Genomic DNA, 53,497 nt, shown 5'->3' on the forward strand with positions numbered 1-53,497 from the left:
GAACGCCGTCCTCCATGACGAGGACCTTGCGCGAGCGCCGGAAGGGTGAGCCGCGAACGCCGATGCCGCTGTGGCGGCCGAACCCGTCATCGGTGACCGTGACCACGCCGGGAACTCGCGCCAGCGCTTCGTGTGTCGTTGCGGGCCGCTGTTCTTCCAACTGTTGCGTGGTGATTCGGCTGGCCGCGCCTTGCGCGTTCTGCAGGTCTCCCGGCATGATCGACTTCGCATTGATGGGCGGCAAAGGCCCGCTCTCGGCGCGCGCCGCAGCGCCGCCGCTCGCCGCGGCGCCGTAGGGCGAGTTCTGTAGCACCGGCGCCTCTTCGGCGACCGTTGCCGCCGGAGGCGGCTGCGGCGTGGGCGAGGCGGCCTGGGGCGCGGGGGAGGCCTTCTTCTTGGCGGCAGGGGACGCTTTCTGGATGACCTCGACCCCGGGGAGGCCGCTGTCGGCCGGCTCAGCCGCGCTCTGCCCGAAGGCGGGACCGGCCATGAGCCCGACCGCTCCGGTCATGACTGAGAGCTTCAAATAGACCTTGAGTGTCATTTCGTGTCCTCCCCCCAACGCGCCGCAAAACGGGCGCAACCCCTTGCCCACCGCTATGCCGGTGCCGAAAAACCGCGCAATCAGACAGTGCTGACTGCCGAGCGATCCCCCTTCGGACCGGGATAGTTCTGATATAAAGTTTCGACATGTTCTCGATCCCGATCTCCTGCGGCAATTCGGGATGGTTCCATGCGGTGGCATTGTTCGGGGACGGTACCTCCGTAGAAGTACAGTAAAGCTCAATAAAATCAGGGAATTATTCCCAGTCTAACTGGAACATTAGGAAGCATGTTTGCCACATGCTCCTGGATTGCCGGGTGGGACATGGGCGCGTCGAGGGCACCAAAGGCGCCGCAAAGCAGGTCGTTTCAGTCTCGGCAATTGGGGAAGCGCACGGGCGGTGCTATGGATCGGGCAAGGCGCATGCGTAGTTCACCGGAGGCGCACGAGAGGAGTGACGCATGCATGAGTGGAGCCAGGAAGCGTCGGCGAGAAATCTGCCGGTGGCCTTCCTGTTTTCACGCCCTCCTGTCGTCATCGGGCTCGGATACGTTGCGGCCTATGCCTTTCTGGATTGGGTGAGCTTCATCAACCCGATCGCGCCGGCCGGCGTCACGCCCTGGAACCCGGCGACCGGTTTGAGCTTCGCGCTCGTGCTCCTGCTCGGCCGGGCGTACATCCCGTGGCTGTTCGTTGCGCCGCTGATCGTCAGTATGGTCGTGCTCGGCCTCGAGCATCCGGCCTGGACGCATCTGCTCGGCGCGGTCATCGTCGGCATGGCCTACGGCGCGGCCACGTTTCTGCTCACCAGTCCCCGCTTGCAGTTCGACCGCACGCTGAGCGCCAAGCGATCGCTGCTGTTGCTGATCGCGGTTGCGGCCGTGAGCACCGGAATCGTCGCCCTGAGCTACGCAGGCCTGCTCGCGTTTTCCGGCGTCATCACGCAGGCCGACGTGGCGATGACGATGGTGCATCAGTGGGTCGGCGACATGATCGGCATCACCGTGGTGACGCCGTTCCTGCTGATCCTGTTCACGCGGCGGCGGATGCTGGTGCCGTCGCTGGAGCTCGCAGCCCTGGTCCTGGTTCTCGCGCTGACGCTCGCCGCCGTTTTCGGGCTTTCCGATACCTTTCGCGTCAAGCATTTCTACCTGTTCTTCCTGCCGGTGATGTGGTTGGCCGTGCGCTTCGGCCTGGAGGGCGTGACGGGCGGCCTCGTTCTGACGCAGATCGGCCTGATGGCAGCCATGCAATATGCGGATGTGGATGCCGGGGAGGTCACGGCCTATCAGGCCCTGATGATCGTTCTCGCGCTCACCGGCCTCACGATCGGCGCTGTCGTGAACGAGCAGCTCCGCACCCAGGCGCAGTTGCGGCGCAACCAGGAGGCCCTCGAGCGTGCCGCCCGGCTCGACAGCATGGGAGCGTTCGCGGCAGCCCTCGCTCATGAGATCAACCAGCCGCTGACGGCCATCGCCAACTATGCGCGCCTCGCCAAGATGGCGGTCGAGAAGCAGCCGGCCGACACCGAGACCGCACGCACGGCCGCCGCGCATGCCGTCGCCCAGGTTGACCGCGCCGCCGAGGTGGTGCGCCGCCTCCGCGACTTCATTCAGCTCGGCCGCAACGAGATGGTGCCGCAATCCTGCGCGGAGCTGATCCGCGAGGCGGTCGCCCATTGCCGCCTCGAAACTCAGACCCACCAGGTTGAGGTCGAGACGCGGATCGCGCGTGGGCTTCCGCTCGTCGTCTGCGACGGATTGCAAATCCAGCAGGTGCTGATCAACTTGATACGCAATGCCGCCGACTCCATATTCTCCAGCGGAAGGCCCGACGGCCGGATTCTCGTGGAGGCCGAGGTGACGGAGACGAACCGCGTGTCCATCAAGGTTCGCGACAACGGTCCCGGCTTCGATCCGGAAATCCTGGCGCGCGCCCTGACGCCGTTCACCACGACCAAGCAGGAGGGTCTCGGTCTCGGCTTGGCGCTCGCCCGCTCGATGGCGGAGACGCACGGCGGCCAGCTCGTCGTCGAAAGCACTGGCGCCGGGGCCGCTGTTTCTTTTACGTTGCCGGCATACGTTGCCCCAACGGCATCACTACAGGACTGATACGGACGTATCGAGGAAATGGCCAAGAGGACCGCCGGCATGACCGTAGCTTTGATCGACGACGATTCTGCCGTGCTGCATTCGATGCGCCTTCTGATCGAGAGCCGCGACATTTCCGTTGCATGCTACGAATCCGCGGAAGCGTTTCTCGAGGATCTGCCGGGCACGAAGCCGGCTTGCGTGGTGGCGGATGTGCGCATGCCGGGCATGACGGGCCTCGAGCTGCAGCGCGAGCTCAAGCACCGCAAAGAGGATGCGCCGCTGATCCTCATCAGCGGACACGCGGATGTATCGATGGCCGTCCAGGCCTTGAAGGAAGGCGCGTTCGACTTCTTCGAGAAGCCCTATGACGGCGAGCGCCTTGCGACGAGCGTTGCGGACGCGGTGGAGAAGGGGCGCAGTCAGAACAGCGGATCGAGCGATCGCGTCGACATCGCCGAACGTCTGAAGGCGCTCTCGCCGCGCCAGCGCGAGGTGCTGGAATTCGTCGCGTCGGGCATGTCGAACAAGCAGATCGCAGCCAGGCTGTCGATCAGCCCGCGCACGGTCGAGACCTATCGCGCCTGGGTCATGGAGCGCATGGGTGCGGTGAACGTCGCCGATCTGGTGCGCAAGGTGAGCGCCTTTCTGCCGAACGAGCAGAAGAAGTAGCAGGCGTCACGGATGTGAAGCCAAGCCGGTAGCGATGCTGCCGGCTTTTTTCGTTTTTCGTATGCACGGACCTCCTGCCGCCCTGCGCGCAACGCCTCAGGCGGGTCATGCTTTGGTCCATTTTCGCCGCCATAGACGGCGTTGATCAGCAACAAAAATACGTGTCGAGGAGGCTGCGGACGATGCCGCAAACCGGTCACGCCCGATGCGTGCAGGCGATGCTGTGGGGCGTCGCCCTGAGCATCGCGGCGCCCGCGCACGGGGCGATGGCCGCGAGCGCAGGCTGCGAGGCCGCCAATCGCGGCGGCCTGAACATCGCGGCGCCGGCGGGCGGGCACGCCGCGCGCGAAGTGCCGCTCTCGCAAGGGGAGACCCTGACACTCGATATCGCGACGCAAGGGGCGGCCGCCGTCACCGTCTCCATCGACGGGGCCGGGGCGCGCACGGTGCATTCCGGCCGGGCCGCCGCCGTGCTCTTCGTTGCGCCGGGCGCGGCCTCCTACGGCCTCCGCCTGGACGCGGACCAGAACGCCGGCGCCGTCCTCGGCGTGACCTGCGCCGCAAGCCCCAAGGCCGATGCGGAGCGGGCGCTCATCGAGCGGCGCAAGGCATTCCTGGCCTCGCGCGAGCCCGACCGCATTCGCATCGACCGCCCGTCCACCGCCGCAAAGGCGATCGATACGCTCACGCCCGCGACGGCGGACGGCGCGTTGCCGCGCGAGGTCACGACGTCGGTAAGCCTGTCCGAGCTGGCCGCCGCCATGAACCTCGGGCAGAAGCACGACCCGAGCATTCTCGATTTCTGGTTCGAGGGTCGCTACACGAGCTACGACCTGGAGCAGCGCCGCGACGACGGCAACTTCAGCGTCATGTACTTCGGCACCAGATACATGCTGGGACCCGACATCATGCTCGGATACCTGGCGCAGTTCGATCAGGCCGGCGAGGAGACCCGCGCCAACGGCAGCCTCTTCGCCAGCGGCTGGATGGCGGGGCCCTACATGAGCGTTCGCTTCGGCCAAGGCGTCGTCTTCGACGGGCGGGCCGCCTGGGGAACCGCCGAGAACCTTCCCAACGGCATCGTGCTGGATACCGCGTCTGCCGACCGCAAGCTGGTCCGCGGCACGCTTCGCGGCACCCGCCAGATCGGCGGATGGACGGTCGCGCCGAGCGTCGGCCTGAGCTACGTGGAGGATACGCCGGAGCGTTTGAGCGCCGTGCTGCCGGACGCTTCGCCCGCGGGCACGGGCCGGCTCGACATCCTGCCCGAATTGAAGCGCCGGTTCGATCTCGACAGCTCGACCTATGTGGAGCCGCACCTCGCAGCCGGAGGCATTCTGTCGTTCGACGACATGAACCGCCTGGGGCCGCGCGGGCTCACGATGACGGATCCCGATCTGCATTGGAAGGCCGAGGCCGGCGTCGCCGTGGGCGTGAAGGACAGCATGAGCTTGCAGGCGACCGGCGGTGTCGAGACGGGCGGTGCCGCGGCCGCCGACACCTGGTCGGGGAAGCTGCGCCTCAACATGCCGCTCGGAAAATAGGCGCGGCAAGCCGCCGGTCAGTGTGCCGCTTGCGGACGCGCCGGCTCGCCGAGGCCGAATAATGCGGCATCGTTGGGTGCCACCCTCTCGGGCGCGCGCGAACGATCGGCAGAGGCCGGCCCCGCTCCCGCTTCGACGGTCGGAATCGTACCGCTGGCGCCGTAGAGTGCCACGGCGCCCGCAACGTCGCCCGGCTGAAGACCGCGCGCGTGCTCCACATAGCGGAAGCTCATGAGCTGGCCTTCGGGACTTGGGTGGTCGAGCCCGATCGCGTGTCCGATCTCGTGCGTGATCGTGAAACGCAGATCGTAGACGTCGAGGTTGCCGTCGAAGCCGATCTTCCACGGCCGGCGCGGATTGAGGCAGATCAGCGATTGGCGGATCGCGCCGACGCCCGTGGCCCGCGCGCCGGCCGCCCCGTCCGCGAGCGCGACATTGGTGAACGCGCGTCCACGCGCCTTGGCATCGGCGCCGATCAGAATGCCGGCGTCCGCAACCGATGGCGTCTCCACGAACCGGATGTTGGCCGCGGCCTCCCACGTCGAGAAGGCCGCGCGCACCTCGCCTCGAAAATCGGATAGATCGATGCCCGACGGTTGAAGGGCCGCATCGGGCGGCAGCATGGCATCGCAGTTGCGAGCACCCGGGAATTCCGCGGGCTCCGTCAGGAACGCGTAGCGGATCGTGACAGGACGCCCGGCGTCGGGGCCGGCCCAGCGGGCCTTCTGCCCGCCGAGCTCGAGCAGCCGGAACGCGGGGCTCGGGTGCGCCGGGGCCTCGGCCGCACGCACGTCCGCGCCAGCCAATGCCGTGGCCAGCACCAGGCCCTGAGCCAGAGACGATCCCCTCAACGAATTCCCCCTGCTTTTCGTCTGCGTTTCCGGATCAACGGGCGCTGGGCACGAACGAGCTGAGCACAGGCGGCGCAAGCCGGCAGCCGATAAATGCGAGCCTTCTAAAGCGCACGCAGACGAGCGTCAACGCATGTGGGGCGGCGCTTCGGATGTGTCGCACCGTCGATTTTTGCATGCCGGCCGGCACGCGACCGGGGAACCGCGGTTTCGCTGTCCACGTTAGTCTCATGATCACGCACGATCGATTGGAGTGCACAGATGAGCACAATGAAGGCGACGTTTCTCGCGGCCACGCTGGCGGCTGCCGCGCTGGCGTTTGGAGGAAGCGCCAACGCGGCCCCGGTCAGCGCGCTCGGCAAGGCCGTGAGCCCCGATGCGACCGGCACACTGCAGATGGTCGACTATCGTCCATATCGCCACTGCCACCGCGGCCGGTACGGGCGCCGCTGGTGCCACGGGGGATATTACCGAAACGACTATTATGACTATGGCTATCGGCCCGGCTTCTCGCTCTACCTCGGGCCGCGCTACGGCCACCATCATCGCCACCGTCATTGGCGCCACCACCATCGCCGTTGACGGATCGCCGCAAGACGCGACCGCAGAAGGCCCGCCCGAGACATCGGCGCGGGCCTATTTCGATCAGGTGCGCGGTCGGGGGTGCGCGCCGGAAACGGGCCGCGCGGGCGGGGCGAGCCGCCGTCCAAGCTGATCGAGCCACCGCACGACCGAGGAGGGATCTGCGAAATCCGCGAGATCCTCCTCGTAATATTCGCCGGCGACGCGGAGCGCGAACCCGTTGAGCCCCTCCGCCGCCGCGAACGCCGCCTCGTCGCCGACGTCATCGCCGATCATGATCGGCATGCGGCCGCGGAACGCCGGCAGCGTCGCAAGAGCCGCGAGCGCCGTGCCCTTGGAGAGCCCGGACGGCACGACCTCGAAAAGGCACTTGCCGGAGAGAAGCTCGAAAGCGCCGGCGTGCCGGCCGAGCGAGGCTTCGAGCGCGGCCAGGATGTCGGCCTCCGCGTCCGGCGCCAGGCGGTAATGGATGGCGATGCCGGCGCCCTTGGGCTCGGCCAGCACGCCCGGAAACCGGAGCGCGAGCTTTCTGATCGACTGCACGACATCGGGCGGCAGCACGGCCGTCACACGCTCGATCTCGCGGTCCGCATGCGTGCGGATCTCTGCGCCGTGAACGCCGGAGGCCGGCAGCCGCAGCGGCGCGAGCAGAAGATCAATGTCGGCGATGAGCCGTCCGGTGATGACGGCCACCGCGCCGTCGAAAGCCAGCGTCAGGCGCTGCAGGATGGAGATCAGCCCATCAGGAACGCGGACGCCCTTCGGCGTGGCGGCAAGGTCCAGAAGCGTCCCGTCCACATCGAGAAACAGAGCGCACGCACGTGGATTGGCGAGAATGGCCGAGGTGCAGGCGCTGAGGCGGGGCCTGAACGTCGGTATTGTCTCCGCAGTCATCTCGCGTTTCGTGCCTCAAAGTTTCGGGGTTGCTCGATCGGGCGAAGCGTAACCCGCGGGGATCGCGCGCCTGCTCTTTGAACGTGACGCAGTGGGGGCCTCATGTAAACCCCGGTTCCCTGTCTGTCCGACCCTTAGAGCGGCCATGCGATCACATTTGGTATCCCATTCTTTCCGGAAAGGCGCTTGTCGACGTCGGGACGGCGCATGAGGCCCGTCTGCGTATCGACGAAGCCGAGCACGGCCGCCGCGTTGAGCGAGGCCGCCTGGAGCGCCGTATCGGGTGCGCGGCCCTCCGCCTGATAGGCCGCAAACGTGGAGACGAAGGCGTCCCCCGCGCCGGCCGTTCCGGCCACGGGCGCTTCGCACGCGGGGCAGTAGAGGAGGCGGCCGTCCACCGCGGCGAACGCGCCGTCGCGTCCGTCGGTGAGCACCACGGTTCCGACGCCGCGGCGCACGAGGGCGCGACAGAAGGCCCTGACGCCCATATGCCGGCCCTGGTACTTGAGGCCGCGCCGGGCGAGCGGCGGGGGCGCCTGGTTGCCGGGAAAATCGATTCCCGCTTCGCCGTCGGCGGGATCGAGCAGAGACACGACCTCGTCCGCCTCGCGGCGATTGAGGGCCAGGATATCGATGTGCGGCAGCAAGGCGTGGAACGTCTCGCCGTGCCCGTGCAGTTGCCGGATGCCGGGATTGGCGGCGATGCGCGCGCCGCTGGCGCGGGCTTTCTCGATGATGACGGGAAAGCAGCGCACGGCCTCGTTGGAGAGATTGGCGATATGCACGAGATCGACGTCGAAGGCGCCTTGAGCCAAGTCGGCCGGCGCGAGATGGGTGTTGGCCCCGCGGAACGTGAACACGGCCGCGTTGTGCTCGTGGGAGGATATGAGCACGGAGGCCCCGGTCGGCTCGCTGGGATCGCGGACCGCCCAGCGGTGTGAAATGCCCTCCGCGTCGAGACAGGCGAGAATCTGCTCGGCGCGCCGGTCCTGGCCGAGCTTGATCAGGACGGAGCAGTCGAGGCCGAGGCGCGCGAACGAGACCGCCGCGTTGACGGCCCCGCCGCCGCAATGGGTCGAAACCTCGAGCGCCTCCGTCTTGCGCCCTTCCTCGAGCAGCAGGAACGAGGCGGCCGCATTGTCGAGCACCACGCGCTCAATGGCGGAGCTGGCGATGATGGCGATGGTGTCGATCATGGCGCCGCCCACCGTCAGCACCTTGAGGGCCGGGCCTCGCTGCGGCCGGGAAGGGCCGCCGTCCGCTGTGCCGCCCGCGCTCATTCGTGGTGGCTCGCGCGTCTATGGCCGGCGCTCCGTCGCGACGGTCCGAGCTTGAGGCCCACGGGCGCAAGCGGCGTGCGCGCGAGCCTCGCCATGGAGGCCCGGATCGACGGCGTGAGCGGATCGACGGCATGGGCGCGCTCCTCGGCGGCCGCCTCGAGCGTCGCTAGGAACGAGGCCGCCCAGGCGGCGCTGTCGTAGGTGCGGATGACGGACATCAGGCGCTCGTAGCGTGCGATCCGCTCTCCCTTGTCCATCAGCAGCGCCGCATTGATCGCATCCGCCGTCTCCTCGATGTTGTAGGGATTGACGATGAGGGCAGCGACGAGTTGCTCGGCGGCTCCCGCGAACCGGGACAGGATCGGCACGCCCGGGTCGGCCGGATCCTGCGAGGCGATGTATTCCTTCGCTACGAGGTTCATGCCGTCCCGGAGCGGCGTGAAGAGCCCGATGCGGGACGAGCGATAGATGTCGCGCAGTCGGTCGCGCGGCGTCGAGCGGTAGATGTAATGGATGGGCACCCAGTCGAGCTCTCCGAACATGCCGTTGATCTTCCCCGACAGCGCTTCGAGCTGCTTGCGGATGTCGGTGTAGGCTTCGACGCTCTCCCGCGTCGGCGGCGCGATCTGGGTCAGCACGACGTTGCGCCGGTACTTGGGGTACTTCTCGAGGAAGCGGCAGAACGCCTGGAATTTCTGGGGCAACCCCTTCGAGTAGTCGAGCCGGTCGACGCCGATGATGCGCTGCGCGTCGTCGACGGACTGCACCGACGACCGCTGCGGGGAGGCCCTCGCAAAGCTCGCAGCGTCGATTCCCACGGGGAAGCTCTCGATTGCGAGCCGATGATCGAAGGCCGCGATGCGCCCGTCCTGGAGGATGCGCCCCGAGACGCTGTCCTCGAGGAACTGGATGAGGTTCGCCACATCCGCCTGCGTCTGCAGGCCCACGAGATCGTAGGCAGTGAGCGCCAGCGCGAGCGCCTGATGCTCGGGGATGGCGAGAAACGTCTGCGACGGGGGGACCGGAATGTGCAGATAGAACCCGATCGGGTTCGCGACGCCAGCGCGCCGGAGCAGCGCCCCGAGCGGGATCAGGTGGTAATCGTGGATCCAGACGATGTCGTCCGGCTGGATGAGCGTTGCGAGCGCCCGCGCGAACCGTTCGTTGACGCCCATGTAGCGCGGATAGAAGCCGGCATCGAAGCGGGCGAGGTCGAGCCGGTTGTGGAAGACGGGCCAGAGGACGGAGTTCGAGTAGCCGAGATAGTAGTCGCGGTGCTCGTCCGAGGTCAGCGCCAGCGTGGCGAGCGCGCTGCCGCCCGAGGATCGGGCGACCTTGATCCCGGGAGCTTCGCTCGCGTGTGCGTCATCGACGATCTTTCCGTTCCAGCCGAACCAGAGCCCCTTGCGGGCGCGGAACAGATCCGCGATGGCCACGGCGACGCCGCCGGCCTGCGCCGCCCTGCGCAGGTCCATCACGCGGTTGGATACGACAACGATACGTCTCAAGCGACCTCCGCAGTCCGCATGAAACGCGAAGCCGGGCGGTGCGGCGGCACCGCCACGCCACGCGCCGGAAATAACACCCGGGGATCAAACGTTTGAAGTGACCCCCGGTTCCGGTGCCGGCGCGTGCGGCCAAGCCTCCGCCCAGGCGCGCGAAAGGTTCATGCAGGAGTTGACGATCCCGGCCATGGAGTAGGTCTGCGGCAGGTTTCCCCAAAGCTGGCCCGTGGTCGGGTGGATGTCCTCCGACAGGATGCCGAACGCGTTGCGCCGGGAGAGCAGGTCGCTCAGCATCTCCCGCCCCTGCGAAACCTGCTCCGCCGCCGTCAGGGCATCGATGTACCAGAACTGGCACGCGAGGAACGAGGTCTCCGCCGCGCCGAAGTCGTCGTTCGTATAGCGCAGCATGAAACCGTTGCGGGTGAGCTCGCGCCCCACCACGTCGAGCGTCCTGACGAAGCGCGGATCCCGGGCTGAGACGAGGCCGAGCTCGGGCAGAAGCAGCACGCACGCGTCGAGGTCGTGCTGGTCGAGCGCACCGGCGAAGGCGCCCGCCTTCTCGCTCCAGGCCCTGGTCAGGATCTCCCTGCGTAGCCGGTCCGCGTTCTGCCGCCACTGATGAGCGTCCTCGGCAAGCCCGAGGATCTGCGCGATCCGCGCCAGCCGGTCGAGCGCGACCCAGCACATGGTGGCGGAGTGCGTGTGGATGCGCTTGCGCCCACGGTATTCCCAGAGCCCCGCGTCGGGTTCCTGCACCACGCGCAACGCATGATAGCCGAGCATCTCGAGGCGCCGGAACAACGCCTCGTCCCCCATCCGCGGCAGGCGCTGGTCGATGAACATCTGCGACACGCCGAGAATGACGCTGCCGTAGGAATCGTGCTGCTGCTGCTCGGCCGCCTGGTTGCCGACCCGCACCGGTCCCATGCCGTGAAAGCCGGGCAGGTGCATGGCGATGCTCTCGACGAGCGGCTGGTCGTGCACGATGCCGTAGACCGGCTTGAGCCCGCCCTTGGCGCCGATCACCACCGTCGTGATGTAGTCGAGATAGGCTTCCATCGTCTGCGTCGCGCCGAGGCGGTTGAGCGCCATGATGACGAAGTAGGCGTCCCGCAGCCAGCAGTAGCGGTAATCCCAGGTGCGCTGCGTGCCGGGCGCCTCGGGGATGGAGGTCGTATGCGCCGCGACGATGGCGCCTGTCTCGTCAAAAGTGCAGAGCTGCAGCGTGATCGCCGCACGGATGACATCGGTCTGCCAGTCGAGCGGAATGGCGAGCCCGCGCACCCAGCTCATCCAGTAGTCGCGCGTGCGTTCGAGCGCCTCGCGCGAGACCGTGTCCGCCGCCGCCTCGAGCGACTCGTCCGGGCCGAAGACGAGCGTGATCGGCCGCGACAGTGCGAACGACGTCTCGTGCACGATGTAGGAGAGCGGCGCGTCGGTCGTGAGCCGCAGGGTGATGTCGCCGCCGCTGAAACGGATGTGGTTCGATCCCACCACCTGCGCGGACCTCGGCTCTCCGTAATTGAAGGTTGGACGCACGCGGATCTTGAGGCGCGGCAGGCCGATCGGCTCGAGGCGGCGGATGATCTGCGCCGGATGCAGCATGCGCTCGAAGCGCGGATAGCGCGGCGCGAAGTCGATGATGCGCACGCCGTTGCCCTGCTCGTCCTCGATCGTCGTCTCGACGATCGCCGTGTTGCGCATGTAGCTCGAGTGCGACCGCACGGCGCCTTCGACGACGATGTCGGTGAAGCCCTTCTCCTCGTCCCCGGCCAGGAGGCGCGAGAACACGGGATCGCCGTCGAAGCGGGGAAAGCACCACCAGACGATGCGGGCGGACCGGTCCAGCAGCGCCGCGACCCGGCCATTGCCGATGATGGCGAAATCAAGAGGTTGAGCAGCACGCTGTTCAGCGGCCATGGGGATCTGCTCGAGAGAATGGAGAGGCAGTGTCAAGCGGCGACGTGTCCCCGTTGATGAGGTCTCCTCGATGCGTCCGGCCTGGGCTCCGCCGCGCGCCGGCCATCCTTATGATGCCGCGTTTCCATCACGTTTGTCGCGCACGGTCCAGGTGAGGCCGCCAAGGCCATAATGACCATCGTGGCCCGCAAGACAATCGGGAATATGGCGGCTGCGCTAGGCCGGGAGACGAAGGTGCAGCCGAAAACGGGATTGACGTCAGGGCTTCGGGGTCGTGGATGCGCGGGACTGGGGAAGGGACATGCAGGGACGGGGGCAGGTGTCGATGATCGGATCGATGGGCGGCGCGAGCGCCGGGTCGGCGCGGTTCAGCGTGCGGCTTGCGCGATGGAGTGTCCTCGCCGCCGCCGCGGCTTTCGCGGTGGTCCTGCCGCTCGTCGCCATGGCGGCGCCGGCCGGGGTCTCGCAAGAAGCCGCCGCTTATGGCCCCTTCGGTCCGGAAGGCCCGCGCCTGCGCGAGCAACTTTGGATCCTTCCGAGCGCCGATCACGGCTTTCCCTTGCGCGCGACCGTGTTTCGCCCGGCCGGCGCCGCCGGCAGCGAAAGCGGCGGGGACCGCCGTCCTCTGGTGGTCATCAACCACGGCACCTCGGATGCGACGCGCGTCGCCGTCGCCATGCCGGTCTACTATTGGCTCTCGCGCTGGTTCGTCGAGCACGGCTATGTCGTCGTGCTGCCGCAGCGCCGCGGACACGGCGCGACAGGTGGCCCGATGGCGGAATCGATCGGAACCTGCGCCGACCCCGATCACGCCCGTTCGGGTCTCGCGGCCGCCGACGACATCCAGGGCGCAGTGGACTTCATGTCGGCGCAACCGTTCGTGATGCCGGGCGAGGCGATCGTCGTCGGCATCTCGTCCGGCGGCTGGGCCTCGCTCGCGCTCGCCTCGCGCAATTCCGGCAATGTGCGCGCCGTGATCAACATCGCGGGCGGCCGCGGCGCGCGTCCGTTCGGCGAGCGCACGGACAGCGTGTGCGGAGAGAAGCGCCTGATCGAGGCGGCGGGCGCCTTCGGCCGGACGGCCCGCGCGCCGACGCTCTGGCTCTATGCGGCCAACGACAGCTACTTCCGACCCGACCTCGCCCGCGCGCTCGCCGCCGCTTGGCAGGCGGGCGGAGGCGAGGCCGAGCTGCATGTGTTCCCGGCCTACGGATCAGAGGGTCACAACCTGGCCGACGATCATGCGGGCTGGGACGTCTGGGGCGCGGCGGTCGAGACATTCCTGGCCGAGAAGCGGAGCAGGACCCCCGTCGCTGCGGCGGAGCCCTTGTCCGTCCCAGTCGAGCCCGCCGCTGTCGCCGCGCCAGCGCCAGCTTCCACCGCCGCGTCCGACGGAGAGACGCGCGCACCCTGAGGGCCGGGGAACATTCCGGGCAATGCGACGTTTGACCGGCAGGCAGGCCAGGGCCCGCCGGACGCGCTGAATTTGAGCGCGACGCACGGGATATACGGCCGACGCGATATCGCCGAGGCCGGTGCGGCACGAACCTCGATATGCTCAAAGGAGATAATCAGATGAAATCCAAGTTGCTGTCTGCGATCTGCATGCCGGCGGCCCTCGCCGTCGGCGCGGCGGCCGCATTCGCTCAGACGCCGCCGCCCGCCCCGTCGCCTTCTTCTCCGTCGGCACCGGCGGAGAAGATGCCCGATACCACACCGGTGCCAACGCCAACGCCAATGCCTTCGCCGTCGGTGACGGATCCGGCGCCTTCCGTCACTCCGGCTCCGGGCGATCGCAGCGCGTTGACGCCGAGCACGGGCGGCACCTTCTCGTCGAACCAGGCAGCGGACGAGTGGCGCTCCAGCAAGCTGATCGGCATGGCCGTCTACAACAGGGCCAATGAGAAGGTCGGCGACATCAACGACCTCATCCTCGCCCCGGACGGAAAGATCTCGAACGCCGTCATCGGTGTCGGGGGCTTCCTCGGCATGGGTGAGAAGCTGGTTGCGGTGTCCTTCAGCGATCTTCAGCTCAACCGCGATGCGGACGGCGCCATGCGCGTGACGATCGCCAGCTCCAAGGAGTCGCTCGATAGCGCCCCCGAGTTCAAGTACTATTCGGATGCCCAGAAGAGTAAGTGAGCAAGCCGAGAATTCGAACCATTCGCGGGGAGCGAGCGATCGCTTCCCGCGTTTCTTTGCGGCCCGCCCCGCGCGGGAAGCGCGTCAGGGCCGCGGCCGCTTGGCCGGCGGCAGATCCGTGGCCGTTCCCTCGAGCACCTCGGCGGCCATGCCGATCGATTCCGAGAGTGTGGGATGGGGATGGATCGTCTTGGCGAGGTCGACCGCGTCGGCTCCCATCTCGATCGCAAGCGCGACCTCGCTGATGAGGTCGCCCGCATGGAGGCCGACGATGCCGCCGCCGATGACGCGCCGGCTCTCACTGTCGAACAGCAGTTTCGTGAAGCCTTCCTCGCGTCCCATGGCGAGGGCGCGTCCCGAGGCCGTCCACGGAAAGACCGCCTTCTCGAACGCTGCCCCCTCCGCCGTAAGCTCGTCCTCCGTGCGCCCGGCCCAGGCGATCTCGGGATCCGTATAGGCGACCGACGGGATCGCGCGCGCGTCGAAGAACGATCTCTTGCCCGCCACCGCTTCGGCCGCGACATGCCCTTCGTGCACGGCTTTGTGCGCCAGCATCGGCGGCTGAGAGAGATCGCCGATGGCGAAGATGTGGGGCACGTTGGTGCGCATTTGTCTGTCGACGGGAACGAAGCCCTTGCCGTCGACGGCTACGCCCGCGTTGAGGGCGCCAATGCGGTGCCCGTTCGGGCTGCGGCCCACAGCCACCAGCACGAGATCGTAGGGCTGGGCTCCGTCCGGCGCCCCTTCGCCGTCGAAGCGTACATGGATGCCGTCGCGCTTGGCGTTGGCGCCGACCGTTTTGGTCTTGAGCAGGATGCGGTTGAAGCGGCCCTCGTTGTGTTTCTGCCAGACGCGCACGAGGTCGCGGTCGGCACCCGGCATGAGGCCGTCCAGCATCTCGACCACATCGATCCGGCTGCCGAGCGCGGCGTACACGGTCGCCATCTCGAGGCCGATGATGCCGCCGCCGATGACCAGCATGCGTTTGGGGATCGACGGCAGCGCGAGCGCGCCGGTGGAGGAGACGATGCGCGGATCGTCCGGCAGGAACGGCAGCGCGATGGCCTCCGATCCTGCGGCGATGATCGCCTTTTCGAACTGCACGGTTGCCGTCCCGCCTTGGGCCAGCGCGACCTCGATTCGGTTGGGGTCGCGGAACGCACCCGTGCCCTGGACGACCGTAACCTTGCGCATTTTCGCCATCGCCGAGAGCCCGGTTGTGAGCTTGCCGACGACGGCCTCCTTGTGCGCGCGCAGCTTGTCGAGATCGATGCGGGGCGCTCCGAAGCCGATGCCATGGTCGCCGAGCGCGGCGGCCTCGGTGATGAGCGACGCGACGTGGAGCAGCGCTTTCGAGGGAATGCATCCGACATTGAGACACACGCCGCCGAGCGTGGGATCGCGCTCGATCAGCACCGTCTTGAGGCCAAGGTCGGCGGCGCGGAACGCGGCCGAATAGCCTCCCGGACCGGCCCCGAGCACAGCCACCTCGCAAGCGATGGTATCTTCTTGTGTCACGACGCGACCCGCCTCTGCGTGAGTGAAAGCGAAGTGCGATCCTCCTGACGTGTCTGGATCCCGGCCTCCGCCGGGATGACGTCTCCTTTTTGGTGCGCCGTCTGCCCGACCTCTGCGTCACACCGGCGAAGGCCGGTGCCCAGACACGCATGAACGGGACGCAGCGGCGCCCTTCCCGAGACAGCCAGGACGTGTCGGGGGATGATGTCGCTCGCTGGCATCGATGGTCCCCCTAAAGCACGAGCTGGCGTACGTCTTCCAGGATGACAGCCAGCCGGCGCGTGAAACGCGCAGCAAGCGCCCCGTCGATGACGCGATGATCGTAGCTGACACACAATGGCAGCACGAGGCGCGGCGCGAACGCGGCGCCGTCCCACCTCGGCTTGATCTCGGCCCGCACCACACCCAGAATGGCGACCTCCGGCGCGTTGACGATCGGCGTGAAGCCCGTGCCGCCGATTCCGCCGAGACTCGAGATGGAGAACGTGCCGCCCTGGATGTCGGCTGGCGCGATCTTTCCCTCGCGCATCCGCTGAGACACGGAGCCGAGCTCCTGCGAAAGCTCGACGATGCCCTTGCGGTCCACGTCGCGGATCACCGGCACCACGAGCCCGTCCTTGGTGTCGACCGCGATCCCGAGGTGATAGAAGCGCTTGAGGATCAGGCTCTCCTTGTCGGGAGCGAGAGATGCGTTGAACTCGGGGTGCTCCTTGAGTGCGACCACGCAGGCCTTCATGATGAAGGCGAGCAGGGTGACGCGGTAGCCCTTTTCCTTGGCGGCCTCGTCGAGCGACTTGCGATAGCTTTCGAGGTCCGTGACGTCCGCCTCGTCGCTGTGCGTCACGTGCGGGATGTTGAGCCATGCGCGGTGCAGGTGCGGTCCGCCGAGCCGTTGCAGGCGCGTGAGCGGCCTGGTCTCGATGGGGCCGTATCTGGCGAAATCCTCTACGGGAATCTCCGGGATGCCGGTGCCGCCGCCCGCGCCGCCGCCGAGCGCGCGCTTGACATCCTCCTTGGTGATGCGCCCCTTCTCGCCTGTCCCCTTGAGCGTCGTGAGGTCGAGATCGAGCTCGCGCGCGAGCCGCCGCACGGAAGGGCTCGCGTGAACGCCCCCGAAGTCGGCACCGAGCGGCAGCGGCGCGCGCTGGGCCCCATCGCCACCTCTGCCGTCCTCTCCCGCCGCGTCCGGCGGTTTGGGCTCAGGCGGTTCGCTCGCCCCGGCTTTTGGCTCGGCAATCTTGGCTTCGGCCGCCTTGGGCTCTGCGGGCGCATCCACCCCGGCAGCAGAGGTCGCCTCGTTGCGCTCCGTCTCCGACGCGAGCCGCACGAGCGCCGATCCCTTGCTCACCCTGTCCCCGATCTTGACCAGCACCTCGGCGATCTCACCGCCCTCGGGCGCAGGCACCTCCATGGCGGCCTTGTCGCTTTCGAGCGTCACGATCGGATCCTCGGGCTTGATCCGGTCGCCTGCCTTGACGTGCACCTCGATGACCGGGACGTCCTTGTAGTCGCCGATGTCGGGAACCTTCACGTCGATGACGGACATGGTCTTCCTCGCTATGCGCGGGCCGGATCGGCCTTCTCGGGATCTATGCCGTACTTGGCGATCGCCTCGACAGCCTTCGACGAGGGGAGCTTGTTGTCGTCGGCCAGCGCCTTGAGCGCGGCCAGGGCCACGACATGGCGGTCCACCTCGAAGTGCTTGCGCAGGCGCTGCCGCGTGTCCGAGCGCCCGAACCCGTCGGTCCCGAGCACCTGGTAGGGACCGCGCACGAAGGGCCGGATCTGGTCGGCGAAGAGCTTGATGTAGTCGGTCGAGGCCACCGACGGCGCATCTCCCCGTGACGCGAGGCATTGCGTGACGTAGGGGACGCGCGGCGTCTCCGCCGGATGCAGCAGGTTCCAGCGCTCGACGGCGAGCGCCTCGCGGCGCAATTCCGTAAAGCTCGTGACGCTCCAGATGTCGGCAGCGACGCCGAAGTCCTGGGCCAGCAGCTCGGCGCCCGCGATCACCTCGTTGAGGATCGCGCCGCTCCCCATGAGCTGCACCTTGGGCGCGTCGGGCGCCGTTTGCGTGCTCTTCAGGAGATACATGCCGCGCACGATGCCCTCCTCGACGCCCTCAGGCATGGCCGGGTGCACATAGTTCTCGTTGAGGGCGGTGATGTAGTAGAACACGTCCTCCTGGTCGCCGAGCATGCGCTGAAGGCCCCGCTGCACGATGACGGCCAGCTCGTAGCCGAAAGACGGATCGTAGGAGATGCAGTTCGGGATCGTCGACGACAGCAGGTGGCTGTGCCCGTCCTGGTGCTGCAACCCTTCGCCGTTGAGCGTCGTGCGCCCGCTGGTCCCGCCGATGAGGAAGCCGCGGGCGCGCATGTCGCCCGCCGCCCACGCGAGATCGCCGACACGCTGGAAGCCGAACATCGAATAGTAGATGAAGAACGGCAGCATCGGCACGTTCGAGGAGGAATAGGAGGTCGCGGCCGCCATCCACGAGGCCATGCCGCCCGCTTCGCTGATGCCCTCCTGCAGCATCTGCCCGCTGCGATCCTCCTTGTAGAACATGAGCTGCTCGGCGTCCTCCGGCCGGTAAAGCTGCCCGGCCTGGCTGTAGATGCCGAAGGTGCGGAACATGCCTTCCATGCCGAATGTCCGGCTTTCGTCGGGCACGATCGGCACGACGTGGCGCCCGAGCGCCTTGTCGCGGAGCAGCTTGGTCAGAAGCTGCACGAACACCATGGTGGTCGAGATCGCGCGCCCGTCCGACCCCTTGAGCTGGGCCTCGAACAGCGAGAGCGGAGGGGGATCGAGCTTGAACGTGGTCTTGGTGCGCCGCTTGGGGAGATACCCGCCGAGCGCCGCCCGCCGCGCTTGGAGGTAGCGCATCTCCTCGCTGCCCTCGGCGAAGCTGACGAACGGAAGCTTGTCGAGATCCTCGTCCGTGAGCGGGACCTTGAAGCGGTTGCGAAAGACCGTGAGGGCATCGAGCGCCATCTTCTTCTGCTGGTGCGCGATCATCTGCCCTTCGCCGGCGCTCCCCATGCCGTAGCCCTTGACGGTCTTGGCCAGGATTACGGTGGGTTGCCCGCTGTGCCGGGTCGCCTCGTCGTAGGCGGCATAGACCTTCCTCGGGTCGTGCCCGCCGCGCGTCAGCGACCAGATCCGCTCGTCCGTCCAGTCGGCGACGAGCGCGGCCGTCTCGGGGTAGCGGCCGAAGAAGTTCTTGCGGATGTAGGCGCCATCCTTGGACTTGAAGTCCTGGTACTGCCCGTCGTTGCACTCCTCCATGAGCTGGCGCAGCCGTCCCGAGGTGTCGCGTGCGAGCAGCGGATCCCAGTTCGAGCCCCAGATCACCTTGATGACGTTCCATCCGGCCCCGCGGAATCCGCCCTCGAGCTCCTGGATGATCTTGCCGTTGCCCCGCACCGGCCCGTCGAGCCGCTGCAGGTTGCAGTTGATGACGAAGATCAGGTTGTCGAGCTTCTCGCGGCCGGCGAGCGAGATCGCGCCGAGGCTCTCCGGCTCGTCCATCTCGCCATCGCCGCAGAATACCCAGACGTGGCGGTTCGCGGTGTCTGCGAGCCCGCGGTCGTGGAGATACTTGAGGAAACGCGCCTGGTAGATGGCCATGATCGGCCCGAGGCCCATGGAGACGGTCGGGAACTGCCAGAAGTCCGGCATCAGCCAGGGATGCGGATAGGACGGCAGGCCCTTGCCGCCCGTCTCCTGGCGGAAGTGGGCGAGCCGGTCTTCGCTGAGGCGCCCTTCCAGGAAGGCCCGTGCGTAGATGCCGGGCGAGGAATGGCCCTGGATGAAGAGGAGGTCGCCGCCGTGGGTCTCGCTTGCTCCATGCCAGAAGTGCATGAACCCCGTATCGTAGAGCGTCGCCGCCGACTGGAAGCTCGCGATATGCCCGCCGATCCCGCTGCTCTCCTTGTTGGCGCGCAGCACCATGGCGAGCGCATTCCAGCGGATCGCCGAGCGGATCCGGTTCTCGATCGCGCGGTCGCCGGGATGCGGCGTCTCCTTGTGTGGCGGGATCGTATTGATATAGGCGGTGTTGGCCGCGAACGGCAGCCGCGCGCCCTGTCGCCGCGCCATGCCGACCGCCTTGTCGAGCAGGAGATCGGCCCGCTCGCTGCCTTCGAACGCCATGACGGAGCTGATGGCGTCGATCCATTCCCGCGCCTCAGGGTCGGGCTCGCCGCCACTGTCCTGGATCTCGAGCACCGTTCGGGGCATGGCATTGGCTCCGTGCTGTGAGACAGACAGAGTAGTCGTAATGTTAATCCCTGCAACACGTTAAGACGTGAAAAGTTCGCGCACTGCGGATCGACGCCGGTCTCTGCGCGCCAAAACGATGTGGCGTGCGCGTGGTCCCGATTCAATTGAAGATGATCACGCTCTAGGAGAGCAGCCTGGCGAGATAAGCCCCATACGCACTCTTCCCGTGCTTCACGGCCGCTCTCTCCAGCGCACGGTCGTCGATGAAGCGGAGGCGCCACGCCACCTCTTCGGGACACGCGATCTTGAACCCCTGGCGCTTCTCGAGCGTTCTCACGAACTCAGCCGCTTCGATGAGGCTGTCGGGCGTGCCCGTATCGAGCCAGGCGTAGCCGCGTCCCATGAGCTGGACGGTGAGCGCGCCGCGCGCGAGGTAGGACCGGTTCACGTCGGTGATCTCGAGCTCGCCGCGCAGGGAAGGCTCGAGGCTGGCGGCGATGTCGACCACGCTCTGATCGTAGAAGTAGAGGCCCGTCACCGCCCAGTTGGACTTCGGCGCCGCCGGTTTCTCTTCGATCGAGACCGCGTTCATGGCGCCGTCGAACGTGACCACGCCGTAACGCTCCGGATCCGTGACGTGATAGGCGAACACGGTGGCCCCGCTGTCGCGCGAGGCGGCGCCTTCGAGCAGCTCCGGCAGGCCGTGGCCGTAATAGATGTTGTCGCCGAGGATCAGGCAGGAGCGATGCCCCGCCACGAAATCGGCGCCGATGAGGTAGGCTTGTGCGAGCCCGCCGGGATGGGGCTGCTCCGCATAGCTGATCGCGATTCCCCACTGGGACCCGTCGCCGAGAAGCCGCTGGAAGTGCGGCAGGTCGTGGGGCGTCGAGATCACGAGGATGTCGCGGATCCCCGCCAGCATCAGCGTCGTCAGCGGATAGTAGATCATCGGCTTGTCGTAGACCGGAAGCAGTTGCTTCGACGTGACATGGGTCATCGGATGCAGCCGCGTGCCACTGCCGCCTGCCAGAATGATGCCTTTCATGGAAGTCCTCTGAAACATGACGATCAGATGGGGATGGAGGCGAGCCGCTCGAGCACCGGCGGCAGGGATGTGCGCCACGGCGCCATGCGAAAGCCGTGGCGGAGGGCGAGCCGCCGGACATCGAGACACGAGTTCGCGGGTCGCCGGGCTGCCGTTGGATAGTCCGCCGTCGTGATCGACTCGACCGTCACGTGACGTCCCCGCTTCGCCGCGAGCCAGGCGCAGATTTCCCCCGCAAACTCGGCCCAGGTCGCCGGTTCGGGCGGCGCCATGTGAAACACTCCGCGCAAATCGGCTCGATCCGGCGCGGTGCAAACATTGCGGGCCATGGTGAGGAGCCCGTCGGCGATATCGAGCGCCGAGCTCGGACCTCCGGTCTGGTCGGACACGACGCGGAGCACGTCGCGTTCGCCGGCAAGCCGAAGGATCGTCTTCGCGAAGTTCGACCCGAAGGGGCTGTAAACCCATCCAATGCGCACGACGATGTTGCCGGAGGAGGCCGCCAGAACGGCCTGCTCGCCCGCGAGCTTCGAGGCGCCGTAAACGCTGACCGGCGCCGGCGTATCCTCTTCGGTCCAGGGCCCGGGCTTCGACCCGTCAAAGACGTAGTCGGTCGAGATGTGGATGAGGGGCACGCCGAGTGCCGCTGCGGCCTCCGCCAGCATGCGCGCGCCGCCTCCGTTGACGGCATGCGCGAGGGCGGGCTCGCTTTCCGCCCTGTCCACCACCGTGTAGGCTGCGGCAGACACGATCACGTCGGGCGCGGCCGCCGCGAGCAGGTCGACTACCGGGCGCGTGTCGGCGAGATCGAGCTCCGGGCGGCCGACGGCAACGACGGTTGCCTCGAAGAGCGGCGCACGCTCCAGGAGCGACTGGGCGAGCTGTCCTTTCTTTCCCGTGACGACGATCCGCATGGTCCGGCTATGCTGCGTCGACGGTGGTGCCAAGGCGCTCGCCGGCGTAGACCTTTTCCCGCAGAGGGCGCCACCACCACTCGTTCTCGATGTACCAGGTCACCGTCTTCTCGATACCGGTCTCGAAGGTCTCCCTGGCCTGCCAGCCAAGCTCGCCCTCGAGACGCGAGGCGTCGATGGCGTAGCGGAAATCGTGACCGGGTCGGTCCGTGACGTACGTGATCAGGCGATCGTGCGGCTCGGGCCCCGGCCGCAGGCGGTCGAGGACACCGCAGATCGTTTTCACGGCCTCGATGTTGCGCCGCTCGTTCCGCCCGCCCACGTTGTACGTCGCGCCGAGCCGGCCCCGGCTCGCGATCAGGTGCAGCGCGCGGGCATGATCGTCGACGTAGAGCCAGTCCCTGATGTTGGATCCGGTGCCGTAGACCGGCAGGGGCCGGCCGTGCAGCGCGTTCAGGATGGTGAGCGGGATGAGCTTCTCGGGAAAATGATAGGGTCCGTAATTGTTGGAGCAGTTCGAAACGAGCCCCGGGAAGCCGTACGTGCGGTGCCACGCCATGACGAGGTGGTCGGAGGCGGCCTTCGAAGCCGAATAGGGCGAGCTCGGGTCGTAGGGCGTTTCCTCGGAGAAGTGCCCCGTTTCTCCGAGCGAGCCGTACACCTCGTCCGTTGAAACATGAAGGAAACGGAAGGCGGTCTTGCGCGCCGCTTCGAGGACCAGCCAGTACCGGCGCGCACAGTCGAGCAGCGTGTAGGTGCCGACGATATTGGTGGTGATGAAGTCCGCCGCGCCGTCGATCGAGCGGTCCACGTGGCTTTCCGCCGCGAGGTGATAGATGCGGTCGGGCTGGAAGGCCTCGAGCGCGGACGTGACGGCGCGCGCATCGCAGATATCGGCGCGAACGAAACGATGATTGGCCGATGGTTCCACGCACTTGAGGCTGGCGAGGTTCCCGGCATAGGTCAGCTTGTCGAAGGTCAGCACCTCGGCGCCGACCTCGTTGACGAGGTATCGGACCAGGGCTGACCCGATGAACCCCGCGCCCCCCGTCACCAGAATACGCATCTGTGTCTCCGCTTCGATCCGAGGACGTTACTCGAAAACGTCCGCAATATCCCGTAGCCTCGGCTGCTCGGCATCTCGCGGTGCAATGGAGACGGCTTCTGCGTCGACCGGCCAGGCAATGCCGAGATCCGGATCGTTCCACAGAAGTCCGCGCTCGTGGGCGGGGCTGTAGGTGTGCGTCACGGCGTACCAGACCTCCGTATCGGGGGTAAGCGTGCAGAACCCATGCGCGAACCCCACGGGGATCCAGAGCTGGTTGTCCTTGTCCGCCGAAAGCGCGACGGCCACGTGCTGCCCGAACGTCGGCGACGACCGGCGAAGGTCGACCGCGACGTCGACGACGGCGCCGCGCGCGCACCGCACGAGCTTTCCCTGCGCGGCGGGTGACGTCTGGTAATGCAGTCCTCGGACGGTTCCGGACTGCCGCGACAGGGACTGGTTGTGCTGCACGAACGTGACGTTACCGGCCTGCGCCGTGAAAAGATCCGCGCGAAAGAGCTCCACGAAATGGCCCCTGCCATCGGTATGCCGCTTGGGCGTGATCTCGATCACGTCGGCAATGCTGCATCTCGTGAAGATCACCTCGACGGATCCTTTGTGCTTGGAATCTGCCCTTGGATCTTGGCTTTGGGGCCGGAGCGGTCCCAAGGCAAGGGACGTCGTATCGCTTCGGTTTATTTGTCCGAGCCGCGGACACGAACATCCCCCGCGCGCCTTAACCGTAAAAATGCTTTAGAATATATATGATAGATCCGTCTGGCGTATTTCGTGCTCCCCTGAGGAGGCTGTGCGGACGAGGCGGCATCGGAGCCTGACAGAAGGGGACGTGGAGAAGGATGAGCGTCGAGCCGATCGACCGACTGGCATTTCGCGGGCTGATGCGGAACGTTCCGGGACAGGTATCCATCGTTGCCGCAGCGGTTGGGGAACGGCGCAAAGGGCTGACGGCAAGCGCGGTGTGCCCGTTGACGGACCTGCCTCCCACGGTCCTCGTCTGCGTCAACCAGGCGGCCAGCGCACACGACCTGATCATCGAGAGCGGATACTTCAGCATCAACGCTCTGGCGGCGGATCAGTCGGAGATCGCGCGCGTGTTTTCCGGAATGGCGGGGCTCAGGGGAGAACGGCGGTTCGAGACCGCGGACTGGTCCACGGGAATATCCGGCGCGCCGATCCTGGCGTCCGCCGTGTGCCGTCTCGAATGTCGTCTTTCCGAATATCGGGCGGCGTCCTCGCATACGGTGTTCTTCGGGCAGGTGATCGCCGGATCGGCTTCTCCGGACGCAAATCCCCTTCTCCATCTTCGCGGTGCCTACGTGGGCGTGGGGGAGCCGCCCGGCCCGGAGCCGTGCCTCGCCCTGGCAAACGGCAAGTAACAGTGTGGAGCGCGGCGCGAGACGACGTGCCGGGGATTTTCGGTGATGGACATTTCGGTGATGGACCATGAGCCGGCGGACGCACGCGACCTAGCCGCCCGAGACCGAGCGGTCGGGACCGAGCGCGCCCGGTCCGATGCGGCCTCCGAACCGCTTTGCATAGCCTATCTGATCAATCAGTATCCGAAGGTCAGCCACAGCTTCATCCGGCGCGAGATCCAGGCTGTCGAGCGGTTGGGCATCTCCGTCATGCGCATCGCGATCAGGGGATGGGACGAAACGCTTGCCGACGAGCAGGATTTCGCCGAGCGCGAGAAGACGCAATATGCCCTGAAAGAGGGTCTGGGACCGCTCGTCCGGGCAACGGTGCGCGCGGCTGTCCGGTCGCCGCGCAAATTCGCCGCCGCGCTGATCGAGGCGATCCTCCTGTCGCGGCGCGCCGAGCGGCCATTTCCCTACCATCTCGTCTATCTTGCCGAAGCCTGCCTCATCCTGGAGTGGCTGCTGAGCGCTAACGTCGCCCATGTCCACGCGCACTTCGGCACCAACCCGGCCGAGGTCGCGATGCTGATCCGCCTGTTGGGCGGACCGTCGTACAGCTTCACGGTTCACGGCCCCGAGGAGTTCGACAAGGCACACGCGTTGCATCTCGACAGGAAAATCGGGCAGGCGAGGTTCGTCGTCGCGATCAGCTCCTATGGCCGCGCCCAGCTTTACCGCAGGGCCGCTTACGCCGACTGGAGCAAGATCGAGGTCGTGCATTGCGGGATCGAGGCCGCCTTCCGCGCGGCAGGGGAGCGTGAGCGCCCGCAGGAAAGACGGCTCGTATGCGTGGGCCGGCTCTCGGAGCAGAAGGGCCAGCTCGTGTTGCTCGATGCCTTCAGCCGGCTCGAGCAGCGCCTTGGAAATTGCCATCTCGTCCTGGCCGGAGACGGGGAGATGCGCGGCGAGATCGAGGCGCGCATCGCCGCGCTGGGGCTCGCCCATGCCGTGACCATCACCGGCTGGATCAGCAGTGCCGACGTTCGCAGGGAAATCCAGAAAGCCCAGGCACTCGTGCTGCCGAGTTTCCAGGAGGGATTGCCGGTCGTAATCATGGAGGCGATGGCGCTGGAGCGTCCCGTCGTCAGCACCTACATCGCGGGCATACCGGAGTTGGTCGTGCCGGGAGAGACGGGCTGGCTTGTCCCGGCGGGCAGCATCGAGCCGCTGGTGGACGCTCTCGAAGCGTGCCTGACTGTCCCCCCAGAGGCGTTGGAGCGTATGGGACAAGCGGGCTGCCGGCGCGTCATGGAGCGCCATGACATCGACGTGGAGGCCGGAAAGCTCGCCCGGCTCTTCGCAGAGGTCTCACCCGGTCGAGAAACGGCACCCGTGTAGGGTGCGATGGTGAGGACTCGTCGCTCCGTCTTTTCCAGCCCGACCAGGGAACTGTCGCTGGTTTTTAGTTCGAGGCCGTGGCTTTAACTATAATGCTGATTTCGCGTGTGAGTTGAGAGTCTGCAGCGGCATATTTGAACGTGCGACCGTTGGGGAAGCACGCGGAACGCGCGCGATTGCCGGACCGACCGCCATCTCAGTTCGCTCTCCGACCATGAAGCTGCGTGTCCAGAGAGGCCTGCTGTCCAGGAGTGGCGCGCATTTCGCCGTGCTAGCCTGCGTTTTGTAATGGCTGGCATGCTGTTCGCAAAGGCTGGCATGCTGTTCGCAAAGAGCGACAAGGGACGCAGGGGAGACGCAAGTGTCGCCCCATCCGGACCTGCACAGCGGAAGGCGATGTCCCGTTTTGAGACAATTGAGCTCGATGGAGCAGGCAAGGCAACGTTCCAGGGCGACGAAGGAAGCCGGACGCAATGACGGTAATCGAACGAGCGTCGAATGCAGAGACGGCGGGGGGAATGAGACGGTCGATCAAGCGCGTGCGCGTCGCGCAAGGCGAGCTCGGGTCCGGCAGCCCGAAATCAGGCGTCGATGACGCACAAAATCAAACGACGTGGTTCCGGGATCCCGAGAGCGCACGGCGCCTGTCCGGGGTCGTCGCAGTCGCGCGCGAGCAATCCGCCGGCGTTATCGGCATCACGGGCCCCCGCCCCGGCGTTGGCGTGAGCGTAGCGAGCCGGCAGCTCGCCGAGGCGTTTTCGGAGTTCGGCATAAAGACGCTCTTCGTGAACGTGAGCCGGATGGAAATCGTCGATCCGGCGCTTTCCGGAAAGAGGGAAGCGTCGTTTCTGCCTCTTGCCGCGAAGATCAAGCCATCGCTTTCCGTCGTGGAGTTCGAGGCCGCGCCCCCCCCGTCGCTGACCGAGAACGAGCTTCGGAGCGCCCTGGCGGAGGCGGTGCAGGCGGGTTTCACCGTCGTCCTCGATCTTCCGCCCATCCTGCAGGACAGTGGCGTGCCGACGCCGGTCATCGCTGCGTTGGGATCGGTGTGCGACGTTGTGTTCCTCGTCTGCCTCAGCGGCGCGATAAACCAGAAGAAGATGGGGACGTGCATCGAGACATGCCGGATCATCGGCTTGAAGCTGGACGGACTGATCCTGAACGATTGGCGGATGCCTGCGAGCGGCTTGATTTCGGGCTGAATGGATGGCCTGAAACGATGCGGCCAGGGTGACACGGAGACAGAAGAGCAATGGGCATCGGATCTGAGGTTCTCCGCGAGTACCTGGTCCTCTTCCTCGACATCGTGCGCAAGCGCTGGCTGCTGTTGGTCGTCCCCATCGCGGTTGCGGGCGTGCTGTCGATGGCGGCCATGAAGCTGGCTCCCACCAAATATGCGGCCAGTTCGCTGATCCTGCTCCAGGCCGCCAACCGCGCGCCCGGCAGCTACGGCGGCGGAGGCTATACGAACACGGTGGAGCAGGTTCAGGCCGTCGAGGCATGGTTGAAAAGCGACCAGGTGCTGGCGGAGCTCGTGCCTCGGATGACCGGTTACAAGCCGCCGGAAACACCGTTTCAGTCGATCGGACAGAGGCGCGCGCTGGCTGCCTCGCTTTCGCTCGAGGTGGTCGGAAATTCCGTGCTCCAGATCAAGATGGAAAGCCCCAATCCCGTGGGGCTCGGCCGCAATCTGGAGATGGTTCTTGCCCGCGTCATGGAAGGTCTCACCGGACCGGAGCAGAATATATTCAGTGCTCCGCAATTCGTACGCTTGCGGCGCGACGAGGAGGCTGCCGCTGCGGAGGCCGCGTTGATGCGTGCCATCGAAGCCGACGGCGTCCAGGCCCCGGCTCAGATCCGCGCCGTGCTGAACCAGCTCTGGACGATGTCCCGCAACATCCGCTCCGCGGGTCAGGCAGAGGAGGCCGACAAGTTGCGGCGCGCGATCAGCGATGACACGGCCAGGATCGCGGAGCTGGAGCGCCTTTATGCGACCTATCGGGAAGCTGCTGACAGGCAGGCTGCATTCCAGGCGCATGCGGGAGCGCCCCGCAGCAACTACGTCAGTTTCTTCAACTCGCCTGACGACCTGCTGATCATCGGCCGCCCGAGCGATCCCATTGCCGGGGAGAGCTCCGCCCGCAAGATCGCAATTGTCGGCATGTTTCTGAGCATCGTTCTGGCTTGCGGGCTCGTGGTGCTCGCCGAGCTGATGAGCAGCGTGCTGCGGACACGGCGTGAATTCGAGATGACGGCAGGCGTGCCGGTCGTGGCGCGCATCGGAAGAATATCGGGATTGCCGGGTGTGTCGGAATGACCGGAGGAAGCGTACGCATGAGTGTCTGGCGTCATAAAATAGGGGCCCTGATGCTGGCCGCGGCGCTCACCTACAGTGGCAGCGCGCTGGGCGAGCCATACGCGGAGTTCGACAGCGCTAGTGGCTTGTTCCGAGTGATGCAAGGAGGCAGCCCGGTTGTCGAGGCGCAGTTCGTGTTCTGGCGAGGCGAATGGTCCTGGCAGGACTCGTCGCTCTCGGTGACGACGCGCGAGCCCCGTCGACGCTATAGCTTCCGCAGCGCCGTGCCGGACAGCTTCGCCGTGAGCGGGGAGGCCGAGCTATCCGATGACGGCAAGGCAACCTGGGCCCTGCGGGTCGAGGAGCGCCCGGAGGTGGCCCGGGACGTTTTCGGCGGCATCGTGTTCCGGATCACGCCCGATGTTCTGAGGCGGGACGGGTTCGAGCCGAGAGCCGAGATCAACCCGGACAAAAAAAGCTGGTCGCTTCGGATCGAGCCCGATCGGCCGCCGCTGATCGTCTCGTTCGAGGGTCCGATCCATAGCCTCGAGTACGAGATGGGCAACCACGGAGAGATCCGCGCCTATCTCCTCGGCAGGAACGATGAGGCCGACGCGGTCGACGTCCGCATGACGCTGTCGTTCCCCGGCGCATTCCGTCCCGATGTCCCGGAGCGGCTCGCCGCGAAAGGCGATACATGGTGGTCGGACGATCTCCATTGGAACCGATCGCCGGTGGACTTGAGCTTTCTCAATGCCTCGGAAAAGCCTGCGGGAAAGCGGGGCTTCCTGCGGGCGGTCGGTGAGGACCTCGTGTTCGAGGACGGCACCAAGGCGTATTTCTGGGGAACGAACCTGTCGGCGTACGTCTTGTTTCAGAGGACAACGCCCTTGCTCGTCTGCAACCAGGCGAGGCGGCTATCGAAGCTCGGGTTCAACCTCGTTCGTATTCATCATCATGACTCCGACTGGGTATCGCCGAACATCTTCGGCATCGAGAGCGCGTCGACCCGAGAGCTCAACGCGGCATCGCTGGAGAAGATCGACTGGTGGATAAAATGTCTTCGCGACGAAGGCATCTACATCTGGCTCGACCTCCACGTAGGTCGGAGGATGACCAGGAGCGACGACGTCGAGGCCTTCGACGAGATTGCCGACCCGAGCAGGAAAACGGCGGATCCGCGCGGCTATATGTACGTGAACGAGAGCCTCAAGGCGCGGTCGAAGGAGTTCGCCGAGGCATATCTCACGCACGTCAACCAGCACACGGGGCTTGCGTACAAGGACGATCCGGCCGTCGTGGCTGTCCTGATCACGAACGAGAACGATCTGACCCACCATTTCGGCAACGCGTTGCTTCCCGATAAGAACGTTCCGTGGCATGCCGCGCGTTACATGAAGCTCGCCGGGGCGTTCGCGTCGAGCTCCGGGCTCGATCCGGAGCGGGTGTGGCGGAGCTGGGAGTTCGGCCCGTCGAAGATTTTCCTCGCCGACCTCGAGCACGCGTTCTTCTCCGACATGGCTCGCTATATCCGGGATATCGGCGTCAAGGTGCCGATCGTCCCGACGAACTATTGGGGCGAGATGAGTGCGGCCGGACTGACAGCCTTGGGAGAAGGCGACATCGTCGATGCGCATGCCTACGGGCGCGCCAACGAAGTCGAGAAGAACCCCCGCTTGGGACCCAGCATGGTAAGCTGGCTGGCCGGCGGAGCGCTCACCAACAAGCCGTATTCGGTCAGCGAATGGAACGTCGAGCCTTTCCCGGTCTTTGATCGCGCCCAGGTGCCTCTTCACGTCGCCTCGATCGCGCGCCTTCAGGGGTGGAACGCGCTGCTTCAGTATGCCTACACGCAATCGCCGCTGACGGGGACCGCCGGCATCGGCAATTGGGAGGCATCGAGCGATCCTTCGATGATCGCCACCCTGCCGGCCGCCGCGCTTCTTTTCCGGGGCGGGCACGTGAACCCGGCGCGGATGAGCTACGAGCTGGCGCTCTCCGAGGACGTCTTCACGGGACAGGAGATCAACGCGCGGACTTCGCGCGCCATCCGGACGCTCACCGAGACGTCAAAAATACGTCTCAGGGTGCCGCCGATGAAAGCGCTTGACTGGATCACCGATCAGCCGTCGGCCGCGGAAAACGTGAAGCGTATCTCCGACCCCGGTTTCGATGCGATCGGGAAGGGCACCGACAAGGTCTGCTCCGACACGGGCGAGATTTGCCGCGACTGGGTCAAGGGCGTCCTGACCGTCGATACCGCAAAGTCGCAGATTGCGAGCGGCTGGCTCGGCGGGCGCGAGGTCGCCCTCGGCGACGTGACGGTCGCACTCTCGACGCCGAACGCCAGCGTGGCGGTGCAAAGCCTCGACGAAGAGCCGCTGGCGGCGTCGGGCCGTATCATGATCTCGCTTGCGGCGCAGTCGATCCCGAACGCGGGGCGTCTCCCCTTCAACTCGGAACCGGTGGAAGGCGAGATCCGCATTCGCGCCAGAAGCGGCCTCAGGGCTTACGCCGCCGACCGGGATGGTGCGCTCCATCCCATCCCGATCGAAGCCTCGTCCGACGGATACACGGTTCCGCTCACGCCGGCGATCCAGTCGCATTGGCTGTTTCTGCAGTAGCCCGTTCTCCGTGACAGTACTGCGGTACGCAAGAGTTTTTACTTATACTCGATGAGCATTCCCTTGCGGCCCATAAGTCGGTCGCGCAGGAACTTGATCTGCCCTGCCGCTTCTGGAAACCGGCCTAGAACGTGGAAGAATGAGGAGGCCAGCGGCAAGGGTGTGCCTCTGCGCTTGAGGTAGAGGCGCAGCACCTGTACGGGATAGACCAGTGCGAGCAGAAACGCCCAGGGCCCGAACGCAACGGCGCTAGCCATGATCGCCAGCGGAATGCCCAGTCCCCAGATCCACGCGCGTCGCGTCTCTGCAACGTTGTGGTATTCGGGCGGGCCGCCATGAATGTGGGCTCCGAGAATAAAGCTGTATCCTGCTCGCATTGACCGGCGCCACCATTGTGGAAAGCGCGTCATCGCCGCGTCGTGCAGTGTCATGGGGTGGTCGATGCAGAAGATCTTCCAGCCCTGCCGCCGCAGCCTTACGCAAAGCTCCGGCTCCTCGCCGGCAATAAGATCGGGACGGTATCCGCCCACGTTGCGCAACGCTTCGGCGCGGATCATGGCGTCGCCTCCGCAACTCCTGACCTCGCCCGGCGCGATTGACCACTCGAGATCGCAGAGGCGGTTGTAGACGGACTGCTCCGCGAAACGCTCCCGACGGCGCCCGAACACCGCAGCCGCTTCTTCATGTGTATCGAGAAAGGCGCGTGCGGTTGCGATCCAGCCCGGTTCGACCTCGCAATCTCCGTCGACGAACTGCACAGCAGCGAGCGTTTCCTCATGCGGATCGAGATGATGGAAGCCAGCATTCCGGGCACGCGCGGCCGTGAACGGCTGCCCGTCATCAAGCGTGACCACATGCGCGCCGAGCTGCCGTGCAAGTGCAACCGATCCGTCAGTCGAGCCGGAATCCACATAGACGATCGACCGCACGGCGTCTGCGAGAGACAGCAGGCACCGGCGCAACCTCTCCCCTTCGTTGCGCCCGATGACGACGGCGGCGACGTCGTCAGCCCGCTGCGCCTCTATGCCCGCATCGCGCGCGGTCATGGCGATGTTCCGTTTATCGACGGATTGAGAAGTGCGCTCTGGCGCGCGAGGTCCGACAGGAAAGAGTCCGGGATCGACGACGCCCGGCCCAGGATCGCATCGCGCGCCATCGAAAGCGCCGTTCCGGACGCGAGGGCGGCATCCGCGAGCGCCGCATAGAAGACGCCATGGTGCTTGATGAAGTAGCGACGGCGCGATTCGAACCAATAAGCCGCACGCCGCTTGCGCTGCTGGGCGGGATCCGTGACGCCCGTGCTTTGCCCGACCAGATGCACGACCCGGCTCTGCGGTACGTACCAGAAGGACCAGCCGAGACGATCCGCGCGTTTGCAGAGGTCGGTCTCCTCGTAATAGAGGAAATAGTCCTCGTCCATCAGCTCGACATCGCGAAAGAGCTGCGTACGGAGGAGCAGGCTCGCCCCCGATAGCCAATCGTAGCGGGTCTGTGTATCCGGTAGCGCCGGCGCAACCTGCCAGCGCTTCAGAAGTTTCGAGACAAAACCCACGTTGAGGCTGGAATCGAACTCGCTCGCCACCGAATGAAAGCGGAAGGCCGAGCACTGGAGCCTCCCGTCCGGGTGTTCGAGGCGGCTGCCGGCCCCACCGGCTGCCGGATGCGCCGCCATGAAGTCGACGAGCGCGCGCAACGCGCCGGGCTGCACCACCGTATCCGTGTTGAGGAGCCAGATGTACGCGGGCGGCGAGGCACGAGCGAGTTGTTCGCGAATGACGCCGTTGTTGCCGTAGCTGAAGCCTCCGTTGCGCGGCATGGGAAGAACACGCGCCCACCTGTCCCAGCTGTTGGCTGCGATGGCATCGGCGATCTCCGTGCCCGAGCCGTCCGGCGAGGCGTTGTCCGCCACGACGACCTCCAAGGCCGGAAACGCGGCCACCTCGCTTGCGAGCGAGCGCAGGCAGTCCAGCGTCAGATCGCGCGTGCAGTAATTGACGAGCACGGCCGTGACGGAGGCGTCCTGGGTCGTCGTCAGGCTCGGATCGGGCATTCGGTTTCCTCAAGGCAGGGCAAGCATGGCTTCACTGCGGTCCTGCTTGGGCCGTTAGCTACCACATCGCCGCCCGGCCGGCGCAATCGACGGGGGTGTTGTTTAAGCCCGGCGATGCCATCCGGGATCGGTCGCGAACGATGAAGCGCGCGCTTCAGAGCAAGCTCGAGCGCCAAGCGCCAACGGGTTAACCAAAGTGATGAATGTCATAATTTATGTGTTGCGCATAACTTAGCCGATCAATAGTTTTTAGTGTCTGGTCGTGTCATTCTGGCACTGCTAGGCGTTCCACACACAGCAATACGGGGTTCGACCAACGCGCGAGCTTCTGTAGGGGTGATTTCGTGAAGAGACAGATGGCCAGCCATGGGCAAGCGCTGCGCGCTCGGAGTCTTGCAGTGGCAAGCGCTTTTTGCGTGGTGAGCGTCCTGTCCGGTTCCGTTCTGGCTGAGGATGCACAAGAGAGGTCGCTGGAGAGCGCTCCTGTCGCGACGGCAAGCGTGGACGCTTCGGTCACCCCGTATGCATATGCCGATGAGGCGACGCCCGTGAGAGACGTCGCCGCGGACGAACAGGCGGGCGCGAAAGCCAAAAGCCTGCCCCAGTTCAATATGTCTCAGGTCGAGCGCATTCGCGTTCGCCTCTGGGGCAACACCGAGCTCGGCGGCGAGTACGCGATTGATCCCGACAACTCGTTGTCGATTCCCCGCGTCGGGCGTATTGCGGTCGACGGTCTGACGCTCGCCGATCTGGAGCTCCTGCTGACGCAGAAGTTGAGCACGGCCTTGAGAACCGATGTTACGGTCGCTGTCGAGGTCGCTCGCTTCCGTCCCTATTACATCATGGGCCAGGTCGCGGAATCCGGCGCTATCGAATGGCGGCCGGGCCTCAAGGTGATTCAGGCGATCTCGCTGGCGCGGGGCGTGCTGCGGGCGGAGGAAAGCGGCGCCGGGCCGGTCAGCAGCCGGCAGTCCCGGACGCAGCTCACATTCGCACTGGCCCAGCTCGCACGCCTGAAGGCCGAGCGCGAGGGCGGCGACGTCGTCGCCACGAACCAGCGCATCGCCACGCTGATCAGCAACGTGCCGGAGTCGAACCGGCTCGCGCTGACGAATCTCATGTCGCGTCAGAACGACATGCTGAGCGAGCAGCGCAGCATCATGGAGTCTCAGATCATCGGGCTGCGCCGGGAGTTCGAGGCTGCCGCACGCGAGGTCGAAACGGCGGATGCTCAGGAGAAAACGGTTCGCGAGCAGCTCGACATCACGCGGGAGCAGGTTGCGAGCATCGAGAGCCTCAAGGACAAGAAGCTGATCAACAACGCGCGCTATCTTGATCAGAAATCGAGCTTGCTGACGGTCGAGATCCGCTATTCCGAGATCAAAGCCCAGGCCGAGCGTGCCCGTACGCGCCTCGCCGCCGTTGAACAGCAGCTCGCCATGCTGCCCCAGCAGCGTCGCGCCGTTCTCAGCGAGCGCATCGATGTGCTCGAGCGCGAGATCGCCCAGCTCGAGCTCGTCTCGGGTATGCCGACCATGATGGGCGACGACCGGGACAACGTGTTGAAGCTGACCTACCATATCTCGCGCGAGAGCGATGCCGGCGTGCGCACATTGCCGGCGACCGTGTTCACCGAGGTTCTGCCGGGCGACGTGTTGATCGTCTCCAACGGGCAGCAGGACAGGATCGGAGCCGTACAGGATTCTTTGCGCGATGACACGGGGAAGCGGCCCTCGTTCGGCGGCGATAAGGACGCGAGCGCGAGCGAGGCTCAGCGCAGGGTCGAGGACGCGGCCATTGATCCGACGCGGGTCTTTCTCCGTCGTGCTTACGACGTCAGGCAGTGACGAAGCGTCAGAGGTGACGTTCGCGCGGGTGGGAAGCCATGCCGCCGAGCGTATTCCGCGACCACTTACGACATCAAAACGTTGCGCTCGTTTTTTCGCAAGCGTGGGTGTTTGTCCGCCAAGCCGTCAACCTAGAGCACTTTCCGATCTGACGGAATCGTTTGTGGATTCCCATCGGTGGCGAACAGTGATTCATGGTGAGGGCTGGTGGAGGAGGCCAGCCGTCATGACCAAGCCGCTGTCCAACGACCTTCGCGAGCGCCTGATCGAAGCCGTCTCGCGAGGCGCAACCTGCCGGGCGGCGGGAGAGCGCTTCGGTGTTGCGCCTTCGACTGCGGTCAAGTGGGTGCGCCGCTGGCGCGAGACCGGAAGCGCGGCCCCACGCCGGCAAGGTGGCGACAGGCGCTCGGTGCGGATTGAGGCCTACGGCCAAGAGATTCTTGGCCTCATCGCCAAGACGGTCGACATCTCACTGGCTGAGATCGCCGATCACCTGCACCGTGAGCACGGCGAGCGGTTCGTCCCAAGCACGATCTGGCGCTTCCTCGATCGGAACGCACAGACCTTCAAAAAAAACGGCACACGCCAGCGAGCAAGAGCGGCCAGACGTTGTGGCAGGGCGTCTCGCCTGGCACACTGAGCAGCCGCAGTTCGATCCAGACCGCCTCGTCTTCGTCGATGAGACGGGCGCTTCGACCAAGATGGCCCGTCGCTGCGGCAGAGCACGGCGCGGCGAGCGGTGCGTCGCCGCCGTGCCGCATGGCCATTGGCGCACCACCACGTTCGTCGGCGGCTTGCGCCTCTCGGGCCTCACCGCACCCATGACACTCGATGGTCCGATGGATGCCGCCGCGTTCAGGGCTTGGGTCGAGCAGATACTCGCTCCCACGCTCAAGCCTGACGACATCGTCGTCATGGACAACCTACCCGCACACAAGCAGGCGGCCGTCCGGATCGCGATCGAGGCACGCGGGGCCGAGCTTCGCTATCTGCCGCCCTACTCGCCAGATCTCAACCCTATCGAGATGGCGTTCTCGAAGTTCAAGGCGCTGTTGAAGAAGGCTGCGGCCCGTTCAGCAGAGACGCTCCGGGACGCTATCGCCCGAGCGCTGACATGCATCTCCGCAAACGACTGCTCCGGATACTTCCAGAGCGCCGGATACGTATGATCGGAATCTGCTCTAGCGTGCTCCTAATCATGAGCGTCGCCGCTATGCTTCCCTCTTGATGCCGACGGGAGGTTTCGCCACCTGGTTGCCATCCAGCCAACTTTGGAACATGAGCACGTTCCAGAGCTGTGGCCCCCAGTTACAGACGCCGGAAATATGCTCGTCCCATTTGCGGCGCAACGGCGCAGCGTAAAAGAACCCCTCGCGCTGTAGACGCTGCGGCGCCAGCAGCGCCTCCGCCCACGAGCGCAGCGGTCCACGTAGCCAAGCAGCGATAGGAACCTCGAAGCCCATCTTCGGGCGGTCGACGAGCTCGCGGGGCACGTGCTTATACAGGATCTGGCGCAGGGCCCATTTCGACTGGCCGCCACGGTGCTTCATATCCAACGGTAGGCTCCAGGCGAACTCGACGACCCTATGGTCGAGAAACGGTGCGCGGCATTCGAGCGAGTTCCACATCGACGCGCGGTCAACCTTGGTTAGGATATCGTCAGGCAGGTATGTCAGCATATCGAGCATCATCATGCGCTCGGCGTCGCAAAGCGCGCCAAAATTGAACTTGCCGGGCGTGAGAAGCCCGACCGGCTCGCGGCCGTCGATCACCACGGCTTCGGGAAAGCGCCAGCGCGACACCAGCTTTCGGTGCAACTCCTCAACTGAACCGCTTCGCGCATAATCCGCGAGCCGGTGGAGGCGCTGACCATTAGGCTCCTTGCCCGAAGCAACCTGCAAGAATGGGTTGAGTACGGTGTCCCAGAAGGCTTTCGGGAGCGTGCGCGCAGCGTAGCTCGCGGCGGTACGCAGTGGGCGCGGCACGGCACTCAAGACGCGCATCAGTGCCGCGCCCTGTCGATAACGGTCATAACCGCAGAAGAGCTCATCTCCCCCATCTCCGGAAAGAGCGACGGTGACCTTTGCACACGCAAGCTTCGAGACTAGAACCGTCGGGATCTGTGAGCAGTCGGCAAACGGCTCATCGTAGATTTCGGGAAGCCTTGGGACGATGTCACGGAGTTCTTGGTCTCCGACATAGAGTTCCACGTGGTCTGTGCCAAGATGGGCAGCGACGCGCTTGGCGAATTCGGCTTCATTGTAGCGCGGATCGTGGAAGCCGATACTGAACGTCTTGACCGGCTGCGTCGACTGGCGCTGCATGAGCGCGACGACGAGCGAGGAGTCGATACCGCCTGAGAGAAATGCGCCCAAGGGCACGTCGGCGACCATCTGGCGCCCGACCGCATCGGTCAAAAGCGCTTCGAGCGCTGCGACCATGTCCTCGGAGGAGCCCGACATCCTGGCGGCCGCGGAACGGCATGCGATTTCGGTAGCCGACCAATAGCGGGAAACGAGCGGCTCAGGGTGTGCAAGGGAGATCTCGACCATCGCGCCGGCAGGAAGTTTGTGCAGGCCTTCGTAAATAGCATTCTCCTCGCCGACATGACCGTGCCGCATCAGTTGCACAACGGCGTCGCGGCTGACGTCTCCAAGGCAGGCGGGGTGAGCCCGCAGCGCCTTCAGCTCCGATCCAAACAGAAACGCTTTGCCCGGACCGGCACCCTGCCAGCCGTAGTAGAGCGGCTTCTCTCCGAGCCGGTCGCGGAGCAGGGTCAGGACGCGCTCGCGCCGATCCCAGATCGCGATCGCGAACATGCCGACCGCACGGCCGATCGTTGGCGCAATTCCCCAGGCATCGAAGCCGGCCGCCAGCGTCTCGGTGTCGGAGTGGCCACGCCACGCGGGGGCCTGTCCCGCTTGGCCGAGAAGCGTTCGCAGGTCGGCGTGATTGTAGATCTCGCCGTTGAAGGCGAGTACATAGCGCCCCGAATGGGAAACCATCGGCTGATGGCCTGAAGGGGAAGTGTCGACGATTGCGAGGCGGCGGTGGCCAAGCGCAATACCCGCCGCTGAATCGAGCCAAGCTCCCTCCGAATCCGGCCCGCGGTATACGATAGCTGTCGTCATGGATGTCAAGAGCCTAGCGGCGTCTTCACCATCGAGCGGCGGCTCTTGCAGAAAGCCGGCAAGACCACACATGCACGCGTCCTCAGTTCGCGCCCCGGCGGAACGTTCCGCGACGAGAGATCTTTGTGTTGGAGGGCATGGAGAGGCGTCACTCCATCTGGAGGCCAGTGGGAGTGCCGCCGGCTTCCCGCGCTGCCGATAGATGGGGTCCGGAGATTTTCCGCCAGAGCGACTCTTGCCGTGACTCGATATTGCGTACCGCCCGCGCCTTGCCGAGAAGCAGCGCCTGACGCTGATACGAGCGAATGAAGCGGCGCAGTTCCAGGTCCTCATGCCGGGGCAGACGGCGTACCATGGCGCTAAAATATCCGTAGAGCATGGCTGCGCCGCCTACCAGAAACGGACGTTGTGTCATGCGATAGACGGCCGTAGCGGTGAAGTACAGGGGATCGCTGCCCATGTAGTACTGTCCGAACCCGTGGCGCCTGCGGCCGGTCAGGATGCTCTGCTGGCTCGATCCCATCGGCCGTAGATGCTCGAATTGTAGGCCCGGCTCATCCCAGCTCCGCGCAACCCAGCCTAACTGGCGCGCTTTGTGGCAATCGATGCCGTCCCACATGACCTCGCAGACGAAGCCGCCGATCGCCTTGAAGCAGGTGACGCGGTAGAATTTCGTCATGCCAACCGACATCTCGTCGCCGCACTTCTCGCTGACCCAGCGTCCGGTCTCCGTATGGTAATAGGGTTTGCCGCTGCAGCTTCCGAGGCGGGGATTCGTCGCCATGCGTGCGATCAGGGTCTCGAAATACGTCTCGGGCAGGTCGAGATCCACGTCAAGCTTGCAGATAAACGCATAGTCGTCGATGTCGATCGCCGCGAGCCCCGCGTAGAATGCTTCGACGACGCCCGGGCCAACGACGCGGTGTCCTCGGTCGGGTTTCGGCAGAACCTTGATCCAGTCGTGCTGTATTGCATAGTCGGCGAGGATTGCGGGCGTCGCATCCGTCGATCCGTCGTCAACGATAACCCAGATCGCGGGCCGCACGGATTGCGCAATGACGCTGTCGAGCGTTTTCTTTATGTACGCGGCTTCGTTGCGGCAAGGCGAAATCAATGCATAGCTGGCGCGGGGTTGTTCCTCTGCACGCACTCGGTGTCGCCTTTTCGTCTTTACCTATCTCGTCATTCTATCTGTAAAGCAGCGACCTGAATATCGCGGACTGGCTGTGCAGCGGACAGTTGCAAACGTTAGCGTTAATGCGTCGATCGGGCGTACCCGTCCCTTTTCCATCTGCTTGGATCTGAGAGGTGCATCAAAATACCCGAAATCTCACCCAAAGCAGACCCATCCGCTTCCCGATGGAAGCAGGCCATGTATGCGAGTTAACCATTTAAGTTGCGAAGCGTTTACAAGAGATTAAAGTAATGAACTATTAGTTGATATTCATTTTTGGGTTGGACTGAGCACTGCCGGATAGGTGGGGGTGCTTGGAACGTACGGCCTCTTCGGAATCTGTTTGCGTTGTCGGGGCTAAAATGGCGTTGAGTGACGCACCCGTTGAGACGGGACATGCCGGTGTCCGCGGGCGCGCGGGGCCGATAGCCCGTCACAAGACGCTCCTCTCGAAACTCGAGAACTACATCACCGCCTGCGCGGTCGCAGAAAGCGTGGCCGTGATTGTCGCCGCGGCGGTCGCCAAGTTCCTGTATATCGATTTGTTTCTTGGGCAGAGCCAGGGGATCGCGCTCTACCTGCTGCCGGCTCCGCTTCTGGCGCTGACGCTCTATCTGCTCCTGAAACAATCCGGTCTCTACGAGCCGCGCGCGATGCTCGGCCCCGTGGTCGGTTACGGCCGGCTGTGGGGCGCTCTCGCGATTTCTGCGCTCATCGTGCTGGGGATCCTCTACATCCTCAAGGCGGCTGAGGTCTATTCGCGCGGCTGGTTCCTGACATGGTTTGCGCTCAGCGCCGCCGGGTTGATCGTGGTGCGCGTCAAGGCACGGCGGCGCGTGCGCGACATGGTCTCGACGGGACGCCTGCACAAACGCATCGCCATCTTCGGCACGCAAGAGTTCATCGCGGCCATAAAGGCCGAGACCGAGGCGGCTGACCCTTCATCCATGGTCGCGGGTCAGTATCTCGCCAAGCCGGCCCCTGTGACGCCGGACGATCTGCCCATCCATGGTGGGCTCGCCGAACTGCGCGCCGCCATCGAGGAGGGCGAGTTCGACAGCATCATCATCGCCATGCCGGCGAAGGAGACGGCGAGGATCCAGGCGGCGGTCACCGCGCTCGGATCTTATTCGACGGAGCTGCTGCTGTGCACGGAGCTCGAGCCCTATCCTGTCGTCGTTGAGGGCAGCCGGACCTTCGGTTCGGTGCGGGCCAATGTCGTGAACCTGGTTCCCCTCTCCGAGAGCCATGGCCTGCTCAAGACGGCGCTGGACTATGCCGTTGCGGCGGCGAGCCTTATCGTCCTGGCTCCGTTGCTGGCTTTAATCGCTTTGGCCATCAAGATCGACAGTCCAGGTCCTGTGTTCTTCCGTCAGCGCCGCTACGGTCGCAACAACCGCGTGTTCCGCATCTTCAAGTTCCGCACCATGGCCGTTGCCGAGGACGGCGCGGACGTCAAGCAGGCCGAGCGCAACGATCCGCGCGTGACGCGCGTCGGACGCTTCCTGCGCCGCACCAGCCTCGACGAGGTGCCCCAGCTTTTCAACGTGCTGATCGGCGACATGTCGATTGTCGGCCCGCGTCCGCACGCCCTTATCCACGATCAGCAGTTCGAGCGCGCACTCGATCAGTTCTCGCGTCGTCGCCGCGTCCGCCCCGGCTTGACCGGCTGGGCGCAGGTCAATGGCTTCCGCGGCGAGACGAAGCGCACCGAGGACATTCGCGGCCGCATGCAACACGATCTCTACTACATCGACAACTGGTCGATCTGGCTCGACATCGAGATTATCACGCGCACGGTATTCGTGCTGTGCCGCGGAGCCTATTGAGCGTGCTCCGGCGTCTCTCCGAACGAGGGCCGATCGGCGTCGGCCGCTTCTATCGATGAGTTAGGCCGCTCAGGACCACGCCGGGAAAAACGAGCAGGCAGTCGAGATAGCGCCGGGCGAGACGGCGCGGGTTCGAAGCCATGCGCCACAGCCATTCGCAGCCAATCGATTGCACGAACTTCGGCGCGCGCGTCTGCTGTCCCGAAAGGAAATCGAGCCCCGCACCGATGCAGACAAAGGACACGCCGTCGGTCTCGTCGAGGCAGCGGTTCGAAAAAAGCTCCTGCTTCGGCGCTCCGAGTGCGAGAAAGCAGAGGCGCGCGCCGGACGCCTTGATGAAAGCGATGCCTTCGTCTGCCGTGTCCGAATAGGGGTCGAAGCCGTGGTCCGGTGCATAGACACCGGATATGGCGAGCCCGGGGTGCTGCGTTTTGAGCTCGCGTGCCGCGATGCGCAGCGTATCGAACGTCGACCCGAAGAGGACGATCGGAATGCTGCGCCGGCTCGCTTCCGCGCAGAGGGGAGCGATGAGGTCCGAGCCAGGTGCACGGGAGAGCGCCCGTCCCTGGAGCCGCCCCGCGAGAACGATCGGAAAGCCGTCGGCAAGCACGATGCGCGCGCGATCGTAGGCGGCGCGGAAACGCGGGTTGCGGCGGAGCTTTGTGACGTGATCCAGATTGATCGTGAAGACCGAGAAGGAGCGGCCGTTGCCGAGCTCGCCGCAGATCCGGGAGGATGCTTCCTCGAGCGACCACGTCTGGACGTTGACGCCCTCGACGAGAAACGGTTCGCGATTCACCTGAGTTCCTTCGCCCAGCCTCTATGGAACCAGATTGTGTTCCAATGCTGCATATCACGCATTTACGGGGCCATTCGGTCTCTGGATTAAGTAAGCTCTGAATAGCATGTTCGACCAGCGGGGCCAGTGACGTTTGCGGCGGTTATCTGCTGATTGAAGTTTCAGGTATAGAACTGGAGCGACCCCGCCGGGACTACGCCCACACTACGTTATGGTGAACGGGCGAAAGGCGGGCCAATAGGAGCCTACAATCGCAAAACACTCAGTGATGCGGGACCTCGGGGGCAGTATCGGAGGACACAAGCTGGCGAACACTGGCTTCAAATTGTCCCGTTGAACCAAATTTACGATGCACAAAGCCGTGAACGTCATCGACATGGCGTGCAAGGAGCTGTACCAGAGGTTCGCGCAAAATCTCCAAATGATCACCGTCGATCGTGTGGCAAACGGTACGAGCAGCCCTATCCCGCCACCCGAGATGAGGTGCGACGACTTGCCAGTGGGGAAGCTTATCATTCGCCGCAATCACCAGGAGAGATGCGTCGAGCACGGTCCGTTTCTTGGCGAACGCGGCGATATAGGAGTCCGCCTCGTTACTGTTCACCGAGAATTTAATCGGTCGTGCGGACTCACGGTCACGCACCAAGCTCGTCCTTGGAATAAGTGAGCTGACGACTTGCCGTAGCTGTTCGATCGCTCGCTTAACCAATTTCGACCATTCCTGCGGCGTTTGGGCCAGCATGCGTCCCGCCAAAGTAAGAAAATACCTGTGCCGATCAATCTGAACGGCCGTTGGTAAGACCGCATCGAGGATCGTAACGGCCGCAATGGTCTCTCCCATCTTTTGGAGTTCATGTGCGACGCAGTAAGCCACGACGCCGCCGAAGCAGAAACCGGCGAGATGGTAGGGGCCTTTTGGCTGGTATTCCCGGATGAGCTCGACATATTTCGCCGCCATCAGCTCGATATCAGGCGGCGCTTCGATGCCGGGGATGTATCTGATGGGAATGTGCATCCCGTAGACGGACCCATCGCCACCGATGCGATGGGCGAGTGCCTGATAGATCTGGACGCCGAACAGGCAGAACAGCGGAGCCCTGCCGTGAGCCCCGCGCCGCAGTTCGACGACGATCGGAGTATCGAAGGAAATGGCGTTGCCGAGATCAGCTGCCAGTTTGGCGATGGTAGGATTCTCGAACAAAGTCCGTATCGGTATTTCAAACCAGAACACATTCTCAAGGAGCGTAACAGCCTGCGCCGCACGCATTGACGTTCCGCCGATCGTAAAGAAGTTATCTTCGACAGATATGTCGCGGACCCTAAGGACTTGTTGCCAGATGACAGCGATCCGAAGCTCGGTATCTGAACGGGGCGCAACGTGCTTGGAGCCGGTGGACAGCATTTGGTCAGGACGCGGCAACTTGGTGCGGTCGATTTTGCCGTTCACATTGAGCTCAAAGCGCTCGACGGGAATATAAAGCGTAGGCACCATGTAGTCCGGTAGGTGGCACCGGGCAGCCGCAATCAGAGCCTCTCGTGATGCTTTACCGATCCAATATGCAGCCAAACCAGGATCGCTTTCCGACTCGGGCACTGAGACCACGAGTACCTCGGAGGCATCTTGGACGGCCCCAAGAACATTTTCGATTTCGCCAAGCTCGACGCGAAAGCCACGAATCTTGACCTGATGATCGTAGCGGCCCAGATACTGCAGGCGTCCATCCGATAATACCCGTCCGAGGTCGCCGGTGCGGTAGATCACTCTTCCTGCTGGATCGTTGGGATTGACAACAAACTTCTCTGCTGTGAGTTCTGGATTCCCACGATAGCCACGAGCCAAGCCTGAGCCACCGATGCAGATCTCTCCTCCGGAATTCGCTTCGACGGCGCGAAGCTCCGCGTCAAGCACATAAACCTGCGTTTCGTTGATCGGCCTGCCGATACTGATGGGGCCGTCGAGGCATTCGACGCGCTCGATGGTCGACCAGACTGTCGTCTCGGTTGGACCATACATATTCCAAAGCTCGGAGCCAGCAGCTAACAACCGCCGGGCCAATTCTTTTGAAAGCGCCTCGCCACCGCAAAGCATCTTCAGCTTTCCGTCTCCCCGCCAACCTGCATCCAAAAGCAATCGCCACGTCGCGGGCGTTGCCTGCAGCACCGAGATGTCCGAACTCTCCAATTTACGACGCAACAACCTTGGATCCTTGGTCGTCTCCTTGTCGGCTATGACAACCGTCGCGCCGACGAACAGGGGCAAAAATAACTCCAGCCCGGCGATGTCGAACGACGTCGTCGTAATCGCTAGCAACCTGTCGATTTCAACGAGACCGGGTGCTGAAGTCATGGACGTGAGAAAATTGGTGAACGCCCCGCGTGGCACCTCCACTCCTTTCGGGCGGCCCGTCGAGCCCGAAGTGAAGAGGATGTAGAGCAGCTGCCGATCGTCGTAAATTAGCTCAGGGGTATGGGTCGGCCAGCCGCAAGTCAGTGACCGCATATCATCGACAGCGATGCGCTGAACGCCTGCCATGTCGGCCGTGTACAATGGCGAGGCGGGATGCACGAGCATGAGCAAAGGCTCTGCGTCTTCGACAACAGCCCGTAGCCGATCAATGGGATGGGATGGATCGAGCGGGACGTAGGTCCCCCCCGCCTTTGCGGTCGCCAGCACGACGAGCAACTCGGTGGCGCCGCGTGGAATAGAAATCGCGACTCGCGTCTCGCGAGTTACGCCCAATCCGATGAGGCGATGCGCCAGCTGATTGGAGATGCGGTCCAATTCACCGAACGAGTATCGCCCATCATCGGCCTCGACAGCGATGCGCTGAGGGATGCGTCCTGCTGTCTCATTAATCGTAGTTAGAAAATCGGACCGCACTATGTAATTCTCCTTCCAACACGATTTCAATCATATGTGAGCACGGACATCTATCAGTACAGCTCGCCATTTTGGCGTGTAGGATTTGAGGGATAAAGGCACGTCCGATCAAGCCCGTCGTCGCCGCAAAACGTTTGGGAGGCAGAGTGCCGCCGCTCAGGAACCCGGTCGTGAAGCGTAATGCCCCGCCCCTCGCTATGCACACGATCTCGGCCGGGCATGCTCAGCGGCTGGAGCACACCGTTCCGCTCATCAGCAGCGTGATGGTCAGCCCATTGATCGACCGTGGCTGACGTAGGCCTCGTGCGGGGTTCGAAGCATCCCGGCCTTGATGACATGGATTCCTAGGAAAATTCCTCCTGCCCGTGGTGCGATGTGACGGTGTTGTGCCGGCCCGATCCTTAAGACGGCGGTCGGGCTACTTCGCTCTCGATCCGGTCAAGCGTGCGCGCGATATCATCCCATTCGACGCGAAATGACTCGGCGACACCTTGCCCCACAACCATTGCGAAGCGCTGCTGCCAGCGGTCGCTCAGTATCTTCATGGCCGTGGTAGCCCGGTTGGCCGGCTGGATCGTGAAAAGCGTTCCGCCCGGAGGCATGACGGCAATTCCGTGATTAAGCTGACTGCCCTCTATCCCCGCGATCACCCGCGCGCCGCCACAAGCGTCCATCAACTCATCGACGCTGTGATCCTCGGGGAACATCACGCGAAAGCCGCGCTCGTGCGCCAGCCGTGCGGCGATGTCCTGTTCGTTCTCCAGGACGCGAAGGTCACCCGACCGGCCGCGGAGCAGGAAGACACCGGGATTGGGGTGCGGGGTGCGGCCTTGCAGTAACCGGTGGCGCATATCTTGGGCGCGGGCCATGCGATGGCTGTTATTAGAATAATCGGCAAAGACGGTCAGCTCATCGAAATGCGCGTCGCCGATGCGGTCAGGAGTCATGTCCAGGAGCTTTTCATAGCGCGGAACATGGCCCTTACAGGGCATAGTGGTCACCGGTCCGCCCGTTGTCTCGGCCAGGCGATAGCTGAGACAATCGTCCAGAAGCCAGTTCCCGAACCAGCGGTTGCCGTTCCAAGTTTCGTACAGCGATCCCGATGCCCGATGTTCGGCGCGCGCAGGGAGCGGCAGGTGGCGCTTACGCGCGCGCAGGTACATCGAAAGACCAGCCGAATAGAGGGCCCCGTCCACGACGTCCACATCGCGCAACCGGTAAGCCATCGTCGGTCCGAACCGCTCGGCTGGATTGCCCGCGAGCGAGTGGATGACATGGTCGAGCGATGCAAACTCGGTGCGCGTAATCCGCTCGGCTTGGCCTGGCAGGATGATCGCCGGAGGCACGCCGATGACCTCGGCAGGCGCGATCTCCCACCGTTCGACGGCTATCTCATCGAGCTTGTCACGATTGAGGCCGAAGGTCCGCAGAAGGCGATAGGTGATCGGTCGCAACGACAGCATGAGAATCCCCGTTGCTCATGAGTTACTGTGCCTGGTCCCGCTCCGCCGCAGCGATCGCGGCGATCAAGCGGTCGGCGGTCGTGGCGTGATCGCGGGGCGATGAGTGCCAGTGACACCCTCGCCGATCACGCCAGGGAAGAACAACTAGGGTGATCCTTGCGCCGCCCTCGCGCAGAGCCTTTTCGGCTGCGCGATGGGCATCGATTAAGTCGTTACCATACTCGCTGAAGGCGAGCAGAACGAACAGCGCTTGCGGATTTCGCCCCTCTCTCGCGCGGACAAAATCGACCAGAGCGTGTTGGTACTCAAAGCTCAGCCGGCGCCGGTCGCGTCCGACTAAGTGAGTCGGCGCGTTCGATACGACGTCGTTCGGGCCAAGCGCAATAACGATGATGTCCGCCGCGGGCTCCGGAGCGGGCGTGCTGTCGGCCTCGTCGGGGAGGGCCCGCGCGTAGCGCTCGACCATTTGCGGTTCAGCGTCCCCATCATGGCGCATCAGCTTGATGCCGGAGCGTGCAATAATACGATAGTCGGCCTGGAAATGCGCTGCGACGCGAGAGACAAAGGTTTGCGTACTGTCGGTGGCCGCGAAGACCTGGTCGGCGCTGCAGTCGCGCCGTTGGGCCCTTCCGCCATAGCCAACGGTGTCCGAGTCGCCGATGAATTCGATAAGCTTTGGCCTGGCGTCGGGGGGCGGCAGCGCATCGCCATCGGAGGCGACGAAGAAGCCGCCGAACGACGCCAGAGAAAAGGACTCGCTGATCTTGTCCATACGGATGTTATGAGGGACGGGGGCGAGCCCTGAAATCCTGAGATCGGCCGAGCCCGGGCGCGACACCTCCACGACACCGCCTGCGCCACCATCGATGGTGATCCGGGCGCGATTGATCGCGTCGTCGAAACGAACGGTCACCGCCCCGCCGCGAAAGCGCGCTTCCGCATAAACGCCCGGCCATTGGTGCTGAAAGGTGCCAGGCTCGGAGCCATTGGTGACACGTCCCGAAACGCGTGTAGGCAGCAACGCAAGGTCGGTCTTCTCGTCCCTGTTAACAAGATCTGCGTGTATCGGTTCAGGAGGTTGCCGCAGGATAGCCAGCTGCGGCACAGGTGTCTCAGGCAAAGGGGGCAGAAGCCAGGTCCATGCCCACGGGCCGTTCCCAGGAAGAACGTAGCTGGAGAGCGCAAGCGTAATGAGGAGACAAACTATTCCCCATCTAAGCATCCGCTCTTCTCTCCGCCTTAAAAAATAAGAAACTCTATTGCCCGCGTTATCGTTTTAACGTCAATCCGATATAGGCTTTGCAGTTAACCTGTCAGCCGTGCTGAACAGCAGCTTTTCACCTTGGCCGGCAAAGGGATTTTTCTTCTCACGAGGATCAGGCTAGAAAAACCTGAGCCCTTGTCAGTTTCACAAGTGTCCGATGCCCAATACGTTCGCCTTTATCGTGCTGTTCAGTTGGCCAGCGGTCGCGTGGATCCTGTTCAGGACGCTCCCTCTTTCGAAGGCGCTGGTCTGGACGATGCTTGGCGGCTATCTGATCCTGCCGTCCGCAACCAGCGTGAAGGTCCCGATGATGCCCCTCATTGACAAGGGGCTCGTCCCGACCGTCAGCGCCGCGATTACGCTCAGCCGTGCCGGGATCCTATCGGCCGTTCGGCACGTCCTCGCCGATGACATGGAGAGCGCCGCCGCAGCAAGGACAGTCCATGGCCTCGATGATGATCTCTTCACGCGGCAGGTGCGCCGGAAGATGACCGCGATTGGCGCGCCGAGCCTTCGCGCACTCGATCCTGACGATGGCGTCGGCCTTCTAGGCCGCAGCGTCCTCGGCGCCATACCCCGTCTCGACGTCCTCCAGGGCCAGCTCCTCGACCCGTATGCCCGATCTGCTGGTTAAGGATTGCAGTACGAGGCGGCGGACTTCGGTCAGCTATTCATATAACATACCACCATACATAGAGGGGGCATGCACAATTTAACCAATGGGGACACGACACACGGAGCGCGTTTCGTGGACCAAACGGCAAACAACGCGGGCGGACCGTTAGCGACGATCCGCGTCGAAACCGGTCTGAGCATCATCATCCCCACATACCGTGAAGCCAAGAACATTCCTTTCATTTTGGCTCGGATCAACGCTCTTCGACAAGAGCAAAACCTCGTTCTCGAGGTGTTGTTCATGGACGACAACAGCGACGATGGAAGTATAGAGGCGATAGAGCAGAGCGGCTTCGATTGGGCACGAATTATTGTCCGTACCGAGAACCGCGGTCTCAGCCCGGCTGTCATCGACGGGTTTCGGGCGGCGCGCTATCCGGTGCTGGTCTGCATGGACTGCGACTTGAGCCACCCACCCGAGATCATTCCGCAAATGATGCTCGCGCTGAGCTCTGGACAGCAGTTCATCATTGGCTCGCGCTATGTTCCGGGAGGATCCACCGATGACGATTGGGGTATATTCCGGTGGCTGAACAGCCGCGTGGCTACACTGCTCGCCCGTCCGCTGACCTCTGCGAAAGATCCGATGTCAGGCTTCTTCGCGCTTCGCAAGGCGGATTTTGACAAGCACGACGAATACAATCCCATTGGATACAAAGTCGGCCTCGAGATCATAACGAAATGCGGCTTCCGGAACGTCGGGGAGGTGCCGATTCATTTCTCGGATCGAATCCACGGCGAAAGCAAGCTGTCGTTTAAGGAGCAGCTGAAGTACATACAGCATCTGCGCCGTCTCTATATCTACAAGTTCGGCAATGCGATGCATCTCCTGCAATTCGTTGTGGTGGGGGCATCCGGCGTGGTCGTCAATCTCGCCACGCTCGCCCTCCTTCTGCTCATGCAGCTTCCAGAGGCCGTTTGCCTCGCCGGCGGCATCGCAGTAAGCGTCGTAACCAATTTCCTACTCAATCGACGCTTCACGTTCAGCTATGCGCGTCACCGCAACGTCTGGCGACAGTTCGCTGGCTTCGTCGGCGCCTCCTCGCTTGGAATGGCGGTCAACTACTCGGTAGCGCTGTATTTGCGCGCCAGTTTCCTCCCCGAAACCACCACCGGGCTCTACCTGGCGGCGTTGATAGGAATTGCGTCCGGCACGATCTTTAACTTCCTGGGAAACCGCTACATTGTATTCCGAAAGCAGTATGTCCGCCGGTAGCAGCTCAGCAACGCAGACGCATGGCAATTGGCGCCTGTTCGTTGGCCCGCTGGATATTGCCATACTTTCGGCTGTGGTCGCAGTCTTCGCGTTGTGCGCTGGCACGTTTGCGAGCCAGCAAACGATCTGGCTGGACGAGACCACGCAGCTCACCGGCCTTACGCTATCTTTCGGAGAGCAGCTTGCGTGGCTGAGCGGCCACTCGGATAAGGTGCTGGGTGTCCCTCCGGACCGCGCGCCGCCGCTGAGCTACTGGATTGGCTCACTCTGGGCGGAAATTTTCGGGCTATCGGAGACCTCACTCCGATGGATGGGTATTGTTGCGGTGTGTTTGGCTGCGCCCGCCATCTATTTCTCAGGCAGGGCCGTCGGCGGACGGACCGGCGGCATTCTGGCGCTCGGTCTCGTGTTTTTCTCGGGCAACATCATCGTAGGGTCGGTCGAGATCCGCGCCTACCCGCTTTTCTTCGCCGCCTCGGCCTGGGCGATCTATTATTTCGTAGAGCTGATCGTTTCGGATGATCGCGAGCGCGGACCGCGCCGCTTGGCCATGCTATGCGTTTTTCTGCTGCTGTCGATCTACTCACATTTTTTCGGCGTCGTCGCAGCCGCCTGCTTGCTTGCTGCACTGCTGTTGCATGAATGGCTCGTCGGGCGCAGCGTCGGTCGCGTTCTCGTGGCGGGCGCCGCGGTTGCAATCCTGTCATTCGGCATCACGCCATTCGTGCTTGCGGCCATAAACGTATCTGGCGGCGCCGCGCAAAGTAACGTCGCCTCTCTGGCCGAATCCCTCGCGGGCCTCATCAGGCTCATTTTCCGCCTGACCGCGCATCCAAGCTACTTTGCGACCCCGATGACCTTCGCCGTATTTCTCGCAGCTCTCGCCAGCCTTGCGGCGATTGGGGCACTGCGTGTTTTATCCGCAGCCCGTGAGACGACCGCGGTGCAATGTAATCCGCTCGGTCTCTGGCAGGCCGTCGCGATCGCGCTGCCGCTGGTCTTTGCGGTCTGCGGCCTGACCATCCTGGCGCGCGCCGTCAAATCGTTCGATGTTCTAGCGCCCCACTACAATCTCTGGCTCGTGCCGCTGCCCGCAATCCTGCTGGCCTTGGCTTTCAGAGACCTGGACACAAGCTCTCCGCCGGTGCGCCTTGCAACACGTACCGCCGGAGCCATCGCCATTGCTTGCAATCTCATCGCCGCGAGCACGTTGCTGCAGAACGCATCGCTTTTTTCTCATGGGCCGGGCGAGTGGGCGGCTGACGCCATAGACGATCCGGCGACAACACTCGTCATCCACGACGGGAAGGGGGCCTGGGGCTTCCTCTACTTTCCGCTCTACTTCTTGACCGACGGCGCCGTCACTCAATGGGTTGGCAACTCCGGAGCCACGATGCAGCGCGTTTCCACCGAGGGGCTCTTACCAATCACCGATCCCACAGCGGAGGCGGCAAAGTTTCGGACGATCATTCAGGCACAGAGCCGGTCTCTGACCAGCATGGAGATTGCAGATATTGCCCGCGGCAACACACGCTGCACGTTTGAGACACCCCGCGTCCTTGATCTCGTGAAAGATGGAGGCGGGCGTACGACCAGCCCCCCCGAAAGCCGACACTTCTGCGCGGTCGTCTCGACAAGTCTCTCGATCTGGGAGAAGTGATCGACGCTGGAGATAAAGCGCAGGTCGTAGCGGTTTCCTTGACACACTTCGACCGAGATAAGAAATTCTATTTGCCCCGTTTTTTAGTTTTATCGTCAATCCGATATAGGCTTTGCAGTTAACCTGTCAGCCGTGCTGAACAGCAGCTTTTCACCTTGGCCGGCAAAGGGATTTTTCTTCTCACGAGGATCAGGCTAGAAAAACCTGAGCCCTTGTCAGTTTCACAAGTGTCCGATGCCCAATACGTTCGCCTTTATCGTGCTGTTCAGTTGGCCAGCGGTCGCGTGGATCCTGTTCAGGACGCTCCCTCTTTCGAAGGCGCTGGTCTGGACGATGCTTGGCGGCTATCTGATCCTGCCGTCCGCAACCAGCGTGAAGGTCCCGATGATGCCCCTCATTGACAAGGGGCTCGTCCCGACCGTCAGCGCCGCGATCCTTTGCTTGATCTACGAATCGCGGGGCACGCGTACGGCCGGCCCCACGCCGTCCGCAAAGGGAAAGACGCTGATCATCGGGTTGCTGGCCCTGATCATCCTGGCGCCAATCCTGAGCATCCTGAACAATCCCGAGCCGATCGTCATCGGACCGCTTTTTTTGCCGGGCCTGCAACTCTACGACGCGTTCTCGATGATCTCCGCATCGATCGTAGCGATCAGCCCCTTCCTGCTCGCCTGGCGGTACCTGGGCACGCATGAGGCGCACCGCGACCTGCTCGTCGCCTTCGCCGTGGGGGGGCTCGCCTATTCGCTGCCGGCCCTCATCGAGGTGCGGGTGAGCCCGCAGCTTCACAACTGGATCTATGGCTTCTTTCCGCACGACTTCATGCAACATATTCGCGAGGGTGGATTCCGGCCGGTGGTCTTCCTCAGCCACGGCCTGATGGTCGGCATCCTGCTCTGCATGGCGATCCTCGCGGCACTGACGCTCTGGCGAGAGGCCCTGCGCGAGCGCAGGACGTCCGGGCAGTGGGTCTTCGCGATTGACCGGCTGGCAAGCCCGTGGCTCTCGAGATGGTTCTTCGCCGCTGCATGGCTGGCCATCGTGCTGCTGCCGTCTAAAAACCTGGGGGCATTGGCCATCGCGGCGTTTCTAGGTATCGTGATTTTTGTGCGGCCGCGGCTGCAAGGCGCGATAATGGTCGCCATCGCCGTCGTTGTTCTGTTCTATCCGATGTTCCGCGGTGCAGGTCTCATCCCGGTCCATGAGATCTACGAGATCACCCGGTCGATCAGCGAGGAACGGGCACAGTCGTTCAAATTCCGGCTAGATAACGAGGACGCGCTCTTGGCTCATGCCAACGAGAAGCCGATCTCGGGATGGGGAAGTTGGGGTCGCAATCAGCTTTACGACTCCGAGACAGGACGGATGACCAGCGTAACCGACGGAATGTGGGTGATTCTGATCGGTGTCTACGGTTGGCCCGGCTACGTCGCCCACTTCGGGCTGTTGACGATGCCGCTTCTGCTTTACGCGCGCCGCCGTCGCGCGCTCGGTCCCTCGCTGATCACGCCGGGGCTTGTGATCGTCCTCAGCGCGGCGCTGATCGACCTGCTGCCCAACGCCGGGCTTGTGCCCTACGTCTGGATGCTGGCCGGGGCCTTGGCGAGTTACGTGTTGCGGTGTCCGGCCGATGCTGACCAAAGGGCCGAAATTGAGAAGGGGCTGACATATCAGCTACCCGCGCTGCGGAAATGTCGGAAATTTGCATAATGGAAACAAGGCTCAGCTCAGATCTTGGCATCCAATTCGCGCCAGATCTCAAAGAGCTTGGCCTCGAACACGCTACAACTGAAGCGACGATTGATCTCAGCGCTCGCATGTCGACGAAGCGAATCCAGCCGACGTGGGTGTGTCTCGTATTCCGCAACCGCGGCCTCCAAGGCATGGATTAGTGCTACGGTATCATCGTCTGTAACGGGAACTCCGGTCTCGGGCGTGAAATATTCACGCGGACCTAATCCGGTATATCCGACGGTGATACATCCAGCAGCCATTGCTTCTGCTGCTGGAAAACCAAGTCCTTCAAGCCTCAGCAAAGAAATAAAAAACCGGCTTTGTTGTAGCTTTTCATAAATAGCCTCGATAGGCAGCCCCTCCAGGGCCTCGAGTCGATAGTCGCCAATCCGCCCGCGTTCGCGCAGGGCGGCTGCAATGAACTCAGCCTCGGCCGGACGCCTGCGGGGCATGTAAGTAATCAGTCGATCCTTGATCTCTTGAAACGGGAATTTTTCGGGGTTCATGGAAACTGGCAAGTGAAAACAGTTTTTAATCCCAAGCAAATCAAACTGATCCATGCAAGTGTCGCAAGTTCCGATAAAATAGCGGCTGCGCTTGCGGATATCGTGTCCACGTGCAATGCATTTTTGATAGGATTCAAGAAACAAAAAAGGGCCTTGAACAAATATCACCAGCTTCTGCGTCGGAAAAGCCTCCGCGGCCTCCGCAGCCATGAATTCCGGCACGACGATGACGTCACTTGGCAGTAGGTTGAGGGTGGAAGCCGGGCCGCCGCGCACGCGTTCCCACGCCATCCGAATAGCTTCAATCAGTTTTTCGCGGCGACCCGCGTATTTCCGAAACACCTGACGGCAGGCGTGATGATAGACTACCGACGGCGCTTTCGACGGATGCGGATATCCGGCTTCGGGACTGTTATGCAGGATGGAGACATCATAGCATGCGCGGTGGAGTGCAATGACCGCATCATAGATGACCGCAATCCCTCCCGACGGCGAACGGGAATCGGGGCAGAGAAACAAGTAACGATTGGCCATTCTGACCTAGACTGTTCCGTTGAGGATACGTTCCTAGAGGCCCGTAATCTTGCTGCCAGAGCAGATCAAGAGCAACTGTCTCACCCGTCGATCGGCCGACCGCTGAAATCCTTCACTCCCCTTCAGCACGGCTCTGAGGCACCGACTCGATGTTCAATGACCATCCTATGGAAGGTTTCATGCTGGCCACAAGCTCGTCTTAGGTGCCTTGTGATGTGACCCCCTTCTTTTATCCGGGGGCAACTGGAATCCGGTCGTCATTGA

The 53,497-nt window shown here is 64.0% G+C and carries 40 protein-coding genes; 18 read left to right on the plus strand and 22 right to left on the minus strand.

The features are described from left to right. On the minus strand, positions 1-544 hold a 544-nt coding region (locus V7082_RS08940; protein ID WP_334147781.1), incomplete at its 3' end, for a TonB-dependent receptor plug domain-containing protein. Positions 545-1,005: 461 nt separating this feature from the next. Between V7082_RS08940 and V7082_RS08945 the strand changes: the two genes are divergently transcribed. From V7082_RS08945 to V7082_RS08955, 3 genes are all read left to right on the plus strand, one after another. Next, entirely contained in the window at positions 1,006-2,655 is a 1,650-nt protein-coding gene (locus V7082_RS08945) for an ATP-binding protein (RefSeq protein ID WP_334147782.1), read from the plus strand. 39 nt (positions 2,656-2,694) lie between these two features. Next, positions 2,695-3,306, plus strand: a complete 612-nt coding sequence (locus V7082_RS08950; RefSeq protein WP_334147783.1) for a response regulator transcription factor — start codon at positions 2,695-2,697, stop codon at positions 3,304-3,306. 182 nt (positions 3,307-3,488) lie between these two features. Continuing rightward, positions 3,489-4,850: an autotransporter outer membrane beta-barrel domain-containing protein gene (locus V7082_RS08955; RefSeq protein ID WP_334147784.1), complete on the plus strand. Its 1,362-nt coding sequence runs from the start codon at positions 3,489-3,491 to the stop codon at positions 4,848-4,850. Positions 4,851-4,867: 17 nt separating this feature from the next. Here the strand turns inward: V7082_RS08955 and V7082_RS08960 are convergent, their stop codons facing one another. After that, complete coding sequence (locus V7082_RS08960) at positions 4,868-5,701, minus strand: matrixin family metalloprotease (protein ID WP_334147785.1); 834 nt, start codon at positions 5,699-5,701, stop codon at positions 4,868-4,870. A 261-nt stretch (positions 5,702-5,962) separates the two neighbouring features. Between V7082_RS08960 and V7082_RS08965 the strand changes: the two genes are divergently transcribed. After that, positions 5,963-6,283: a hypothetical protein gene (locus V7082_RS08965; RefSeq protein ID WP_334147786.1), complete on the plus strand. Its 321-nt coding sequence runs from the start codon at positions 5,963-5,965 to the stop codon at positions 6,281-6,283. Between the two features lie 63 nt (positions 6,284-6,346). Here V7082_RS08965 and otsB read toward each other — a convergent pair whose 3' ends face one another. The 4 genes from otsB to V7082_RS08985 all read right to left on the minus strand — a co-directional run bounded on the left by otsB (position 6,347) and on the right by V7082_RS08985 (position 11,882). Further along, positions 6,347-7,177 carry a trehalose-phosphatase gene (gene otsB, locus V7082_RS08970; protein ID WP_334147787.1) on the minus strand — a complete coding sequence of 277 codons (831 nt, stop codon included), beginning with the start codon at positions 7,175-7,177 and terminating at the stop codon, positions 6,347-6,349. Between the two features lie 134 nt (positions 7,178-7,311). Beyond that, positions 7,312-8,457 carry a carbohydrate kinase family protein gene (locus V7082_RS08975; protein WP_334147788.1) on the minus strand — a complete coding sequence of 382 codons (1,146 nt, stop codon included), beginning with the start codon at positions 8,455-8,457 and terminating at the stop codon, positions 7,312-7,314. Continuing rightward, positions 8,454-9,965, minus strand: coding sequence for an alpha,alpha-trehalose-phosphate synthase (UDP-forming) (locus tag V7082_RS08980; RefSeq protein ID WP_334147789.1), 1,512 nt, complete (start codon positions 9,963-9,965; stop codon positions 8,454-8,456). The genes V7082_RS08975 and V7082_RS08980 overlap by 4 nt, the downstream gene beginning before the upstream one ends. Positions 9,966-10,049: 84 nt before the next feature. After that, positions 10,050-11,882 carry a glycoside hydrolase family 15 protein gene (locus V7082_RS08985; RefSeq protein ID WP_334147790.1) on the minus strand — a complete coding sequence of 611 codons (1,833 nt, stop codon included), beginning with the start codon at positions 11,880-11,882 and terminating at the stop codon, positions 10,050-10,052. 301 nt (positions 11,883-12,183) lie between these two features. Between V7082_RS08985 and V7082_RS08990 the strand changes: the two genes are divergently transcribed. Continuing rightward, positions 12,184-13,296 (plus strand): alpha/beta hydrolase family protein, encoded by a 1,113-nt coding sequence (locus V7082_RS08990; RefSeq protein ID WP_334147791.1) that lies wholly within the window; start codon positions 12,184-12,186, stop codon positions 13,294-13,296. 161 nt (positions 13,297-13,457) lie between these two features. Then, entirely contained in the window at positions 13,458-14,024 is a 567-nt protein-coding gene (locus V7082_RS08995) for a PRC-barrel domain-containing protein (protein ID WP_334147792.1), read from the plus strand. Positions 14,025-14,108: 84 nt separating this feature from the next. Here V7082_RS08995 and lpdA read toward each other — a convergent pair whose 3' ends face one another. The 7 genes from lpdA to rfbC all read right to left on the minus strand — a co-directional run bounded on the left by lpdA (position 14,109) and on the right by rfbC (position 23,376). After that, the gene (lpdA, locus tag V7082_RS09000; protein ID WP_334147793.1) at positions 14,109-15,542 is read right to left on the minus strand and encodes a dihydrolipoyl dehydrogenase; all 1,434 of its coding nucleotides are present in this window, start codon (positions 15,540-15,542) and stop codon (positions 14,109-14,111) included. Between the two features lie 232 nt (positions 15,543-15,774). Then, positions 15,775-17,088, minus strand: a complete 1,314-nt coding sequence (locus V7082_RS09005; RefSeq protein ID WP_334147794.1) for a 2-oxo acid dehydrogenase subunit E2 — start codon at positions 17,086-17,088, stop codon at positions 15,775-15,777. A gap of 11 nt (positions 17,089-17,099) precedes the next feature. Next, positions 17,100-19,787 carry a pyruvate dehydrogenase (acetyl-transferring), homodimeric type gene (gene aceE / locus V7082_RS09010; protein ID WP_334147795.1) on the minus strand — a complete coding sequence of 896 codons (2,688 nt, stop codon included), beginning with the start codon at positions 19,785-19,787 and terminating at the stop codon, positions 17,100-17,102. Between the two features lie 163 nt (positions 19,788-19,950). Continuing rightward, complete coding sequence (gene rfbA / locus V7082_RS09015; RefSeq protein ID WP_334147796.1) at positions 19,951-20,814, minus strand: glucose-1-phosphate thymidylyltransferase RfbA; 864 nt, start codon at positions 20,812-20,814, stop codon at positions 19,951-19,953. 23 nt (positions 20,815-20,837) lie between these two features. Then, entirely contained in the window at positions 20,838-21,728 is an 891-nt protein-coding gene (rfbD, locus tag V7082_RS09020) for a dTDP-4-dehydrorhamnose reductase (protein ID WP_334147797.1), read from the minus strand. 7 nt (positions 21,729-21,735) lie between these two features. Then, positions 21,736-22,794: a dTDP-glucose 4,6-dehydratase gene (rfbB, locus tag V7082_RS09025; RefSeq protein WP_334147798.1), complete on the minus strand. Its 1,059-nt coding sequence runs from the start codon at positions 22,792-22,794 to the stop codon at positions 21,736-21,738. A 27-nt stretch (positions 22,795-22,821) separates the two neighbouring features. Then, a complete protein-coding gene (gene rfbC, locus V7082_RS09030) occupies positions 22,822-23,376 on the minus strand; it encodes a dTDP-4-dehydrorhamnose 3,5-epimerase (protein ID WP_334147799.1) in 555 nt (184 codons plus the stop codon). Between the two features lie 254 nt (positions 23,377-23,630). Between rfbC and V7082_RS09035 the strand changes: the two genes are divergently transcribed. The 5 genes from V7082_RS09035 (at position 23,631) to V7082_RS09055 (ending at position 30,470) form a co-directional block, all read left to right on the plus strand. After that, positions 23,631-24,170 (plus strand): flavin reductase family protein, encoded by a 540-nt coding sequence (locus V7082_RS09035; protein ID WP_334147800.1) that lies wholly within the window; start codon positions 23,631-23,633, stop codon positions 24,168-24,170. Positions 24,171-24,215: 45 nt separating this feature from the next. After that, positions 24,216-25,550, plus strand: coding sequence for a glycosyltransferase family 4 protein (locus V7082_RS09040; protein WP_334147802.1), 1,335 nt, complete (start codon positions 24,216-24,218; stop codon positions 25,548-25,550). A gap of 518 nt (positions 25,551-26,068) precedes the next feature. After that, positions 26,069-26,752: a hypothetical protein gene (locus V7082_RS09045; RefSeq protein ID WP_334147803.1), complete on the plus strand. Its 684-nt coding sequence runs from the start codon at positions 26,069-26,071 to the stop codon at positions 26,750-26,752. A 50-nt stretch (positions 26,753-26,802) separates the two neighbouring features. Next, entirely contained in the window at positions 26,803-27,867 is a 1,065-nt protein-coding gene (locus V7082_RS09050; protein ID WP_334147805.1) for a hypothetical protein, read from the plus strand. Between the two features lie 17 nt (positions 27,868-27,884). Then, entirely contained in the window at positions 27,885-30,470 is a 2,586-nt protein-coding gene (locus V7082_RS09055) for a hypothetical protein (protein WP_334147806.1), read from the plus strand. A 38-nt stretch (positions 30,471-30,508) separates the two neighbouring features. On the opposite strand, the gene V7082_RS09060 is transcribed toward V7082_RS09055, so the two are convergent. Together V7082_RS09060 and V7082_RS09065 are read right to left on the minus strand one after the other, a co-directional pair. Continuing rightward, positions 30,509-31,516, minus strand: coding sequence for a glycosyltransferase (locus V7082_RS09060; protein ID WP_334147807.1), 1,008 nt, complete (start codon positions 31,514-31,516; stop codon positions 30,509-30,511). Then, positions 31,513-32,520 (minus strand): glycosyltransferase family 2 protein, encoded by a 1,008-nt coding sequence (locus V7082_RS09065; protein WP_334147808.1) that lies wholly within the window; start codon positions 32,518-32,520, stop codon positions 31,513-31,515. Before V7082_RS09065 ends, V7082_RS09060 begins: the two co-directional genes overlap by 4 nt. Positions 32,521-33,068: 548 nt before the next feature. On the opposite strand from V7082_RS09065, the gene V7082_RS09070 reads away from it, so the two are divergent. Both V7082_RS09070 and V7082_RS09075 read left to right on the plus strand, forming a co-directional pair. Next, on the plus strand, positions 33,069-34,367 hold the full coding sequence (locus V7082_RS09070) for a polysaccharide biosynthesis/export family protein (RefSeq protein WP_334147809.1): 1,299 nt from the start codon (positions 33,069-33,071) through the stop codon (positions 34,365-34,367). 226 nt (positions 34,368-34,593) lie between these two features. Then, a protein-coding gene (locus V7082_RS09075; RefSeq protein WP_334147810.1) for an IS630 family transposase occupies positions 34,594-35,536 on the plus strand; the annotation gives its coding sequence in 2 pieces (ribosomal slippage) (positions 34,594-34,937 and positions 34,936-35,536; 945 coding nt in all). Between the two features lie 42 nt (positions 35,537-35,578). Here V7082_RS09075 and asnB read toward each other — a convergent pair. Both asnB and V7082_RS09085 read right to left on the minus strand, forming a co-directional pair. Next, entirely contained in the window at positions 35,579-37,570 is a 1,992-nt protein-coding gene (asnB, locus tag V7082_RS09080; protein WP_334147811.1) for an asparagine synthase (glutamine-hydrolyzing), read from the minus strand. A gap of 76 nt (positions 37,571-37,646) precedes the next feature. Further along, positions 37,647-38,648 carry a glycosyltransferase gene (locus tag V7082_RS09085; protein WP_334147812.1) on the minus strand — a complete coding sequence of 334 codons (1,002 nt, stop codon included), beginning with the start codon at positions 38,646-38,648 and terminating at the stop codon, positions 37,647-37,649. Positions 38,649-39,034: 386 nt separating this feature from the next. On the opposite strand from V7082_RS09085, the gene V7082_RS09090 reads away from it, so the two are divergent. Then, entirely contained in the window at positions 39,035-40,501 is a 1,467-nt protein-coding gene (locus tag V7082_RS09090; RefSeq protein ID WP_334147813.1) for an undecaprenyl-phosphate glucose phosphotransferase, read from the plus strand. Between the two features lie 49 nt (positions 40,502-40,550). On the opposite strand, the gene V7082_RS09095 is transcribed toward V7082_RS09090, so the two are convergent. From V7082_RS09095 to V7082_RS09110, 4 genes are all read right to left on the minus strand, one after another. Then, a complete protein-coding gene (locus tag V7082_RS09095; RefSeq protein ID WP_334147814.1) occupies positions 40,551-41,300 on the minus strand; it encodes a WecB/TagA/CpsF family glycosyltransferase in 750 nt (249 codons plus the stop codon). Between the two features lie 262 nt (positions 41,301-41,562). After that, positions 41,563-44,181, minus strand: coding sequence for an amino acid adenylation domain-containing protein (locus V7082_RS09100; protein WP_334147816.1), 2,619 nt, complete (start codon positions 44,179-44,181; stop codon positions 41,563-41,565). A 401-nt stretch (positions 44,182-44,582) separates the two neighbouring features. Next, on the minus strand, positions 44,583-45,644 hold the full coding sequence (locus tag V7082_RS09105) for a glycosyltransferase family 61 protein (RefSeq protein ID WP_334147818.1): 1,062 nt from the start codon (positions 45,642-45,644) through the stop codon (positions 44,583-44,585). 22 nt (positions 45,645-45,666) lie between these two features. Further along, entirely contained in the window at positions 45,667-46,749 is a 1,083-nt protein-coding gene (locus V7082_RS09110) for a hypothetical protein (protein ID WP_334147820.1), read from the minus strand. A 316-nt stretch (positions 46,750-47,065) separates the two neighbouring features. On the opposite strand from V7082_RS09110, the gene V7082_RS21540 reads away from it, so the two are divergent. The 4 genes from V7082_RS21540 (at position 47,066) to V7082_RS09130 (ending at position 52,169) form a co-directional block, all read left to right on the plus strand. Further along, a complete protein-coding gene (locus tag V7082_RS21540; RefSeq protein ID WP_442909774.1) occupies positions 47,066-47,542 on the plus strand; it encodes a hypothetical protein in 477 nt (158 codons plus the stop codon). Between the two features lie 114 nt (positions 47,543-47,656). Then, positions 47,657-48,799: a glycosyltransferase family 2 protein gene (locus V7082_RS09120; protein ID WP_334147822.1), complete on the plus strand. Its 1,143-nt coding sequence runs from the start codon at positions 47,657-47,659 to the stop codon at positions 48,797-48,799. Next, entirely contained in the window at positions 48,768-50,459 is a 1,692-nt protein-coding gene (locus tag V7082_RS09125; RefSeq protein ID WP_334147824.1) for a glycosyltransferase family 39 protein, read from the plus strand. The genes V7082_RS09120 and V7082_RS09125 overlap by 32 nt, the downstream gene beginning before the upstream one ends. A 234-nt stretch (positions 50,460-50,693) precedes the next feature. Continuing rightward, on the plus strand, positions 50,694-52,169 hold the full coding sequence (locus V7082_RS09130; protein WP_334147825.1) for a hypothetical protein: 1,476 nt from the start codon (positions 50,694-50,696) through the stop codon (positions 52,167-52,169). Positions 52,170-52,186: 17 nt separating this feature from the next. Here the strand turns inward: V7082_RS09130 and V7082_RS09135 are convergent, their stop codons facing one another. Beyond that, positions 52,187-53,233, minus strand: coding sequence for a glycosyltransferase (locus tag V7082_RS09135; RefSeq protein ID WP_334147826.1), 1,047 nt, complete (start codon positions 53,231-53,233; stop codon positions 52,187-52,189). Positions 53,234-53,497 lie beyond the last annotated feature (264 nt).

It is taken from the genome of Hyphomicrobium sp., from assembly GCF_036833075.1.
Taxonomy (GTDB): Bacteria; Pseudomonadota; Alphaproteobacteria; order Rhizobiales; family Hyphomicrobiaceae; genus Hyphomicrobium_C.

What these genes read in the sequence shown, in the direction of transcription:
- V7082_RS08945 (WP_334147782.1), top strand. Translation starts at nt 1,006, where the DNA reads ATGCATGAGTGGAGCCAGGAAGCGTCGGCGAGAAATCTGCCGGTGGCC.
- V7082_RS09060 (WP_334147807.1), bottom strand. Translation starts at nt 31,516, where the DNA reads ATGACCGCGCGCGATGCGGGCATAGAGGCGCAGCGGGCTGACGACGTC.
- V7082_RS08985 (WP_334147790.1), bottom strand. Translation starts at nt 11,882, where the DNA reads ATGGCCGCTGAACAGCGTGCTGCTCAACCTCTTGATTTCGCCATCATC.
- V7082_RS09045 (WP_334147803.1), top strand. Translation starts at nt 26,069, where the DNA reads ATGAGACGGTCGATCAAGCGCGTGCGCGTCGCGCAAGGCGAGCTCGGG.
- asnB (WP_334147811.1), bottom strand. Translation starts at nt 37,570, where the DNA reads ATGTGTGGTCTTGCCGGCTTTCTGCAAGAGCCGCCGCTCGATGGTGAA.
- rfbB (WP_334147798.1), bottom strand. Translation starts at nt 22,794, where the DNA reads ATGCGTATTCTGGTGACGGGGGGCGCGGGGTTCATCGGGTCAGCCCTG.
- V7082_RS09035 (WP_334147800.1), top strand. Translation starts at nt 23,631, where the DNA reads ATGAGCGTCGAGCCGATCGACCGACTGGCATTTCGCGGGCTGATGCGG.
- V7082_RS09040 (WP_334147802.1), top strand. Translation starts at nt 24,216, where the DNA reads ATGGACATTTCGGTGATGGACCATGAGCCGGCGGACGCACGCGACCTA.
- V7082_RS09130 (WP_334147825.1), top strand. Translation starts at nt 50,694, where the DNA reads ATGCCCAATACGTTCGCCTTTATCGTGCTGTTCAGTTGGCCAGCGGTC.
- V7082_RS08965 (WP_334147786.1), top strand. Translation starts at nt 5,963, where the DNA reads ATGAGCACAATGAAGGCGACGTTTCTCGCGGCCACGCTGGCGGCTGCC.
- V7082_RS08995 (WP_334147792.1), top strand. Translation starts at nt 13,458, where the DNA reads ATGAAATCCAAGTTGCTGTCTGCGATCTGCATGCCGGCGGCCCTCGCC.
- V7082_RS09005 (WP_334147794.1), bottom strand. Translation starts at nt 17,088, where the DNA reads ATGTCCGTCATCGACGTGAAGGTTCCCGACATCGGCGACTACAAGGAC.
- V7082_RS09135 (WP_334147826.1), bottom strand. Translation starts at nt 53,233, where the DNA reads ATGGCCAATCGTTACTTGTTTCTCTGCCCCGATTCCCGTTCGCCGTCG.
- V7082_RS09065 (WP_334147808.1), bottom strand. Translation starts at nt 32,520, where the DNA reads ATGCCCGATCCGAGCCTGACGACGACCCAGGACGCCTCCGTCACGGCC.
- V7082_RS08955 (WP_334147784.1), top strand. Translation starts at nt 3,489, where the DNA reads ATGCCGCAAACCGGTCACGCCCGATGCGTGCAGGCGATGCTGTGGGGC.
- rfbD (WP_334147797.1), bottom strand. Translation starts at nt 21,728, where the DNA reads ATGCGGATCGTCGTCACGGGAAAGAAAGGACAGCTCGCCCAGTCGCTC.
- V7082_RS08975 (WP_334147788.1), bottom strand. Translation starts at nt 8,457, where the DNA reads ATGAGCGCGGGCGGCACAGCGGACGGCGGCCCTTCCCGGCCGCAGCGA.
- V7082_RS09055 (WP_334147806.1), top strand. Translation starts at nt 27,885, where the DNA reads ATGAGTGTCTGGCGTCATAAAATAGGGGCCCTGATGCTGGCCGCGGCG.
- otsB (WP_334147787.1), bottom strand. Translation starts at nt 7,177, where the DNA reads ATGACTGCGGAGACAATACCGACGTTCAGGCCCCGCCTCAGCGCCTGC.
- rfbA (WP_334147796.1), bottom strand. Translation starts at nt 20,814, where the DNA reads ATGAAAGGCATCATTCTGGCAGGCGGCAGTGGCACGCGGCTGCATCCG.
- V7082_RS09090 (WP_334147813.1), top strand. Translation starts at nt 39,035, where the DNA reads ATGGCGTTGAGTGACGCACCCGTTGAGACGGGACATGCCGGTGTCCGC.
- aceE (WP_334147795.1), bottom strand. Translation starts at nt 19,787, where the DNA reads ATGCCCCGAACGGTGCTCGAGATCCAGGACAGTGGCGGCGAGCCCGAC.
- V7082_RS09105 (WP_334147818.1), bottom strand. Translation starts at nt 45,644, where the DNA reads ATGCTGTCGTTGCGACCGATCACCTATCGCCTTCTGCGGACCTTCGGC.
- V7082_RS08950 (WP_334147783.1), top strand. Translation starts at nt 2,695, where the DNA reads ATGACCGTAGCTTTGATCGACGACGATTCTGCCGTGCTGCATTCGATG.
- V7082_RS21540 (WP_442909774.1), top strand. Translation starts at nt 47,066, where the DNA reads ATGCCCAATACGTTCGCCTTTATCGTGCTGTTCAGTTGGCCAGCGGTC.
- V7082_RS08990 (WP_334147791.1), top strand. Translation starts at nt 12,184, where the DNA reads ATGCAGGGACGGGGGCAGGTGTCGATGATCGGATCGATGGGCGGCGCG.
- V7082_RS09050 (WP_334147805.1), top strand. Translation starts at nt 26,803, where the DNA reads ATGGGCATCGGATCTGAGGTTCTCCGCGAGTACCTGGTCCTCTTCCTC.